This is a genomic window from Micromonospora chaiyaphumensis, from assembly GCF_900091435.1.
Classification (GTDB): domain Bacteria; phylum Actinomycetota; class Actinomycetes; order Mycobacteriales; family Micromonosporaceae; genus Micromonospora; species Micromonospora chaiyaphumensis.
In genome coordinates this window covers 662042-716894 of record NZ_FMCS01000001.1, presented here as the reverse complement: position 1 = coordinate 716894, position 54853 = coordinate 662042, and the positions used below count along the sequence as shown (strand labels likewise).

The window sequence follows — 54853 nt, the reverse complement described above, 5'->3', positions numbered from 1 at the left end:
TGAGCACCGCCATCAGCGCGCCGATCAGCAGGCAGCCGGCGACGTTGATGCCGAAGGTCGCCCACGGGAAGCCGGTGGGCGGGTGCGGGAACGCGGCCTGGAGACCGGCCCGGGCCAGCGCGCCGAGCACCCCGCCGGCGGCGATGACGCCGAGCACCGCCGCCGGGTGGGCGGGCAGTTCCCGCCGGTCGGCGGGGACGCGAAGGTCGACGTCGGGGTCGACGCGGAACTCGGACGGTCCGGTCACGGTGCCTCCCACCAGGACGGGCATCACTGGCAGGGACCGTTGGCGAGGGTGTCGCGGTTCTCCCGGCCGTTGCCGGGACGGCGGGCCCCACCGCCGGGCCGAGCATAACGCCGGCCGCCTGCGGTCAGGCCGCGACGTCGGCCAGCTCGCGGGTGGCCGCGGCGCCGACCCGACGGGCGCGCCGCTCGGCCACCAGCAGCACCGCGAGGCCGAGCAGGGTGAGCCCGGCGCCGGCCCAGATCGGGGCGGTGAAGCCGAGGCCGGCGTCGATGGTCAGCCCGCCGAGCCAGGCGCCGAGCGCGTTGCCGACGTTGAACGCGGCGATGTTCGCGCCGGAGGCGAGCGTCGGGGCCCGGCGGGCGTACTTCATGATCCGCATCTGGAGCGGCGGCACGGTGGCGAAGCCGAACGCGCCCATCAGCACCAGCGCGACCACGGTCAGCGCCGCGCTCCCGGCGGTCAGGGCGAAGCCGACCAGCACCAGGGTGAGCACGGCCAGGACGGTGACCAGGGTCCGGGACAGCGACACGTCGGCGGCCCGGCCACCGGCCAGGTTGCCGGCGAACAGCCCGACGCCGAAGAGCACCAGCAGCCACGGGACGGTGCCGGTGGCGAAGCCGCTCACCTCGGTGAGCGTGTACGCGATGTAGGTGAACGCGCCGAACATGCCGCCGAAGCCGAGCACGGTGACCACCAGCGAGAACCAGACCTGGGCGTGGGTGAACGCCCGCAGTTCGCCGCGCAGGCCGCCGGTGGGCGCGGCCTCGCTCGCCGGACCGCGGCCGGGCACCAGCACGGCGAGGCCGACCAGCGCGACCAGCCCGATGGCGGTGATCGCCCAGAACGTGGCGCGCCAGCCGAGGTGCTGGCCGAGGAGGGTGCCGAACGGCACGCCGAGGACGTTGGCGGCGGTCAGGCCGGTGAACATGAGCGCGACGGCGCCCGCCCGGCGGGCCGGCGGGACCAGGCCGGTCGCCACCACCGCGCCGATGCCGAAGAACGCGCCGTGGCAGAGCGCCGCGACGATCCGGCCGGCCAGCATGGTGCCGTAGTCGCCGGCCAGCGCCGAGAGCAGGTTGCCGGCGATGAAGAGCACCATGAGCCCGAGCAGCACCGGCTTGCGGCGCAGCCGGGTGACGGCGGCGGTGAGCGCCACCCCGCCGACGGCGACGCTGAGGGCGTACCCGGAGATCAGCCAGCCGGCCACCGACTCGCTGACCGCGAAGTCGGCGGCCACCTGGGGGAGCAGCCCCATGATCACGAACTCGGTCAGCCCGATGCCGAACGCCCCGATCGCGAGGGCGATGAGGCCGCCGGGGAGGGCGGAGGTGCGCGGTGCCATGCCGTACCCAATCGATGCGTGGAAAATAAGGGGGCGCGTGCAACTACCCGCGCCGACAACAAGATAGTTGCACGCGCCTTATACCGGCGCAAGGGTGGTAGCCTGGAGGGACGTCCAGGTCACAGCGGAGGGGGCGCCATGGGCATCGCCGACGACGCGGTCGAGATCCGCGCGCAGGGCTGGCGCACGCTCGCCGCGCTGCACGGCCTGATCGAGACCGCCCTGGAACGCGCCCTCCAGGCCGAGCACGACCTCTCCGTCGTCGAGTACACGGTGCTCGACGCGCTCTCCCGCCAGGACGGCTGGCACATGCGGATGCGCCAGCTCGCCCGCGCCGCGGCGCTCTCCGGCAGCGCCACCACCCGCCTGGTCACCCGGCTGGAGGAGCGCGGCCTGCTCACCCGCGTGCTCTGCGCCGACGACCGGCGCGGCATCTACACCGAGCTGACCCCGGCGGGCTCGAAGCTGCTCGGCCGGGCCCGCCCCACCCACGACCGGGTGCTTGCCGACGCCCTCGCCGAGGGCGAGCGCACCCCCGAGCTGGCCCCGCTGGTCGACGCGCTGCACCGGCTCCCCGCCGCCCGCTGAGCCACCGACCGCCCCGGCGCGGTTGCGTCGATTCGGCGGCCCGGCGTGCGGGGCCCGGGGCCCGGACCACCCCGACGGCCGTAACGAGGACCTGACCTGGCAGGACGGGCCGTACGGGCGTACGGTGATCGCACCCGCCCGGCGCGACGCGGCGTCGGGGCACCCGTCGCGCAGGAGGCCACCGTGCAGGACCGCACCCCTCGTCCGGACGAGCTGGAACCCGTCGAGCGGGCCGGCGTCGACGAGCTGCGGGCGCTGCAACTCGACCGGCTGCGCTGGTCGCTGCGGCACGCGTACGACAACGTGCCGCACTACCGGCAGGCCTTCGAGGCGGCCGGGGTGCACCCCGACGACCTGCGCGAGCTGGCCGACCTGGCCCGCTTCCCGTTCACCGGCAAGGCCGAGCTGCGGGACAACTACCCGTTCGGCATGTTCGCGGTGCCCCGCGAGCGCGTCGCCCGGCTGCACGCCTCCTCCGGGACCACCGGCCGGCCCACCGTGGTCGGCTACACCCGCGCCGACCTCGACACCTGGGCGAAGCTCATGGCCCGCTCGATCCGGGCCGCCGGCGGGCGCCGCGGCGACCGGGTCCACGTGGCCTACGGCTACGGGCTGTTCACCGGCGGCCTCGGCGCGCACTACGGCGCCGAGGAGCTGGGCTGCACGGTCATCCCGGTGTCCGGCGGGATGACCGAGCGGCAGGTCATGCTGATCCGCGACTTCGCACCGGACGTCATCATGGTCACCCCCAGCTACATGCTGGCCATCGTCGACGAGATGGAGCGCCAGGGCGTCGACCCGAGGTCCACCTCCCTGAAGGTCGGCATCTTCGGCGCCGAACCGTGGACCGAGGACATGCGCCGCGAGATGGAACAGCGCCTCGACATGCACGCCGTCGACATCTACGGCCTGTCCGAGGTGATGGGCCCGGGGGTGGCGGTCGAGTGTGTGGAGACCAAGGACGGCCTGCACCTCTGGGAGGACCACTTCTACCCGGAGATCATCGACCCGGTGACCGGCGCGGTGCTGCCCGACGGCGAGCGGGGCGAGCTGGTGCTCACCTCGCTCAGCAAGGAGGCCATGCCGGTGGTCCGCTACCGCACCCGCGACCTCACCCGGCTGCTGCCCGGCACCGCCCGGAGCATGCGCCGGATCGAGAAGATCACCGGACGGACCGACGACATGATGATCGTGCGCGGGGTCAACGTCTTCCCGACCCAGATCGAGGAGCTGATCCTGCGTACGCCCGCGCTGTCACCCCACTTCCAGTGCGTGCTGGACCGGCAGGGCCGGATGGACACCCTCACCGTCAAGGTGGAGCGGCGAGCCGGAGTGGCCGCCGACGAGGCCGAGCGGGCCGGTGCGGCCCTGGTCGAGCAGGTCAAGAACACCATCGGCGTGAGCGTGGCGGTCCAGGTCATCGAGCCGGACGGCGTCGAGCGCTCGATGGGCAAGATGCGCCGGATCGTCGACCAGCGGCGGGGGCGCTGAGATGGCGGGTGAGGACGGCCGCACCGCGGCCCACGACATGTTCGACGCCGACGTGGCGTCCAAGGGGCTCGGCATCGAGCTGGTCTCGGCCGGCGACGGCGCGGCGGTGGCCCGGATGCGGGTCACCGCGGCCATGCTGAACGGCCACGCCATCGGCCACGGCGGCTTCGTCTTCCTGCTCGCCGACACGGCGTTCGCGCTGGCCTGCAACAGCCACGGCCCGGCCACCGTGGCCGCCGGCGGCGAGATCAGCTTCCTCCGCCCGGTCCGCGAGGGCGACCTGCTGGAGGCCCGGGCCGGCGAGCGGGTCCGCTACGGCCGCAGCGGCATCTACGACGTCACCGTGTGGCGGGACGGCGAGGTGGTCGCCGAGTTCCGGGGCCGCAGCCGCACCATCGCCCGGGACTGACCGGCGCGCCGGCCGGGCCGCCGCCGGGGAAGCGGGCCAGGATGAGCCGATGGCACACATCCTGCTCCTGCACTCCGTCTACGGGCTGCGCCCCGCCGTGCTGGACGCCGCCGACCGGCTCCGCGCCGCCGGGCACCGGGTGGCCACGCCCGACCTGTACGAGGTGCCGGCCGCCGACACCGTCGACGCCGGCTTCGCGCTGTTCGACAAGATCGGCCAGGACGCCGTCCTCGACCGGGCCCGGCGGGCGGCGGCCGGACTGCCCGCCGAGACCGTGCTGGCCGGCTTCTCCATGGGCGCCGGCGTCGCCGGAGCGCTGCTCGCCGAGCGACCGCGGGCGGCCGCGCTGCTCCTGTTGCACGGCACCGGCGGTGATCCCGGTTCGGTGCGCCCCGGCCTGCCCGTGCGGCTGCACCTCGCCGACCCCGACGAGTACGAGACGCGGGACGAGGTTGAGGACTGGCAGCGGGCCATGACCGCGGCCGGCGCCGAGGTGACCGTGCACCGCTACCCGGGCGCGGGGCACCTCTTCACCGATCCGGGCACGCCCGACCACGACGCGCCGGCCGCCGCCCTCACCTGGGACCGCGTCCTGGCCTTCCTCGCCGACCGCTGACCGCCCGGCGCCAGCCCGCCGTGGCGGCACCGGGCGACCGGGTCGGGGTGGCATGCTCGCCAGCGGCATGGGTGGTTCGGGCGACGGGCGGATCGGGGAGGTCCCGCGCCCGCGCGGCCCGGTGATCCGGCGACGTCGGCTCGGGTGGCCCCGGCGACGTCCGGGTCGGAGTGGCCCCGTGCCCGCTCCGGCCCGGACGTCGCGTTCAGGCGGCGAGCACCGGCACGCCGGCGGCCACGGTCCGCCCGGCCCGGCCGGACGCCGCGGCCGGCGGCTCCCCGGCGACCCGACGCGGACGCGGCGGCCCGACGGTCGGCGGTCGCCCGCCCACCGGTCCCACCCGGCCCGCCGGCTCCGGCGGCGGGCCGCCCGGTAACGCGTCGTGGAGCCCCGGGAACACCCCGAGCCGCGCCCGCACCGGCCGCCCGGCCCGGTTGCCGCCGGACCGGACCGCCGGAAGACCCGGCGCGCCAGAGCCCCCGGCGGAGGCGCCCCCCGGCACCCCCGTCGGACGGCCCGCCGTGGCACTGCCCCCGGCGGAGGCGCCCCCCGGCACCCCCGCCGGACGGCCCGCCCCGGCAGCGCCCCCGTCCGCGCCGACGACGACCGCCGCGCGGCCACCCGGCGCGACGCCCCCCGCCGCCGCGCCGCCCCCCGCCGGTACACCCTCCGCACCGCCGGCCGACGGCACATCCGCCGCCGCGAGGCCCGTCCGAGCCGCACCCGGCAACGCCCCGGCCGCTCGGGCCGCACCCGGCAACGCCCCGGCCGCCCGCGCCGCGGCCGGCAGCGGACCGCCCGCCGCCGGAACACCCGGCGCCGGGCCGGCCGTCACCGGGACCGGCGCCGGTCGGGCCCCTCCACCCGACCGGCGCCCCGTCCCGGCCGGGCAGGTCGCCCGGCCGGTGGTGACCCCGCCGCCCGGTCCCGCGACGGCCGGGCGGACCGCCCCGGCCGTCCCGGTGTCCCGCAGCCGGCGGACGAACTCCGCCCGCACCGCGCGGGGCAGCCGGTGCGCGGCCACCCGGGCCACCGCCGGCTCGGCGACCGCGTACCCGCCGGTGGCGGTGCGGCGTAGCAGGCCGGCGTCGGCCAGCGCACCCAGCACCGGCTCGGTGCGCCCGGCCGCCCAGCCGAGCATCCGCGCCACCGTGTCGGCCGGGACGTCCCCCTCCCGGGCCGCGGCGGCCATGAGCACTGCCCGCTGCTCGCCGTCCAGCCGGTCCAGCCGGGCGTCGACCAGGCGGCGGACCGGCTCGGGCACCCCGGCCGGCTGGCCGTCGGCGCCGAGCGTGGCCACGTACGCCGCCGCGGCGGCCGGGTTGCCGCCGACCAGCGGGAGCAGCGCCGCGGCCGGCGCCGCGGACCGGCCGGCCCGGTCGAGCAGATGCCGCAGCAACCGTCCCGTGTCGACGGTGCCCAGCGCGGGCAGTGGCACCCGGCGCCGCCGGCCGGCCGCCCCGGGCAGCAGGTCGGCCCAGCGCGGGCCGTGGGTGGCCACCACGGCGAGTGGCAGCCCCCGCTCGCTGGCCGTGGCGAAGAGCCGGTGCAGGAACCGGTTGAGCGCGGGTGCGGCCCGGTCCAGGTCGTCCACCGCCACCACCACCGGCTGCCCGGCGGCCAGGTCCAGCAGGACCTCCCGGCACACCTCGGCGCCCCGCAGGGCCGCCCCGGTGTCGCGCGGGGCGGCCAGGAACTCGGCCAGCGCGTGCGAGGCCGCACCGCGCCGGGCCGCCGGCAGCAGCCCGTCCAGGGCGGCGCCGAGCCGCCGGCGTACGGTCTCCGGCGACCGGGTGTCGCCGAGCCCGGCCAAACCGCGGACCAGGTCCGCCAGCGGCGCGAGGTCCCCGTCCGGAAACGGCGGGCAGTGCGTGACGCACCAGCGCACCCGGGCGCCGTCCACCGTCGACACCGCTCGGACCAGTTCGTGCAGCAGCCGGCTGCGCCCGCTGCCGGCCGGGCCGACCAGCGAAATCCAACGTGGACGGCGCTCCCGCACCGCCCGGGCGATCTCGTCGCCGGCCGTGGCCAGCTCGCGGCGGCGGCCCACCAGCGGGCCGTGGTGCCGGGACGGCCGGTGCGGGGCCGGCCCGGTCACCCGCCAGACGTCCAGCGGCGCCGCCCGGCCGGCCACCGTCATGGCGGCCAGCGGGCGTTGCGCGACCAGGCCGGCGACCGCCCGCCGGGTGGCCGCGCAGACCACCACTCCGCCGGGCGGGGCGTACTCCTGCAGGCGGGCTGCCGTGGTGATCACCGCGCCGCTGGCCGCGCCGTGCCCGCCGTCGCGGATGGCGGCCAGGTCGACCAGCACCTCGCCGGTGGCCACGCCGACCCGCACCCGCAGCCGGGTGGCGGCCGGCAGCCGCCGATCCAGCGCGCCCTGGATCTCCAGCCCGGCGCGCACCGCCCGGTAGGCGTCGAACCCGTCGGAGCCGTGCGCCCCGAACAGCGCCATCACGGCGTCGCCGACGTACTTCTCCACCACCCCGTGCCACCGGCGCAGCACCGCGGCCACCGTGCCGAAGTACGCTCGCTGCAGCGCCCGGACGTCCTCGGGGTCGAGCCGCTCGACCAGGCCGGTCGACCCGACGATGTCGGCGAAGAGGACGGTGACGGTGCGCCGCTCCTCCGGCACCGGCCAGCGCACCACTGTGGCGGCTTCCCGACTCTCCACGGGCGTGGTGATCAGCATCGCACCCACCCTTTCCCCGGTCCGGTGCCTGACGACCACCGGAGACTTTCACCACCGGGTCCTCGGGGGATCGGTAGGACGACGTATGTCGACCACCCGCAACCATTAGTCGTAATGTCGACGCGAGGAGTACCACAAGGGCGTTGAGCCCGTAGAACGGTGCGGGACCCTGTGACTAGGCTGCGGGGCATGGCCAGCGATGTGGACACCGCGCCGCTCGTCGGCCGTGCCGACACGATGGCGGCGCTGCGGTCGGCGCTGCTCGACGACGTCGCCCCCGGGCAGACCGCCGCGGTGTTCCTCAGCGGCGAGAGCGGGGTGGGCAAGACCCGGCTGCTGGCCGAGGCCGTCGAGCGCCTGCGGGACGCGGGCGCGCTGGTCCTCACCGGCACCTGCCTCGACATCGGCGACGCCTCGCCGCTGCACCCGCTGCGCCAGGCGCTGCGCCGCCTCGACGCCGACCTGACCGAGGCCCGCACCTCCTCCGCGGTCCGTGGCCTGCTCCAGGTCTTCGACGAGGAGACCCCGGGCCCGGACGGCGCGGGCGCGCTGCTGGAGCGGGTGTCGCGTGGCCTGCACCTGGTCGCCGGCGGGCGGCCGCTGGTGCTCGTCCTCGACGACCTCCAGTGGGTCGACCGCAGCACCCGCCAGCTCCTGCTCTACCTGCTCGCCGGTCTCGGCGACCTCCAGCTCTCGGTGCTCGCCGCGATCCGGGCCGAGTCGTTGCAGGGCGCGCACCCGCTGCGCCGGGTGCTCACCGAGCTGCGCCGGCTGCGCTCGGTCCGGGTGGTCGACCTGGCGCCGCTGGACCGGGCCGGCACCGACGAGCTGGCCGCCGCGATCGTCGGCACGCCGCTGCCTCCCGAGGCCGCCGACCAGCTGTGGCAGCGCAGCGGCGGCAACCCGTTCGTGGTGGAGGAGCTGGCCCGCGACCTGCGCGACGGCCACGATGGCCTGTCCGACACGCTGCGCGAGGTCTTCCTGGCCCGGGTCGACGCGCTGCCGCAGCCCGCGCACGCCGTGGTGCACGCGGTCGCCGCCGGTGTCGAGCCGGTCGAGCACTGGCTGCTGGCCCAGGTGGTCCGGCTGCCCGAGGACCAGCTCATCGAGGCGGTCCGGGAGGCGGTGGCGCACCGGCTGCTGGTCGGCGCCGACGACGGCTACCGGCTGCGGCACCGCCTGGTGGCCGAGGTGCTCGCCCACGAGCTGCTCCCCGCCGAGCGGGCCGCGCTGCACCGCCGCTACGCCGAGGCGCTGACCTCGGCGACCGCCGAGCTGCATCAGGCCCGGCTGGCGCACCACTGGCGGCTGGCCGGCGAGCCGGCCCGGGCGCTGCCGGCCGCGATGGCCGCCGCCCGCGAGGCCGAGCGGCTGCACGGCTACGCCGAGGCGCACCGCCACTGGTCGGCCGCGCTGACCCTGGCCACCACCCCGCCGGCCGTGCTGCCCGACGGCGGCCGGCCCGAGCCGGTCGAGGCCGACCGGGCCGAGCTGCTGACGCACGCCGCCGAGTCGGCGCACCACTGCGGCGAGCACGCCCGCGCGCTGGCCCTGCTGGAGGAGCTGGCCGCCGACCCGGCCGGCCCGCCCACCTGTGCCCTGCACATCCGGCGGGCGCGCTACCTGGCCGCCGCGGGCCGGTCCGCACCCGCCGAGGCGGAGTACCGGCGGGTGCTCGCGGCCGAGGACTGCACGCCCCGGGAACGCGCCACGGCCGCCGCCCGCCTGGCCGAGCTGCTGCTGCACCTGGGCCGCTACGCCGAGGCCGGCGACCAGGCCCGGGAGGCGCTGCGGCTGGCCGCCGACGTCGAGGGCACCGCCTCGGAGGTGGTGCTGGCCAGCTCCGCGCTCGGCTTCAGCGAGGCCTACCTGGAGGATCCGGACGCCGGGCTGGCCGTCATGCGCGAGGCGCTGGACATCGCCGAGCGGTCGGGCCGGCCGGAGGACGTGGCCTGCGCGTACCTGCATCTGGCCGAGCTGCTCACCGGGCCGCTGAACATCCTCGAGGAGGGCGTGGTGGTGGCCCGCCGGGGCGCCGAGCGGGTCGCCGAGCTGGGGCTCGGCCGCACCTGGGAGACCCGGCTGCTGGCCATCGCCACGAACGGGCTGTTCCGGGTGGGGCAGTGGGCCGAGGCCGAGAAGGTGGTGGCCGCCGCGCTGCGGCACCGCCCGTCGGGCGCCGACGCGGTCGAGCTGCTGCTGGCCCGGTGCCGGCTCTCCGTCGGCTACGGCGACGTCGAGGCCTCCGACCGCGACCTGGAGGCGGTCGCCACCGTGCTGGCCGGCGGCGGGGCCCGGCACGTGCTGCCGATGCTCATCCTGCGCGCCGGGCTGGCCATGTGGCAGGGCCGGCACGACCTGGCCCGGCAGGCGGTCCAGCGGGGCCTGACCGAGAGCCGCTCCGACGACGTCATCGTGCTGGCCACCCTGGCCTGGCACGGGCTGCGCGCGGAGGCGGAGGCGTCCGCGAGCCGCACCGTCGAGGTGGACCAGAACGCGGTCCGCCGGCTGCGCGAGGTGGTCGACCGGGTGGCCGCCAAGAGTGGGAAGGCCGGCGCACCGGTGCGCTACGTCGCCGACGGGTTCCTGGCGCTCTGTGCCGCCGAGCTGAGCCGGCTGGACGACGGCCGGGGCGACCCCGAGCTGTGGGCCCGCGCGGCCGTCGAGTGGGACCGCCGCAACCACCCCTACCCGGCGGCGTACTCGCGGCTGCGGCAGGCCGAGGCGCTCCTGGGCCGGCGCAGCCGGCTGGCCACCGCCGGGAAGCTGCTGCGGCAGGCCCACGGGACGGCCCAGGCGCTCGGCGCGCTGCCGCTGAGCGAGGAGATCCGTACCCTGGCCGGGCGGGCCCGGGTGGCCCTGGACGAGGTCCCGGCCGCCGCCCGTCCGGCGCCCCGGCCCCGGGCCGCGGCGCCGGCCGCGCCCACGGTGGACGAGCTGGTCGTGCTCACGGCCCGGGAGCGGGAGGTGCTCGCGGCGGTCGCCGAGGGGCTGACCAACCGGGAGATCGGCCAGCGGCTGTTCATCAGCGAGCGGACCATCGGCGTGCACGTGTCGCACATCTTTGACAAGCTCCAGGTCCGCACCCGGGTGCAGGCCAGCGCCATCTTCCTGCGCAACAACGCCGACTAGCCGTACGTCGGCAATACGTCGTTCTACTGATCCGGCCGGCGTACGCCGCTGGAAGGCTGTCCAGCGTCACCGGGTGGCGTCGTGGGGGGCGCCGACCACTGTGGAGGAGAGATGACCGAACCGGTCTGGGGTCCCGTGCACCAGGACATCGTGGGGCTGCTCGCCGACCACCCCGCCGACGTGCCGGCGGTCGTCGACCACCTCACGAAGCTCCAGGACCTGCTGGTCCGGCTGCCCCCGCTGGAGGAGAGCTGCCCGCTGGCGGATTTCAACAAGCTCTACCTGGTCATCACCTCCACGGTCCTCGACGGGCTGTACGACGACCGCTTCACCGACCCGGCCTTCCTGGCCCGCCTCGACGTGGAGTTCGCCGCCCGCTACTTCGACGCGCTCCGGTTCTGGACCGACTCCCACCCGAGCACCCCGAAGGCCTGGTCGTGCCTGTTCCAGCGGATGCGCGGCCCGGACGCCCGCCCGCTGCCGTCGGCCGCCGCCGGGGTGAACGCCCACATCAACTACGACCTGCCGTTCGCGCTGGTGACCACCTTCGACAGCCTGGACTCCGAACCGGTGGACGGCAGCGACCAGCACCGCGACTACCTGGAGATCAACAAGATCTTCGCCGAGCGGATCCCGGAGCTGCGCCGCGGCTACCTGGACCACTGGCAGTTGATGATCGACATGGTGAACGGCGACATCGACGACTGGTACCAGGGCGAACTGGTCGAGTACACCCGGAACGTGGCCTGGCGCAACGCGCAGAAGATCTGGCGCTGCCGGCACGACCCGGACGCCCGCGAGTGTGAGCGGATGCGGCTGGACGACAACGCCGCACTGCTCGGCCGGCTGCTGCTGTCGCCCCTCGGGGCGTTCCTCCAGTAGCCGGGACGGGGGGTCCCCGCGTCCCGTCGGCGCGGGACGCGGGGACGCCGCCCGTCACGCGGCGTTGCCAGGTCCGCCGCGCCGGGACCGCCCCCGGTACGCCGCCGCGGCGGCGCGGTTGTTGCACAGCTCGCAGCAGTAGCGCTGCCGGCCGGCCCGGGTCCGGTCCAGATAGGGCGCGTCGCACCCCTCGGCCGCGCAGACGCCGAACCGTTCCGCCCCGCCGGTGGCGGCGGCCCGGGCGAGCGCACCGGTGACCAGGGCGGCGAACGGCCCGACCGGGCCGGGCCGGGGCAGCGGGGTGAGCCGCAGGGTGCCGTCGGGCCCGGGCTCGACCGCCGTGCCGGCGCTCACCTCGGCCAGCACCTCGTTGAGCGTGGCCACCCGGGCGGCCGGGTCGGGCGCGGCGAACACCCCGTGGAGCCGGTCGCGCAGCTCGCGCAGCCGGGGCAGGTCGGCCTCGCCGAGCGGCTCGGCGACCTCGGCGAGGCCGAGTTCCCGGGCGGCGGCCCGCAGCCGGGCCACCGAGAGCTGGTCGACCGGGTCCTGGAGCACCCAGTAGCTGTGCAGCAGCGCGACGGCCAGGCGCAGCGCCGGCTCCAGGGGTGGCACCGCGCTCATCCGCGCCTCTTCCCTCGTCCGGTTGCCGACACGCCCGCCGTCCCTCCGCACTTGACCGATCGCCGCCCGCCATCCTAGCGTCGTCAGTTATAAAACGCATTTAGAAACTTATGGAGGTGGCGCATGAGACGTCTTCCCGTCCTCGTGTCCGTGGCCGCGCTGCTGGTCGTCGGCGCGCTCGCCGGTGCCGGCGGCGCCCAGGCGGAGGCACCCGCCGAGCCGGCCCCGGCGGCCGCGGGCCACGCGGCGCCCACGGTGGTGCGCGACATCGAGATTCCGGTCGCCGGGCAGCCGGCCGTGCGGGCCTGGCTGGTCCGGCCGCAGCGCGCCGGCGGCGGGCTGGCCGGGGTGCTGGACCTGCACTGGTTCGAGCCCGGCCGGGCCAGCCAGGACCGCAGTGAGTTCCTGGCCGAGGCGACCGCCCTGGCCGGCCGGGGCGTGGTGTCCGTGCTGCCGCAGCTCACCTTCCCGTGGGCGGGCGACCCGGTCGGCGACGCCCGGGACCGCGCCGCCGTCACCGCCCAGCTCGACGCGGTGCACGCGGCGTACCGGCGGCTGCTCGCCGAGCCGGGTGTGGACCGGACCCGCACCGCGGTGGTCGGCCACGACTACGGCGCCATGTACGCCGTCGACCTGACCGCCCGCGAGCCGGGGCTGCGCACCGCCGTGCTGCTCGCCCCGGACGCCTCCTGGGCCAACTGGTTCGACCTCTACTGGCTCCAGCTGCCGGCGGGGGAGAAGGAGGCCTACCGGGCGGTCTTCACCGGCCTGGACCCGGTGGACCTGGTGGGGCGGCTCGGCGCCGGGGCGTACCTCCAGTTCGCCGGCGCGGACCGCTTCGTCGGCGCCGGGACCCGCGCCGCCTTCGCGGCCGCGGCGCCGCAGGCGAAGGTGTCGCTCTACCCCGACGAGGAACACGACCTGGGCGCCGCCCGCACCCGGGACGACCGGCTCGCCTGGCTGGCCGGCCGGCTGGGGCTGCGCGGATGACCCGAGGGCACCACGGGACCGGGCGGCGTCGGGAGGCGCCGTCCGGTCGCGGCCGGCGGGGGACCGGCTGGGCCGGTCCGGGCTGACGGCGCGACCGGGTGTCGGGCCGGCCCGACCGGGTACCCGGCGGCCATGCCGCCCATCGAACCGGTCCGCCGCTTCGCCTTCCGGTTCGACCCGGCGTTCCGGCTGCCGCTGGCCCTGCTCGGGGTGCGGCCGGAGACCGCCCGGGTCGAGCTGGGCCGGGACGAGCTGACCGTGCGGTTCGGCCCCTGGCGGCTGCGCACCGCGCGGGACAACGTCAGCGGGGTCGAGCTGGGCGGCCCGTACCGCTGGTGGCGGGCGGTCGGCCCGCACCTGTCCCTGGCCGACGGCGGGGTCACCTTCGGCACCGGCGTGGCCGCCGGGGTCTGCATCCGCCTCGCCATGCCCGTGCCGGCGCTCGTCCCCGGCCCGTGGCCGCGCCACCCGGCCGTCACGGTGACGGTGACCGACCCGGAGGCGCTGCGCGACGCCCTGGTGGCCCCGCCCTGACTTGCCCGGTTCCGCCGGGCCGCACCCCGCCCACCGCCTACCGTCGGTTCAGGGCCTGAAGGGGTGCACATGGCGGAGGCACGGGACGGGGCGCAGCCCCGGCGGGCGCGGGGGCGCCGCCACCACGGGCAGTCGACCCCGGCGGACCGGGCGCTGCGCGCCGCCCGCGACCCCGAACTCGGCGACCGTGTCCGGCGGGGACCCGCGACGCTTCCGGAGCGCGTGGAGAGCCCCGTCCGGCCGGGCCAGCCGACCAGCCGGCTCACCCGCTGGCTGTTCCAGCACCGGGTGCAGCCGGTCGGCCCGGAGACCCGGGAGCACCAGGCGCCGGCGCACCCCTGGTGGCAGGTCATGTGCCTGACCGGCGTGGACTACTTCTCCACCCTGTCCTACCTGCCCGGCATCGCGGCGGTGGCGGCCGGCGCGCTGAGCCCGCTCGCGACCCTGCTGATCGTCGCGCTGACCCTGTTCGGGATGCTGCCCATGTACCGGCGGGTGGCCCGGGAGAGCCCGCACGGGCAGGGCTCGGTGGCCATGCTGGAACGGCTGCTGCCGTTCTGGCGCGGCAAGGTCTTCGTGCTGGTGCTGCTCGGCTTCGTGGCCACCTCGTGGATCATCACGATCACGCTCTCCGCCGCGGACGCCACCGTGCACCTGCTGGAGAACCCGATCCTGCCCGAGTCGTTCCCGCACGGCGCCACGGCCGCCGTGCTGGTGACCGTGGTGCTGCTGCTCATCCTCGGCGGGGTGTTCCTCCTGGGGTTCAGCGAGGCGGTGCAGGTCGCCATCCCCCTCGTCGCGGTCTTCCTCGCGCTGAACGCGGTGATCGTGGTGGTCGGCCTGGCCGAGATCGCCGCCGACCCGGGGACGCTCAGCGGCTGGACCGACCGGCTGGCCCGGACGGGCGGCGCGGGCGACGTGCTGGCCACCAGCGTGCTCGCGTTCCCGCTGCTGGTGCTGGGCCTCTCCGGCTTCGAGACCGGGGTGAGCATGATGCCGCTGGTCAAGGGCGGCGGCGAGGACGCCGAGCACCGGCTGGCGGCGCGGATCCGCAACACGCGCAAGCTGCTCACCACCGCCGCGCTGATCATGTCGGTCTACCTCATCGCCACCACCTTCGTCACCACCGTGCTGATCCCGGAGCGCGACTTCGCCCCCGGTGGAGCGGCCAGCGGCCGCGCGCTGGCCTTCCTGGCCCACGAGCACCTCGGCGAGGCGTTCGGCACGATCTACGACATCAGCAGCATCCTCATCCTCTGGTTCGCCGGGGCCTCCGCGATGGCCGGCCTCATCAACATCGTGCCCCGCTACCTGCCCTCCTACGGCATGGCGCCCGAGTGGGGCCGGGCGGTCCGGCCGGTGGTGCTGGTCTACACCGCCATCAGCATCGCCATCACGGTCGCCTTCCGGGCCGACGTCAACGCCCAGGCCGGCGCGTACGCCACCGGCATCCTGGCCATGATGGTCTCCGGCGCGATCGCGGTGACCATCTCGGCGTACCGGTCCCGGCACCCGTTCGCCGGCATCGGCTTCACGGTGCTCACCCTGGTGCTGCTCTACGCGCTCGTCGAGAACGTCATCGAGAAGCCGGACGGCATCACCATCTCCGGCCTGTTCATCGCCGGCATCGTCGCCGTCTCGCTGATCTCCCGGGTGTCCCGCACCACGGAACTGCGCGCCGAGCGGATCGAGTTCGACGACGCGGCGCGGCGGTTCGTCGCCGACTCGATCGCCCACGACGGCCGGCTGCACCTCATCGCGAACAAGCGGCAGAGCGGCTCGCTGAAGGAGTACCGGCTCAAGGAACGCGCGCAGCGCGGCATGAACCCGGTGCCCGGCGCCGCCGACGTGCTCTTCCTGGAGATCGACATCAGCGACCCCTCGCGGTTCAGCGAGGTGCTGCGGGTGCACGGGGTCGAGGTCGGCGGGTACCGGATCCTGCGGGCCAACAGCCCCGCCGCGCCCAACGCCATCGCGGCCATCCTGCTGGCGCTGCGTGACGCCACCGGGGTCCGCCCGCACTGCCACTTCGAGTGGTCCGAGGGCAACCCCATCGCGCACCTGCTGCGCTACCTGATCCTCGGCCGCGGCGACACCCCGCCGGTGGTCCGGGAGATCATCCGCAAGTCCGAGCCGGACCCCGCCCGCCGGCCCGGCATCCACGTCGGTGGCTGAGCACCGCCGCGGGCCGCCGGCGTCCGTCCCGGTCCGACGACCTCAGGGGTACGCCCACCGCCACCCGCACCGGGCTGCGCCCGGCTACCGGCGCCCCGATCAGCCGAGTGCGCGTACCCGGTCGACGAATCCGCCCTGGCAGAAATCGAGGAAGCCGTCCGGGTCCGGGCCGGCGTTCTGCAGCACGATGTGGTCGAAGCCGGCCTCGACGTAGGCCTTCGCCTTCGCCAGGTGCGGCTCCGGGTCCGGCCCGACCGAGAACTGCTGCCGGATGTGCTGCTCCTCCACCCAGACCGTCGCCGCGTCGAAGTTCACCGGGTTGGGCAGCTCGCTCATCACCTTCCACCCGGTGACCGCCCACCGGCTGGTCTCCTTCGCCGCCCGGACCGCCTGCTCCTCGTCGGACGCCCAGGCCATCGGCACCTCCGCGTAGCGCGGCCCCTGCCCGCCGGCCTCCCGGTAGTGCGCCACGATCGACGACTTCGGCTCGGTGGCGAACAGACCGTCGCCCAGTTCGGCGGCCGTCGCGGCGGAGGACCGTCCGCTGGCCGCCACGGCGATCACCGGCGGTGTGTCCGGCAGGTCCCAGACCCGGGCGTCCTCCAGCTGGAGGTGCCGGCCCTCGTACGACTGGTAGCCGCCCTGCCAGAGCAGCCGGATGATCTCCAGGGCCTCGCGCAGCCGCTCGTGCCGGCCGCGGACGCTCGGGAAGCCCTGCCCGACCACGTGCTCGTTGAGCCGCTCGCCGGCGCCCACACCGAGGGTGAACCGGCCGTCGGAGATCAGCGCCAGGGTGGCCGCGGCCTGGGCGATGATCGCCGGGTGGTAGCGGACCGAGGGGCAGGTGACCCCGGTGGCCAGGCCGAGCGTGCTGGTCTTCGCGGCGATGGCGCCGAGCGCGCTCCAGGTGAAGCAGGAGTGGCCCTGCACCTCCAGCCAGGGGTGGTAGTGGTCGCTCATCTCGACGAAGTCGAAGCCGGCCTGCTCCGCGCGGACCGCCTGCCGGATGAGTTCCTGCGGGCCGAAGGCCTCCGAGGCCAGCTTGTAGCCGATCTGCATCGCCCTGGTCTCCCGTCCCCTGCGCGGCTGGACCGCTGCCCTTCCCACCGGTCGGCCGGGCAAACGCCCTCGGCGCGAGGAGCCCAGCCTCCTAGGACGCGCTAGAGGCGGTGACACCGTCTACGCCGGGCACGGAGAGGCCCGCGCCGCGGGGGAGCGGGGCGCGGGCCGGGGGTGGTGAGGGGTCGGGCCTACTTGGACGGCTGGGGGAGCTCGCAGTCCACCTTGGGGTTCGCGCCGATGTAGTTCAGCGGGCCGGCCACGATGGTGACCAGGATGGTGCCGGCCTCGGCGCAGTTGGTGTCGTCGTTGCCGTAGTAGCCACGCTGTCCGGCGGCGATCGCGCCGATGATGAGCCAGATGACGACGATGACGCCGAGTATCGAGGTGCCGCGCATGGGTTGCCTCCACTGGGGTTGTGGTGGATTCGAGGTGAAGGCCATGTACCCAGAGCGGGTGAACGGTCAAACGGAGCCGCCGGTGCGGCGCGGCCGATTCCGACCATCCGGAACCGGGCTCAGTGCGGCGGCGAAGGGTCCTCCGGCGGCCGTCCGCGGCTGCGCAGGTGGTCGGCGACGGCCACCCCGGCCAGCACCAGCATCGCTCCGAGCGCCGCGTAGACCGGGGCGAGGAACAGCAGACCGGGGGAGATGGTGAGCAGCGCCAGGACGCCGCCCGGACGGGAGCGGGACACCCGGCTGAACACCTCGTACTCGAAGGCGGCGCGACCGGCGAGGAACAGTGCCGGCCCGCCGAGGATGACCGCCAGCCAGGCCGGCGGCGTCCGCCCGGTCGGTTCGAGCAGCACCAGGTCGAAGCCGGACGCGCTGGTCACCACCCCGGCCACCATGAGCAGGTGGGTGTAGGGGGCGGAGTTCAGGAACTTGCTCGGCTGTTTCGACCTGGCGATGGCGTGCGGCAGCAGTTCCCCGGACTTGTGCACGTAGATCCGCCAGAGCAGCAGCGTGGTGGCGAACGCGATGGCGAAGGCCCCGATGTTCTCCGTCTCGGAGTGGTGCAGGCTGAAGACGGTGCCGGTGACCAGGATGGCGTCGCCCAGCGCGATGATGAAGAACTGCTGGTACCGCTCGGAGAGGTGCTCGGCGGTCACGTTGCGCTGGGCGTCCGGCACCACGCCGAGACCGGGCACCGGGTACGCGAGCCGGAACCCGAGGTAGTCGATGCCCAGGGCCACCGCCCAGAGGATCTCGCGGGCGTGGCCGCTCACCGTGGCGCCGACGAGCCAGGGGATCGCGGAGGTGGCGAACCAGACGAAGATGCGGGCCGCCCGGCGCTGGGTCTGCCGGTGGCGCCGGACCGTCGGCATGAGGAACAGTCCGCGTCCGAGATGGATCGCCACGTACGTCCCGGCGAAGACCAGCCCGCGGGCGCCGAAGGCCTCCGGGATGGCGGTGGTCATCAGCAGGGCGCCGAACATGACCGCGATGATCAGCAGCTTGATCTCGGAGCGTTGCGGGTCGTACAGGTCGGTGACCAGGGTGGTGATCGCCCAGGTCCACCACATGGCCATCAGCATGATCAGCGACTGGAGGGCCCGTTGCCAGTCGACCTCGGTGATCAGGCCGCGCGAGATGAGCGAGAGCGCGACCACGTACACCAGGTCGAAGAAGAGCTCCAGCAGGGTGACCCGGCGCGGTGCCTCGGGATCGCGCACCGGGGGCCGCCGCTCGGCGGGCTGCTCCGGCGTGGCGGTGGGCACGAGCTGCTCCTGCGGTGGCGGGATCGGCGCGGCGGGCCGTCCGGCCCTGCACCGACCGTAGCGACGCCCGCCGGGACCCGTGCCGGGTTTCCGGCATTCGCGCTCGTCCGAGGCGCGGTCGGCGGCCGTGCCCGACCGGATCGGCCGGAACCGGCCGGCTCGACGGTCGCCGGACACGGCGCGGGCCGGTGGTGACCGTCGGTCACCACCGGCCCGGTGCGTCGGGTCAGGCGTCCTCGCCGGTGCCGACCGGTAGCACCCGCTCGGCCTCGGCGCGGGCGCCGGCCAGCACCTTGGCCTGCTGCGACCAGGTCGCGAGACCCGGGGCGGCGCGCAGGCCGGCGGCCTTGACGGTCTCCCGCAGCGCTGCCTCGTCCAGCTCGCTGAGCTGCTGGTAGGTGCGGATTCCGGCGGCCTGGAGGGCGGCGGCCAGCTTCGGTCCGATGCCCTGGATCCGCCGGAAGTCGTCGGCGGCGTCCACCTGGGCCGGAGCGGCGTCCTCGACGGCGGCGCGCGGCGCGGGCACCGCCACCGGCGCGACCGGCTCCGCCTCGGCCACCGGCTCCTCGACCGCCGGCTCGGCAACCGGCTCGGCCGGCACGGCCACCGGTACCGGCTCGGTCGCGGCGGCCGGCTCCTCGGCCGCGGCCACCGGCTCCGGCGCGGTGCGGGCCGGCTCGGCCTCCTCGTCGGCGGTCACCGGATCGGTGACCGGCTGCGCCTCCTCGGCCGCCACCGTGCGGGCCGGCTCCTCGTCGGACGCGACCGGCTCGGCGACCGTCACCGGCTCGGTGGACGGCAGCGGCGTGGCATCGGCGGCCAGCGTGGCGGCGGCCGGGGCGGGCTCCTGCTCCACCGGGGCCGGCTGCTCGGTCACCGCGGCGGGCGGCGGCACCTCGTCGACCACGGCCTCCGGCCGCTCCCGGTCGACCGTGGCGGTCACCTCGGGCGCCGGGGCGGCGGCACCCTCCACCGTGGGCGTGCCGGCGCCGGCGGCGCTGCGACGGCCGCTCACCACCCACCCGATGCCCAGGCCCACCAGCAGGGCCAGGATCACGACCAGCCACTCCCCGAAGCTCGACGGCATGGCCAACCTCCTCCTATGTACGTGCACGACAATCGCGAGAAAACTCGGGGCAGCTTCGCACACGTACGCGCGGGGCGACAGGGAGGTCGGCGGCCGGACGCCGTCCTGGGACGGACGGTGCCGGCCGGTGGCCGCGGGATGACCGAGCGTGTGCCGCGGCGGGCGGCGAAGGGACGCCCCGGACCCTGGTGCCGTTCGAGGGTCCGGGGCGCCCCGCTCTTCGCGGGGAACGCTCAGCAGGGCCGGCGGGGCGCCGGCAGGTCGACCGCGTCCCAGCTGTAGAAGCAGCCGGCCACGGCGTCGCGGGGGGAGCGCCAGGTCGGCAGGTACGGCGACGTGTGCGCCGACAGCCGTTCGTTGACCTGCTGGTAGAGCGGGTTGCTGCGGACCTCGGCGGCCAGGTCCGGGTCGACGTCCACGGTCTCCATGAGGTGCACGCACAGGTCGTGCAGGTAGTACAGCGACCGGTGCCGGATCCCGGTGAGCCGTGGCAGTTCGGTGGCGTCGGACTCGGCGAAGATCTGGGCCACCCGGCCCTGCGCCCCCGGCACGATCCGGCTGACGACCAACAGTCGACTCATCGGGACCCCTCTCGCCGCTGGTGATGCGCCGACCCCGGCCCAGGGTGTCGGCCACCGTGGGGCACACCCTCGCGGGTCGGCTGTCACCTGGCCGTCACGATCCCGACGGTGCCATTGATGGCGGTGGTGACGCCGCGGTCAACGGGAGTGCGGCGTGGTGGGCGCGGCCGGGCCGCGCGCCCCGGAGCCGGTGGACCGGCCGGGGGCGTTGGTGCGGTCGGCGCGCCGCTGCGGCGCCTCCCTCCGCGTGGCCCGCCGGATCGGGGCGAGGGTCTCGTCGAGCAGCGCGGACATCGCAGGGGAGGGCTCCAGGCGCAGCTCGCGCAGCAGCAGGTCCCGGTAGACGTAGAAGGCGTGCACCGCTTCGAACGCGTTGCCCTCGGCGAGGTGGATGCGGACCACCAGGCGGTGCGGGGTCTCCCGTAGCGGCTCCGCGGCCATCGCCTCCAGCGCCGCCTCCAGGGCCTCGCCGTGCCGTCCGGCGGTGAGATGGTTGCCGGCGAGTTCCTCCAGCATGTGCAGCCGCAGCTGCCGCAGCCGTTCCCGTTCGAGCAGCACCCAGTCGTCGTACCAGCCGGGGAGGAGGTCGTGCCGGCCGGCGCCGGCGGCGCCGCGGGGGACCTCGCCGTCGCGTACCCGCGCGGCGGTCGCCACCAGTTCGTCGACGTCGAGGTGGACGGCGGGGTCGAGGCGGACGGTGTCGCCGTCGGTGCGCAGCGGGCAGCAGGGGTCCTGCCGGAGCCGCCACAGGGCGGTCCGCAGCGAGGAGAGCGCGCGGTCCTCCGGGGTCTCCGGCCAGAGCAGCCCGGCGAGGTGGCTGCGGGTGGCGGCCGGGCGCAGCCCGATGAGGGCGATGACCCGTTGCAGGCCCCGGGGAACCACCACGGGGACGTCGTCGTGCAGCAGCTGGAACCCGCCGAGCAGGCGCAGCGACACCCCTGGGGCGGGATCCTCCGCCGTCGGCATCTTCGATCCACCGGACACGGGCGCACCCCCAGCACCGGAACCCTCGTCCCGACCGTCCTCATTGCCCGGCTCGGCTGCCCGCGACGCCGGTGTCGGAACGGCTCCGCCGTGGCGGAGAAAGCCCGCTGTGGCCGGGCTGACCGGTACGGAGGATATCAACACTTGTTACTCTGAGTCAACGGAGCGTCGCTTTGCTGACCGTCCGTAATGGTCGGACGAACGGCCTGTGAACTGCGAAAAAGTGTCGCCATCTATGACGGGGAGTTGATCTTCCCATAGCTACCGCACAGTTTGCGTCAACGCAGCGTCACCGACTTCCCCTGCCGATGGTGTCCGGTTGACGCCGCGTTGACGGTGCCGGCGGCACCGTGTCGCCAGTCGTGCGGCGAATCCGGTCGCCACACACCGGGACGCCCAGGGGAGGCCGCGGATGGACCGTTCGCTCATCGTCGCCAAGGTGGTGCCGACCGCCGAGGATCGGGTCGCCGAGATCTTCGCCGCGTCCGACGCGACCGAGCTGCCGGGCCTGGTCGGCGTCCGGCACCGCTCCCTCTACCGGCTGCACGACCTCTACGTCCATCTCCTGGAGACGGAGGCGCCGGCCGAGGGGGCGGTGGAGGAGGCGCGCGGCCATCCCGAGTTCGTCCGGGTCAGCGAGCGGCTGCGCCCGTACATCTCGCCGTACCTGCCGACCTGGCGCTCGCCGCGTGACGCCATGGCCCACTGCTTCTACCGGTACGACGCTCCCGGGCGGCGGCCGTGACCACCACCGCCCCCCAGGACGAGCAGCTCTGGTCCCGCTGCGACGGCTGCGCCTCGCTGCTCTACCGCAAGCGGCTGCGCCGCAACCTCGACGTCTGCCCCGAGTGCGGTTCGCACGCCCGGCTCGACGCACCGGACCGGGTGGCGCAACTGGTCGACCCGGACTCGTTCACCCCGCTGCCGGACCGCGCCGTGCGCGTCGACCCGATCGGGTTCGTGGACGCGCTGCCCTACCCGCACCGGCTCGGCGCGGCACGCGCCGGCTCCGGCCTGGACGAGGCGGTGCTCTGCGGGACCGCCCGCATCGGCGGCCACCCCGTCGCCCTGGCGGTGATGGACTTCCGCTTCCTCGGCGGCAGCCTCGGCTGCGCGGTCGGCGAGCTGATCACCCGCACCGCCGAGCGCGCGCTGGCCGACGCCACGCCGCTGGTGCTGGTCACCGCCTCCGGCGGGGCGCGGATGCAGGAGGGCGCGCTGTCGCTCATGCAGATGGCCACGGTCAGCCAGGCCGTCGCCGGGCTGCGCGAGGCGGGGCTGCTCACCGTCAGCGTGGTCACCGACCCGACGTACGGCGGGGTGGCCGCCTCCTTCGCCACCAACACCGATGTGGTGCTCGCCGAGAGCGGCGCCCGGCTGGGCTTCGCCGGCCCGCGGGTGATCCGCCAGGTCACCGGCGCCACGCTGCCGGAGGGCTTCCAGACCGCCGAGTTCCTGCTCCGGCACGGTCAGATCGACCTCGTGGTGCCCCGGCACGCGCTGCGCGGCCGGTTGACGGCGCTGCTCGCCGCCGCCGAGGCCGGCCGCCGGGTGCCCGTACCCCGGCAGGAGCCGGCGCCGCGACCGGCCCCCGCGGCCGGCGCAGCCCCGGCCGTGACCGGTCCGGCGCGGGACGCCTGGGAGACGGTGCGCACGGCCCGGCACCCCGGCCGGCCCACCACGCTGGACTACCTGGAGACCGCCTTCGACGGTTTCGTGGAACTGCACGGCGACCGGCTCGGCGCGGACTGCCCGGCCGTCGTCGGCGGGCTGGCCCGGCTGGACGGCCGGCCGGTCATGGTGATCGGCCACCAGAAGGGACACACCACGGCGGAGCTCGTGGCGCGCAACTTCGGCATGGCCAGCCCGGCCGGGCACCGCAAGGCGCTGCGGCTCATGCGCCTCGCGGCCCGGCTCAGACTGCCGGTGGTGACCCTCGTGGACACGCCGGGGGCCGACCCGGGCGTGGACGCCGAGCAGCAGGGCCAGGCCGCCGCGATCGCCGAGAACATCCTCGCGCTGAGCGTGCTGCCCACGCCGGTCGTCGCGGTGGTCACGGGTGAGGGCGGCAGCGGCGGCGCGCTCGCCCTCGCGGTGGCCGACCGGGTGCTCATGCTGGAGCACGCCGTCTACTCGGTGATCAGCCCGGAGGGCTGCGCCGCGATCCTCTGGCCGGACAGCTCGGCCGCCCCGCAGGCCGCCCGGGCTCTGCGGCTCACCGCCGCCGACCTGTGCCGGCTCGGGGTGGTCGACGAGGTGGTGCCCGAGCCGGCGCCCGCCGCCCACGGCGACCCCGCCGGCGCGGCCGAGCTGCTGGGCCGGGCCGTCGCCGCGAACCTCGCCCCGCTGCTCGCCGTGCCGCCGGCCACCCTCGTCCGCCGCCGCAGGCAGCGGTTCCGCCGCTTCGGCGCGGCCCGCTCGGCCGCGGTGAGCCCGGCGGTGGAGGCCGCTGACCGCTCCCGAACGGAGGTCATGCCGTGAGCGCGGAGGACGGGCCCGAGGAGGTGCTGGACGGGCTGAGCCGGCACGCCCGGAAGCTGGTCGCCGAGCTGGCCGGCCCGGTGCGCCGGGTCCGGCTGCGCAGCGGCGAGACCGTGCTGGAGGTGGAGTGGCACCACCCGGCCCATCCGGCGCACCCGGCACCCGCGCCGCGTGCCGAGGCGGACCCGGTCACCGGGCCGCAGGTCGCGGCGGCGGCGCCGGTGACGGACCGGCCGGCGGTGCGGGCGCCCGTGGTGGGCACCTTCTACCGGTCGCCCGAGCCCGGCGCCGCGCCGTTCGTGGCGGTCGGCGACGTGGTCCGGCCCGGCCAGGTGGTCGGCATCGTCGAGGCCATGAAGCTCATGAACGAGGTGACCGCCGGCCAGGCCGGACGGGTGGCCGAGGTGCTCGTGGAGGACGGTAAGCCCGTCGAGTACGACCAGCCGCTCCTCGCCCTGGAACCGCTCACCGGACAGGACGCGTGATGTTCGAGAAGGTGCTGATCGCCAACCGGGGCGAGATCGCGCTGCGCGTGCTGCGGGCGTGCCGGGAGCTGGGCGTGCGGACGGTGGTGGTGCACTCCAGCGCCGACGCCGACTCGTTGCCGGTGCGGCTGGCCGACGAGACCGTCCGCATCGGACCGGCGTCCAGCCGGCAGAGCTACCTGAACGCGGCCGCCATCGTCGAGGCGGCACGGCAGACCGGCGCGCAGGCCGTGCACCCCGGCTACGGCTTCCTCTCCGAGGACGCCGACTTCGCCGAGATCTGCGCGCAGAACGGGCTCACCTTCGTCGGCCCGCCGCCGCAGGTGATGGCCGCCCTCGCCGACAAGTCCACGGCGCGGGCCCTGATGAGCCGGGCCGGCCTGCCGCTGCCGCCGGGCAGCGTGCGGACCCTGCCGACCGCCGCCGACGCGCTCGACGTGGCCGCCGAGGTCGGCTACCCGGTGATCGTCAAGGCGGCCGCCGGCGGGGGCGGGCGGGGGATGACGGTGGTCCGCTCGGCCGCCGAGCTGCCCCGGGCGTACGCCCGCACCCGCGCCGCCGCCCAGGTCGCCTTCGGCGACGACCGGGTCTACGTCGAGCGGTACCTGGCCGACGCCCGGCACGTCGAGGTGCAGGTGCTCTGCGACGGCCACGGCAACGGCATCCACCTGGGCACCCGGGACTGCTCGGTGCAGCGCCGCCACCAGAAACTCATCGAGGAGGCTCCCGCCCCGGCGCTGCGGCCGGCCACCCTGGACACCCTCGCGGAGATCGCGCTGCGCGGCGCCCTCTCGGTCGGCTTCACCGGCGCGGGCACCGTCGAGTTCCTGGTGGACGAGGCGGAGCGCTGCCACTTCCTGGAGATCAACTGCCGGATCCAGGTGGAGCACCCCGTGACCGAGCTGGTGACCGGCGTCGACCTGGTCCACGAGCAGCTGCACGTGGCCGCCGGCACGCCGCTGCGCTGGCGGCAGGAGGACGTCCGGCTGCGCGGGGTGGCGGTCGAGTGCCGGGTCAACGTGGAGGACCCGGACCGCGGTTTCGCCCCCGCCCCCGGGCGGCTGGACCGCTTCCGGCCGCCCGGCGGCCCGTTCACCCGGGTCGACACCCACGGCCACGTCGGCTACCTGGTCAGCCCGCACTACGACTCGCTGCTGGCGAAGGTGGCGGTCTGGGCGCCGGACCGTGACGGTGCGTTGGCGCGGCTCGACCGGGCACTCGGCGAGTTCGAGGTGGCCGGGCCGGGGGTGCGCACCACGATCCCGTTCGCCCGGCGGGTCCTGCACGACGCGGCCTTCCGCGCCGGGCGGCACACCACCGCCCTGGTCGATCGCCTGCTCAACCCGCCCGCCGCCGACGCCGTACCGGTCGCCGTCCCGCCGCCCAACGGCGCCGGGGCGGCCCCGGACCGCGCCGGACCGGCCGTGCCCGACATCCGCGCCGACGCCGACCCGGCCGGCCGTACCCCCGTCACCGCCGTGCCCGCCGCCGGCCCGAACGCCTGGAGGAACCCATGACCGTCGCCCCCGACCGCCCGCTCACCAACGAGATCACCGACATCCTGGTGACCCACTGCGGCCTGGACGCCGACGCGGCCGCCCGCACCCCGGCCGCCAGCCTGGAGGAGCTGGGCATGGACTCGCTGGCGCTGCTCGAACTCTCCGCGGTCGTGGCCGACCGGTGGCGGGTGAAGATCCCCGAGCAGGCCGGACAGCTGAGCATCGCCGGCGTCGCCGACCTGGTGGCCCGGAAGGCGGACCCGCCCGGGCACACCGAGAACGCCGTCGACATCGCCGCCCCGCTGCCGCTGGTGTGGGAGATCACCAACGACGTGGCCCGGTGGACCGAGCTGTTCACCGAGTACGCGGTGGCCGAGATCCTGCACTCCGACGGCGACACGGTCCGGTTCCGGCTCACCATGCACCCGGACGAGAACGGCACGTCGTGGAGCTGGGTCAGCGAACGCACCGCCGACCCGGCGACCCGCGAGGTGCGCGCCCGGCGGGTGGAGACCGGCCCGTTCGAGTACATGCGCATCTACTGGCGCTACGACGAGATCCCCGGCGGCACCCGGATGACGTGGGTGCAGGACTTCGCCATGAAGCCCACGGCGCCGGTCGACAACGCCGGCATGACCGAGCGGATCAACAACAACAGCAAGGTCCAGCTCGCCGTCATCAAGGACAAGATCGAGCGGGCGTACGCGGGAGGCGCACGATGACCGACACCACCACCGCCCGGGTCTCCGTCCACGACGTCACCGCCGACCGGCGGCGCGGCGGCGAGCTGCGGGTGCTGCTCGGCCCGAAGACCGTCGGCAGCACCTCCGGCTTCCTGGGGGTGGCCACCCTCGCGCCGGGGGAGCGGATCGCCGAGCACTACCACCCCTACAGCGAGGAGTTCCTCTACGTCGCCCGCGGCGCCATCACGGTCGACCTGGACGACCGGCCGGTGCCGCTCGCGGCCGGTGAGGCGCTGTTCGTGCCCAAGGACGTGCGGCACCGGCTGCGCAACACCGGCGACGAGCCGGCCGAGGTGGTCTTCCACCTCGGGCCGCTCGCGCCCCGCCCGGAGCTCGGCCACGTCGACACCGAGGGCGCCCCACCACCCCGGAAACCGTCGTGACCGGCCGGCGCACCGTGGTCACCGGCGTCGGCGTCGTCGCACCCGGCGGCGCCACCCGGGACCGGTTCTGGAAGACCATCACCGAGGGGCGCACCGCCACGCGGCGGATCAGCTTCTTCGACCCGTCGCCGTTCCGCTCGCAGATCGCCGCCGAGTGCGACTTCGACCCGGACGCCGCCGGCATCACCCTCGCCGAGCGGCAGCGCGCCGACCGGTACGTGCAGTTCGCCCTCGCCTGCTCCGCCGAGGCGCTCGCCGACAGCGGCCTGACCCTCTCCGACGCCGAGCGGGAACGGACCGGCGTGGTGCTCGGCACCGCGGTCGGCGGCACCATGGCGCTGGAGAAGGAGTACGTCCGGGTCAGCGACTCCGGCCGGCACTGGCTGGTCGACCACACCCTCGGCGGGCCGTACCTGTATCAGGCGCTGATCCCGAGCAGCCTGGCCGCCGACGTGGCGGCCCGGCACGGGCTGCACGGCCCCGCGCAGGTGGTCTCCACCGGCTGCACCTCCGGCATCGACGCCATCGGGTACGCCCACCAGCTCGTCGCCGACGGCGAGGCGGACATCGTGCTGGCCGGCGCCGCCGACTCGCCGATCTCCCCGGTCACCGTCGCCTCCTTCGACGCCATCGGCGCGACCAGCCCGGACAACGACGACCCGGAGCACGCCTCCCGGCCGTTCGACGCCGACCGGCACGGCTTCGTGCTGGCCGAGGGCGCGGCCGTGCTGGTGCTGGAGGAGGCCGAGCACGCCCGCCGCCGGGGCGCGCACGTCTACTGCGAGGTGGCCGGCTACGCCAGCCGCAGCAACGGCTTCCACATGACCGGTCTGCGCCCGGACGGGGCGGAGATGGCCGTGGCCATCAGCGACGCGCTGCGCCAGGCCCGGCTCGCCCCGTCGGCCGTGTCGTACGTGAGCGCGCACGGCTCGGGCACCCGGCAGAACGACCGGCACGAGACCGCCGCGTTCAAGCGGGCGCTGGGCGCGACGGCGTACCGGGTGCCGGTCAGCTCGATCAAATCGATGGTCGGGCACTCGCTCGGGGCCATCGGCTCCATCGAGATGGCCGCGTGCGCGCTGGCCATCGAGTACGGCGTGGTCCCGCCCACCGCCAACTGGGCCACCCGGGACCCGGAGTGCGACCTGGACTACGTGCCCAACGAGGCCCGGGAGCTGCCGGTGGACGTGGCGCTGTCGGTGGGCAGCGGCTTCGGTGGCTTCCAGTCCGCGATGATCTTCCGCCGTCTGGCGGTGCACCCGTGACCGCCCGGGCCGTGGTGACCGGGATCGGGGTGGTCGCACCGACCGGCGTCGGCGCCGGTGCGCATTGGAACGCCGTGCTCGCCGGCACCCGGCGCACCGGGCCGATCACCCTGTTCGACCCGGCCGGCTATCCGACACGGGTGGCCGGGGAGGTGCCGGACTTCGACCCGGCCGGGTTCGCCGACACCCGGCAGCGGGTGCAGACCGACCGGTGGACGCACCTCGGCTTCGCCGCCACCCGGCTGGCGCTGGACGACGCCGGCCTGCCCGAGGAGGCTCCCGACCCCTACCAGTGGGCGGTCACCCTGGCCAGCTCCTCCGGCGGGAACCTGTTCGGGCAGCGGGAGCTGCAACGGCTCTGGGGCGGGCCGACCCGGACCGTCGGGGCGTACCAGTCGATCGCCTGGTTCTACGCGGCCAGCGTGGGACAGCTGTCCATCCGGCACCAGCTCAAGGGTCCCTGCGGGGTGACCGTCTCCGAGTCGGCCGGCGGGCTGGACAGCCTCGCCCACGCGGTGCGGACCATCCGCCGCGGCACCCCGCTCGTGGTGGCCGGGGCGACCGAGTGCCCGCTCAGCCCGTACGCGCTGGCCTGCCAGCTCCGCTCGGGGCTGCTCAGCGACGTGGCGGACCCGGAGCGGGCGTACCGGCCGTTCGACGCGGGCGCCACCGGCTACGTGCCGGCCGAGGGCGGCGCCGTCTTCGTGGTGGAGGAGTTGGGCCACGCCTTGGCCCGGGGTGCCCGGATCTACGGGGAGATCACCGGCTGGGCCGCCACCCACGACGCGGCACCGACCGACGCCGAGGCCGGCCCGGACCCGACCCACTACGCCCGGGCGCTGCGCCTGGCCCTGGACCGGGCCGCGGTCCGCCCGCACGACGTGGACGTCATCTGGCCGGACGCGCTCGGCGTGCCGGCGTACGACCGGGCCGAGGCGGACGCCCTGCGCACGGTCTTCGGTGCGACGACCCCGCCGGTGACCACCCAGAAGCCGCTCACCGGCCGGGCCCACCAGGGCGGTTCGGCGCTGGACGCGGCCACCGCGCTGCTCGCCTTCCACCACGGCCTGCTGCCCGCCTCGGCCGGGCCGGAGGAGCCGGCACCCGGCTGCGAGCTGACCTTCCTGCGCCGGCCGCGCCCGCCGCGGAGCCGTATCGCCCTGGTCGGGGCGCGCGGCTTCGACGGCTTCAACAGTGCCCTGGTCCTGCGCGGTGCCGCCCCGCCGCCGGCCAACGGGAGCTGATCCCGCGGGGACTCCGCCGCGCCGCGCAGCAGGGGGCGGCCGGCGGGGTACCGAGCCGGCGTGGCACCGATCCTGCCTGTCCGATCGATCCTGAGCAATCCGCCCAGCCGCCCTTATCGATCTAGCCATTTGCATGTAGCAATGGATCCAGCGGCTGTCGTACTGTTCCGTCAGCACCCCGGAGAACGCACCTGATGGGCGGATTTCGCCCACTTCGAGGCTGGGCGGTGGGCGGTCGTGACAGCACATCCTATGGCGGAAGATCCTGTGTCGACAGACGCGAGTTGGGTGGACGACATTCTGTTCACCGGGCGTCCGACCGACATTTGTCTCCGCCTGCCCGAGCCGGTCGACAAGGCCACCCTGCGCCGCCTCGTCGGCGCGGCGCAGACCCGGCTGGCCGAGGCCGGCCTGCGCCCCGGCGGCGCCGCCGCGCTGCGGCTGCCCCCGTCGCTGGCGTACGTGGTGAACCTGCTGGCCACCTGGCGCACCGGCGCCCAGGCGATCCTGCTCGACCACCGGCTCACCGACCACGAGGTCGACAGGGCGCTGCGCCGGCTCGACCCGCAGGTGGTGGTCGCCCCGGTGCGGACCGGCGGCGGCGCCCTGCGGATCTTCGTGGACGTCACGGAGGGCGTCAGCGCCTACTCGGACCGCCCCGCCGGCAGCCCGCACGCGGTGATCCAGCTCAGCTCCGGCTCCACCGGGCCGTCCAAGGTGATCGGCCGCACCGCGGCGGACCTGGTCGGCGAGGTGCACCGCTACACGAGGATCGACGGAGTGGCGCTGCCCGGCGAGCGGATCGTCCTGCTGCCCTCGATGGTGCACGTGCTCGGCCTGGTCGGCGGCCTGCTCTACGGGCTGCACGCCGGCGTCGAGCTGTGCCCGCCGGAGCGGCTGAGCGGCGACGCGATCCTCGCCGCCGTGGCCGCCCAGGACAGCCCGGCCACCGTGCTCGGCGTGCCGTTCCACATCGGCCTGCTGGCCTCCACCGTGCCGCCCGGCCCGCTTCCGCAGCTCAGGCGGATGACCACCGGCGGCGAGCTGGTCCCGGCGGCCGTCGCCCGCGCCTTCACCGACCGCTACGGCGTCCCGCTGGGCAACATGTACGGGATGACCGAGGTCGGCGTCATCGGCACCGACCTGTACGGCGCGCACCGCCCCGCCATCGCCCCCGCCCCCGGCATCCGCGTCCGCGAGTCCGGCGGCGAGCTGTGGGTCAGCTGCCCGGCCAACCCGTACGTCGGGCTCGCCGACCCGACCCGCTGGGCCGACGGCTGGCTGCACACCCGCGACGCCGGCGCGGTCGACCCGGGCACCGGGCTGGTCACCGTCAAGGGCCGGCTCGACTCGCAGGTGTCGGTCGGCGGCATGAAGGTCGACCTCACCGAGGTGGAGGCCACCGTGGCCGAGCTGCCCGGGGTGACCGCAGCCGTGGTGGTCTGGGACGACGGCATCACCGCCTACGTGCAGACCGACGGCTCGCTCACCGAGGACACCCTGGACAAGCAGCTCGCCGAGCGCCTGGCCGGCTACAAGCGGCCCCGGACCCTGCACCTGCTCGCTCAGTTGCCCCGCACCACCACCGGCAAGCTGGTCCGCTCCACCACGGTGCTGCGGGACGCCGCGTCGTGACCGGCCCGCTGTTCGAGGGCGACCTCGACCGGCCCGGCCGCCCCGGCGACCGCGACGGCGAGCACCATTCCCGCCCCGCCGCCCGGATGGCCGACCCGCACGCCGGGACAGCCGGGCACCGGGCGCAGCAGCTCCCCGCCGCCGGGCAGCGGCATCCGGCGGCGCAGCCCGCCGTCGCGCAGCCCGGTGCCGAGCGCCTTGCCGACCGCCTCCTTGGCCGTCCACAGGCGCAGGAAGTCCAGCTCGCGGCCGGCCTCCGCCCGGGCGGCCAGCCACGCCGCCTCGTCCGGGTCGTACCAGCGCCGGGCCAGGGGCGTGGCGGGCAGCGGCCGGCGCCGCTCGACGTCCACCCCGACCGGTCCGCCCACCCGGGCGGCCACCACGACCACCCCGCCGGCGTGGCTGACGCTGACCGGCAGCGTCCGCCCGTCGGCCGCGTACACCTCCGGGCGCCCGCCGGGCGCCCGTCCCACCCCGATCTCCGCCTCGGGCCGGCCGAGCAACGCGCCACCCGCGCGCCTGAGCAGCCGCCGCGCCAGCTCCCGCTGGTCGCCGGCGGCACGGCCGGTCCACACGTACACGGTGTCCCGACCGGGCACCGCTAGCTGGTTCACGGAAAGAGGTTAACGCCATGCGAGACGAGGTCCGCGCCTTCGTCATCGAGCAGCTCGCCGACATGAACTACGACGTCGAGGACGTCGACGACGGCACCACCCTCGGCCCCTCCGGCGTCGACCTCGAGTCGCTGGCCCTGGCCGACCTCGCGGTCCGGGTCGAGGACCGGTACGGCCTGAAGTTCGCCGACGACGAGTCGGAGAAGCTGGCCCTCATGACGGTCGGCGAGTTCACCACGATGGTCGCCGACCGGGTGACCGCGAACAGCGACGACGCCTGATGACCGGTCAGCCCGACCTGGGGCGAGCTGACCTGGTGAGCATGCTCGCCGAACTGACCGCGAAACCCGTCGACCAGGTGCCCGACCGGATCGGCTCGATGGAGCTGGCCTGGCTCGTGCACCTCGTCGAGCAACGTTACGACCGCCGGCTGGAGCTGACCGACGACCAGCTCGCCGGCATCCGCACCGTCGACGACGCCCTCGCGGTGTTCCGGACCTCGCTGACCGTTCCCGCAGATGGCTGAGCGGGAGCACCTGAGGATCACCGGCGTCCACGCGCTCAGCGCCCTGGGTAGGGGCGCCGACGCGCTGCTCGCCGGGGTGCTCGCCGGCACCCCGGCGTTCACGCCGGTGCGCCGCTTCGACACCACCGGCCGCCGGGTCACCGTGGCGGCCACGCTGCCGGAGGTCGGCACCCTCGCCGACGAGCTGACCGACGCGGTCGACCGCGCGTGCCGGGCCGCCGGCCTGGACGGCGCGCACCGGGCCGGTGCGGCGCTGTTCCTGGCCACCCACGGCGGCCCGCACTCGCTGCCGGCGGGCGGCGGGGACGCCGGGCCGGAGGTGCCGGCGCTGGCCGGTCACCTGGCCCGCCGCTGCGGCCTGGGGGGACGCACCCGCGTCTACACCACCGCCTGCGTGTCGGCGAGCACCGCGGTCGCCGACGCCGCGACCCTGATCGGCCGGGGCGACCTGGAGCGGGTCGTGGTCGCGGCCGGCTACCTGGTCGAGCCGGACCAGTACGCCCTCTTCGACGCCGGCCGGGCGTTCGCCGCCGACGGGGCGGTCCGCCCGTTCAGCGCCGGCCGGCAGGGGCTGCTGCTCGGTGACGGCGTGGTGGCGGTGGTGCTGGAGTCGGCGCACGCCGCCACCGCACGCGGCGCCCCGACGGTGGCCACGGTGGCCGGCTGGGGGCGGGCCGGCGACGCGTACCACCCGTGCCAGCCGCACCCGCAGGGGCACGGCCTGGCCCGGGCGGTCGAGGCGGCGCTGCGCCGGGCCGGGCTGCCGGCGGGTGCGGTGGGCTACGTCAACGCCAACGCCACCGGCACCGGATACAGCGACGCCTCGGAGGCGGCGGCGCTGGGCCGGGTGTTCGGCGCGGCGGCCGGGCGGATCCCGGTCAGCTCCACGAAGGCGGTGCACGGGCACGCGCTGGAGGCGTCCGGCCTGCTGGAACTGGTGGTCACCGCGCTCGCGCTGGGGCACGGCAAGCTGCCGGTCAACGCCGGCTGGCTCGGCCCCGACGAGAGCTGCCCGCTGGACGTCGTCACCGACGCGCCGCGCCCGGCGACCACCGCCCACGCGCTGACCCTCAACGCCGCGTTCGGCGGCGCCAACACGGCCCTCCTGGTCGGTGCGCCGTGACCGCCGCGGTGCTGGCCGAGGCGCGCTGGCCGGAGGCGGGGGACGGGCCGCCGCCGGCGGTGCCGGGCTTCGTGCACTCGGGGTTCGCGCCGCTGGTGGTCGCGGTCGCCGACCGCTGCCTGCGGGCGCGCTACGGGGACGGGCCGCTGCCCGCCGGCAACCGGACGGCGGTGGTGCTGGTCAGCGCGAGCGGCGACCGGGCCAGCGCCGGGCACGTCCGGGCCACGGTGGCGGCCGGCGGCCGGGTCGGTCCGCTGTTCTTCTTCCAGTCGGTGCCGAACAGCGTGGCCGGGCACGTCGCGGCGCGCTGGGGACTGGACGGGCCGGTGGTGTGCCTGAGCCCGACGGGGGACCCGCGGGCCGAGGGCATGGCGGAGGCGGACCTGCTGCTGTACGACGGCGACGCCGCGCAGGCGTTGCTGGTCCTGATCGAACAGGCACCGGACGGTACGCCGGGCGAGGCGACCGCGGTGCTGCTGGGGGAGGGAACACGTCAATGAGGACGAAGGGACTGCGCGGCGCCCTCGCGGCCGACACCGAGCTGGGCGCGGGGAACGTGCTCGCCCGGGTGCTGGCCCACGGTGCCGACCCGGACGGTCCGGGACTCACCTTCGACACCGCGGTCGACGGCCACCCGGCCGACACTCCGCTGACCCTGGGCCGGCTCGACGAGCTGGTCGCCGCCCGGGCCGCCTGGCTGCACGAGCGCGGGGTCGGGCCACGGGACGCGGTCGCCGTCTGGGCCGGCGCCGCCGCCGACATGGTGCTGTCGTTCCTGGCGCTGGCCCGGCTCGGCGCGATCCCCGCGCTGATGAACGGCCGGCTGCGGCCGGAGATCGCCGCCGAGTACATCCGCCGGCTGCGTGCCACCGGGGTGCTCGCCGACGCCGCGCACGCCGCGGCCCTGCAGGGGCACGCCCTGGGGGCGCCCCTGCTCGGCGAGTCCGCCGAGGCGGGTGGCGGCGACCCGGCCGCGGCCCCGCCGCACTACCGGCACCACGACGACGACCCGATCGTCATCACCCACACCTCGGGCACCACCGGGGTGCCGAAGGCGGTGCTGCACTCGCACGCCAGCCTCTTCGCCGCCACCCGGCACCTGCTCGCCATGCCGCAGGCGCAGGGCACGAGCCGGATCCTCAACGCGCTGCCCGCCCCGCACACCGCGACCGTGCTCATGGTCAACCAGGCGCTGGGCAACCGCGCGGAGATGTACCTCCTCTCCGAGCAGGGCGGTGAGCGGGTGCTCGACGCCATCCAGCGCTGGCGGCCGGACGGCGTGTTCGGGTTCTCCGTCACCTGGGCCGAGCTGGCCCGCTTCGACCTGTCCGCGTACGACCTGGACTCGGTGCGGCTGTGGTTCAACACCGGCGACTGCTCGCACGAGCCGCACGTGCGCCGGCTCGTGAAGGTGGGCTCGCGGGACGTGATGACCCGCGACGGGGTGACCCGGGTGCCCGGCTCGGTGTTCATCGACGGGCTCGGCTCCAGCGAGATGGGGCACTCGATGTTCCACATCACCCACACCGTCGACACCGACCGGTACGGCCGCTGCGTCGGCCGCCCGTACCGGTTCACCAAGGTGGCCGTGCTCGACGAGGCGGGCAACGAGCTGCCGCCCGGGCAGGTCGGCTGGCTGGGCATCGACTCGCCGTCGCTGTTCCGCGGCTACTGGAACGACTCGGTCACCACCTACCGGTCCCGGCTGCGCGGCTGGTACCTCACCGGCGACCTGGTCCACGCCGACGCCGACGGCCGCTACTACCACCTGGACCGGGCGGTGGACTCGGTCGAGGCGGGCGACGGGACGCGGTTCTTCACGGCGCTGTCCGAGGAGCGGATCCTCGCCGCCTGCGCCGACGTCACCGACTGCACCGTGGTGATCGTCTCCGAGGGCGGCGCGGTGGTGACCGACGTGCTGCTGGAACTGGCCGCCGGGGTGGACCCGGCCGAGGACCGCAGCGCGCGGATCCGCGCCGCGATCGGGCCGGACCTGGCCGCCACCCTGCGCCGGGTCGTGCCGGTGCGCGCCGACGACATCCCGGTCACCGTGACCGGCAAGGTCCGCAAGGTGGCGCTGCGCGAGCGCTACCTCGCCGAGACCCCGTCATGAGCGCCGTCGTCACCGGCATGGGGTTGTTCACCCCGGCCGGCCGGGGCGTCGAGGAGACCTTCACGGCGCTCACCACCGGGCGGTCCGGGCTGCGCCGGCCGCCCGAGGGGCACCCGGCCCGGGACAGCCTCGAGGTGGCCGGGATCCTGCCGGAGATCGACCCGCGCAGCGTCGCCTCCGGCCCGGAGACCAAGGTGCTCGACCGGGTCGTGCTGCTCGCCCTGCTCACCGCCGCCGAGGCGCTCGCCGACGCCGGCATCGAGGTGGGGCGGGACGTCGACCCGGAGCGGATCGGCGTGATCGTCGGCGGGGTCGGCGGGATGTCCACGCTGGAGAGCCAGGTCCTGGCCCGCGCCGCGCGGGGCCGGGCGGCGGTCAGCCCGTACCTGCTCACCGGGATCCTGCCGAACATGCCGTCGGCCCGGATCGCCATCGCCCACGGCATCCGGGGCTACAGCTCCGCGGTGGGCACCGCCTGCGCCTCGGGCGCCCAGGCGGTGGCCGACGGGGTACGCCTCATCCGGGCCGGCGAGGCCGACGTGGTGGTCTGCGGGGCGAGCGAGGCGCCGCTCTTCCCGACCTTCGCCGACACGTTCGGCAACGCCCGGGCGCTGGCCCGGGGCTGGGACGAGCCCACCGAGGCCAGCCGCCCGTTCGACAAGCGGCGCAACGGGTTCGTGCTCGCCGAGGGGGCGGCGCTGCTGGTGCTGGAACGCGCCGAGCACGCCGCCGCCCGGGGGGTCGCCGGCTACGCCGAGGTCGCCGGCTACGGGGTGAACACCGACGCCCACCACCCGACCGCGCCCCGGCCGGACGGCGCCGGGGCGGCGGCCTGCATGCGCCGGGCGCTGGCCGGCGGGGGCGTGACGCCGGCCGACGTCGGCTACGTCAACGCGCACGGCACCGGCACCAAGCTCGGCGACATCGCCGAGACCACCGCGCTCGCCGCGGTGTTCGGTGCCGGCGGGGTGCCGGTCAGCTCCACCAAGGCGCTCACCGGGCACCTGCTCGGCGCCTCCGGCGTGCTGGAGGCGGCGGCCACCGCCCTCGCCCTCGGGCGGGGGCTGCTCCCGCCCACCTACCACCTCGACGACCCGGACCCGGACTGCGAGGCGGACCACGTCCGCGCCGCACCCCGGGTCACTCGGGCGGACCACGCGCTGACCAACTCGTTCGGGTTCGGCGGCCAGAACGTCAGCCTGCTGCTGCGCCGGGTGTCGGCCGACCGCTCCGGGTCGCGGCGCGGCGACAGACGCGCCGGGCCGGAGTGGTCGGCACCGGCCCGGCGGGCCGCCGAGACGAACTGATCGGAACACCCCGGGCGGACGCCCGGGTCGCAGTCACGGGGGGGAACAGGGGGAAAGGCTACCGATGGACATCAACGGAATAGACCACATCGAGCTCTACGTGGGGGACGCCCGCCAGGCCGCCTTCTACTTCGAGACCGCCGTCGGCTTCCGGCTGCGGGGGCAGGGCGGTCCGGAGACCGGCCTGGCGGGGCAGCGCTCGCTGCTTCTCGAACAGGGCGCCGTCCGGATGGTGCTCACCAGCGGGCTGACCGCCGAGCACCCGGCCTCGACGTACGTGCACCGGCACGGCGACGGCATCGCCGTGGTGGCCCTGGAGGTCGACGACGCCGCCGGGGCGTACGCGGAGCTGGTGGCCCGGGGTGCGACCGGGGTGACCGCGCCGCGCACCTTCACCGGGGCGGAGGCCGAGGTGGTGACCGCCGAGGTGGGCGGCTTCGGCGACGTGGTGCACCGGCTGGTCGAGCGGCGCGGCGACCGGGCGGCGTTCCTGCCCGGCGCCGTCGAGGCGCTGCCCGGCGGCGGGGACGGCGCGCTGCTCGCCGAGATCGACCACCTGGCGGTCTGCGTGCCGCCGGGCCAGCTCGACGAGACGATCGGGCACTACGAGAAGGTCTTCGGCTTCGCGCAGATCTTCGAGGAGCACATCGAGGTGGCCGGGCAGGCCATGAACTCGAAGGTGGTGCAGAGCCCGTCGGGGCGGGTGACCCTCGTGCTCCTGGAGCCGGACACCAGCCGGCGGCCCGGGCAGATCGAGGACTTCCTGCGCTGGCACGCCGGCGCCGGGGTGCAGCACCTCGGGCTGCGCACCGACGACATCGTCACGGCGGTCGGCGCCCTCGCCGGCCGGGGGGTGCGCTTCGCCGGCACCCCGGACGCCTACTACGACGACCTGGAACGGCGGGTCGGCAAGGTGGACGCGCCGCTGGACCGGCTGCGCGACCTGAGCATCCTGGTCGACTCGGACCACGACGGCCAGCTGCTGCAGATCTTCACCGAGTCGATGCACGTGCGCCGCACCCTCTTCCTCGAACTCATCGAGCGGCGCGGGGCGCGCACCTTCGGCAGCGGCAACATCAAGGCGCTCTACGAGGCCAAGGAACGCGAACTCGCCGCGGCGGGGGCGACCCCCGCCGTCGCGGCCGGGACGGCAGGAGGGGTTCGGGCATGACCACGACACATCCGGGGCTGACCGCCGAGGAGGAGGCGCTGCTGCCGTCCGAGGAGGACGTGCGGCACTACGCCGAGCACGGCTGGTACCTGAGCAGGAAGCTGCTCACCGACGACGAGGTGGACACCCTCGTGGCGGCGACCGACCGCTACTACGCCGGCGAGCGGGACCGGCGGCTGCCCGTCCGCCCGCCGAAGCTGGCCTACTGGGAGCCCGCCAAGGGCGACGTGCAGCGGCACAACGACTACGTGCACCACGAGCACGACGCCCTCGGCCGGATCCTCCGCAAGCCGCTGATCGGGGCGGTCGCCGCCCGGCTCGCGCGGGCCGACGAGATCCGGATCTTCCAGTCCACCCTCATCCACAAGCCGCCGATCTCCGGCGAGCCGTCCAACATCGTGCCCTGGCACTTCGACAAGCACTACTGGGCGTCCTCCTCCTCGGAGAACATGCTCACCGCGTTCATCCCGTTCCACGACTGCGGCGAGGAGATGGGCACCATCACCATCGTCGACGGCTCGCACCGGTGGCGGGAGATCGGCGCCGACGACACCGTGGTCCGGCACTTCGCCGACCGGGACCGCGACCAGCTGGAGGCGATGCTCGCCGAGAACGCCGCGCACAACCAGGCGGAGATCCGCAAGGTGCCCATGGTGATCCCGAAGGGGCACATGAGCTTCCACCACTGCCGCGTCTACCACGGCAGCGGCCCGAACGTCAGCGGCCGCCCCCGCCAGGCGATCTCGCTGCACCTGCAGGACGGCGCCAACGCCTGGCGGGAGTATCCGCTGTCCGACGGCACGCTCGCCGCCTACAACCACGACGTGCTGGTCCGCCGCACCCCCGAGGGTCGGCCGGACTACGCGGACCCCGAGTTCTGCCCGGTCATCTGGCGCGACCGCGCCCCGCAGGGAGGCTGACATGTCACGGTACGACTGGGGAAGGACGCACCCGGGCATCGAGCGGCTGGAGCGGGCGGTGACCGACCGCCGCGACGTGGTGGTCAAGCACCCCCTCTACGCCAACCTGGACACCCACGAAGCGCTGGTCACGTTCATGGAGCACCACGTCTTCGCGGTGTGGGACTTCATGTCGCTGCTGAAGTCGTTGCAGCGCCAGCTCACCTGCGTGACCGTCCCGTGGATCCCCACCGGCCCGACCGGCAGCCGCCGCCTCATCAACGACATCGTCATGGTCGAGGAGAGCGACGAGCTGGGTGACGGCTACATCAGCCACTTCGAGCTGTACGTGCGGGGCATGCGGGAGGCCGGCGCGGACACCGGAGCCGTGGACCGGCTGGTCGACCTGCTGCGCGCCGGCCGCCCGGTCACCGCGGCGCTGGCCGAGGCGGGCGTGCCCGCGCCCTCGGCCGCGTTCGCCGTCACCACCTGGCGGATCATCGAGAGCACCCCGGTGCACTGCCAGGCGGCCGCCTTCGCGTTCGGCCGGGAGGACCTCATCCCGGAGATGTTCACCCAGGTCGTGGCGGTCAACGAGCGCAGCAACCGGCTCAACACGTTCGTCGACTACCTGGAGCGGCACATCGAGGTTGACGGCGAGCAGCACACCCCGATGGCCATGCAGATGCTCGCCGACCTCTGTGGCGACGACGACACCAGATGGCAGGAGTGTGCCGACACGGTCAACGCCGCGCTCGCCGCCCGGGCGCGGCTCTGGGACGACATCCTGGCCGCGATCAAGGAGGGCCGCCCGGCGTGACCGGTCCCGACCCGGTGCGGCTCTACCGGACGGTCCGGCTCATCCGCCGCTTCGAGGAGCGGGCCATCGAGCTGGTCGACGCCGGTGAGATCGTCGGCGGCATCCACCCGTACCTCGGCCAGGAGGGCGTCGCCGCCGGCGTCTGCGCGGCGCTCGCCGCCGGGGACCTGGTGACCGGCACCCACCGCGGGCACGGGCACGTGCTGGCCAAGGGCGCCGACCCGGCCCGGATGCTCGCCGAGCTGTGCGGCCGGGTCACCGGGCTCAACCGCGGCCGGGGCGGGTCGATGCACGCCGCCGACTTCGGCGTCGGGGTGCTCGGCGCCAACGCCATCGTCGGGGCCGCCGGCGCGATCCTCACCGGAGCGGTGTGGGCGCGCCGGCGGCGCGGCGACGACGTGGTCGGGGCGACCTTCTTCGGCGACGGCGCGGTCAACGAGGGGATGCTCCTCGAGGCGTTCAACCTGGCCGCGCTCTGGCGGGTGCCGGTGCTGTTCGTCTGCGAGAACAACGGCTACGCCACCACCATGCCGGTCGAGGGCGCGGTGGCCGGCACCATCGCCGGCCGCGCCGCCGCCTTCGGCATGCCGGCGACCGCCGTCGACGGCCAGGACCCCGAGCAGGTACGCGCCGTCACCGCCGCCGCCGTCGCGCGGATGCGTGCCGGCGGGGGTCCCGAACTGGTCGAGGCCCGCACCTACCGGTTCGACGCCCACCACACCTTCGAACACCGGGTACGCCTCGACTACCGCCCGCCCGAAGAGGTGGCGGCCGCGCGCCTCCGGGATCCGGTGCTCATCCAGGGCGACCGGCTGCCCGCCGAGGTCCGCGCGGCGGTCGACGCGGAGGTCGAGGCCACCCTCACCGCCGCGGTCGATTTCGCGCTGGCCGGCCCCGCGCCCGACCCCGCCACGGCCCTCGACCACCTGTACGCCAGCGGGCTCACCGCCCGGACCGGAGGTGGCTGATGCCCCGGCTCTCCTACCGCAGGGCGCTCACCCGGGCGCTGGCCGACGAGATGACCCGCGACGAGTCGGTCTTCCTGCTCGGCGAGGACATCCGGGTCGCGGCCGCCAACGTCACCACCGGCCTGCTCAAGAAGTTCGGCCCGGATCGGGTCCTCGACACGCCCCTGTCGGAGCAGGCGTTCACCAGCTTCGCCACCGGCGCCGCGCTGGCCGGGGCGCGGCCGGTGATCGAGTTCCAGATCCCCTCGCTGCTGTTCCTGGTCTTCGAGCAGATCGTCAACCACGCCCACAAGTTCCCGCTGATGACCGGCGGCCAGTGCGCGGTGCCGGTCACCTACCTGGTGCCCGGCTCCGGCTCCCGCACCGGCTGGGCCGGGCAGCACTCCGACCACCCGTACGGCCTGTTCGCCCACGTCGGGGTGACCACCGTGGTGCCGGCCACCCCGGCCGACGCGTACGGGCTGCTGGTCTCGGCGATCCGCTGCGACGACCCCGTGGTCGTGTTCGCCCCCGCCGGCGCGCTCGACGCGCGGGCCGACGTCACCGACCTCGCCCCGGTGCCGCTGGGCCGGGGCGTCGTGCGCCGCCCGGGCGCCGACGTCACGGTGGTCGCCGTCGGGCACCTGGTGCACGACGCCCTGGCCGTCGCCGAGGAACTGGCCGGCCAGGTCTCGGTGGAGGTGTTCGACCCGCGCACGCTGTACCCGTTCGACTGGGACGGGCTGCTCGACTCGGTGTCCCGCACCGGGCGCCTCGTGGTGGTGGACGACTCCAACCGGTCCTGCGGGATCGCCGGCGAGATCATCGCCACCGTCGTCGAGCGGGTCCCGCTCGCCGCGCCGCCTCGCCGGGTCACCCGCCCGGACGGCGCCGTGCTGCCCTTCGCGCCCGCCCTGGACCGGGCCGTGCAACCCGGCCGCGACCAGCTCACCGCCGCCATCCAACTGACCTGTAAGGACGGATGAACGATGGACCCGAACTACCCGTGGCCGCCCGCCGGGCAGGCGTGGACCGACCTGCCCGAGCCGACCCGTACGGCGATGGTGGCGGCCGGCGCCGGCGCCTGGGAGAAGATCTTCCACGGCCGGGCCACGTACAACAAGCAGTGGCGGCTGGCCCGCCCGCCGGTGCTCACGGCCGACGCGTTCCGCGAGCTGAACGAGGTCTGCGACCGGATCGCCCAGCTCATCCTGGAGGCCTGCGGGCGGCGGGCCCGCACCGCCGGGGAGCTGCGCCGGCTGCTCGACGTGCCGGTGGGGGAGACCCGGCTGCTCGACGAGGACGAGCCGCTGCACGAGGGGCTGCTCGCCGCGTACCGGCCGGACGTGCTGTTCTCCGGCGGCGTGCCGTGCATCGTGGAGTACAACATCGACAGCAGCCTCGGCGGCGGCTTCGACGCCGACACGGTCATCTACCGGTACGCCGAGCTCTACCGCGAGCACGGCCTGCTCGACGGGCTGCCGGTGCGCCCCGCGCCGTCCCTGCTCGACCAGCGGTTCGTGGCCATCCGCGACACCCTCGGCCTGCCCGACGGCGCCCGGGTGGCGCTGCTCATGGACTTCGACGCCGAATACCCCGGCCTGGACGACCCGGACACCTTCATCCGGATTCTCTCGCCGCTGGCCGACCAGGCGAAGCGCTTCGGCATCGACCTGGTCATCGCGCCCGTCCGCGGCGCCACCCTGGACCAGCAGCGCCGGCTCGTGGTCGGCGGCGCCCCGGTGGACGCCCTGTTCCGGCTGTTCGTCCCCAACCGGGTCACCCCCAGCTCCGGCCTGGACGCGGTGGCCGGCGCCCTCGCGGCCGGCACCCTGCCGATGTTCGTCAGCAGCGCGGCCTGGCTGCTCAGCAACAAGCTGAACTACGCCTGGCTCTGGGCCGACCTCGACCTGCTGCCCGAGGCCGACCGGGCGCTGATCCGCCGGTACGTCCCGCACACCGTGGCGCTCACCGCCGACCAGCTCGACCGCGCCCTGGCCGAGCAGGCGGACCTGGTCGCCAAGCCGGCCGGCGGCTCGGCCGGGCACGGGGTGCTGATCGGCCGGGCCATGAGCCCGGTCGCGTGGGAGGACGGCGTCCGCGCCGCCATCGACGCGGGCGGCAACATCCTCCAGCGCTACCACGAGGCGGACCGGGTGGCCATGGACTTCGTGCAGATCGAGACCGGCGAGACGGTGACCGCCGAGGTTCCCTACAGCCTCGCCCCGTACCTCTTCGGCAGGACCGGTTCCGGCGCCCTGGCCCGGGTGGGCTACCCCGGCTGCGAGGAGGTCCTCAACCTGGCGCGAGGTGTCCTCATGACCGGCATCCTCCTGACCGACTGACCCCTGCCCGCGGTGATCAGGAAGCCTGCCGGGTGGTCGGGGCGGTGAAGAAGCTGGCGAGGGGGTTGATCAGCGCCGGGGGTGCCACCGCGATGCCGTTGTGGGGGCTGCCGGGGACGCGCAGGGTCCGGGCCCGGGGGATGACCGCGGCCAGGCGGTCGTTGATCTCGGTGAAGTAGGGCGCGGCCCTGGCGCCGCTGATGAGCAGCGTCTCGGCGGTGATCGCGGCGTACTCGTCGGCGGGTCCCTCGTGCGCCTGGACCTGCCGCGACTCGACCAGCGTCATCCCCACCAGGCCGCCCATGGTCCGCCCGACCTCGGTGCGCAGGAACGCCCGGCAGATCGCGGTCCGCACGCCGAGCGGCAGCTTCGACGCCGGGGACTGCGGGTTGACGGCGGCGCCCACGATGGCGAGTGCCCGCGCGGTGTTCCCGGCCCGGACCGCCTCCTCGGCCGGGCCGAGGAACGCCGTCGGCAGGCCGTGCCCGGCCAGGCGGAGCGGGGTGTCGTAGAGCGCGATGCGGTCCAGCGGCAGCCGGAGCGCGGCCCGCAGCACGACGAACGCGCCGTAGCTGTGCCCGATGGCCCGGCGGGCGCCGGTGTGCGCGAGCACCGCGCCGAGGTCGTCGATCTCCTGCTCCACCGTGTACGGCTCGCGGCGCGGCGCGGCGTCCGCCCGGCCCCGCCGGTTGTAGAGGTGCACGGTGAACCGGTCGGCGAGCCTGGCGGCGAGCCGTCGGTATTCGTGGGCGGTGACCCCGCCCCCGTGCACCACCACGAGATCCGGGCCGCTGCCCCTCGAGTGCAGGACGATTCCCGCGCCGTCCGGTGCCGTGATCCGCTGCATGACCGCTCCCTTCGACCCCGCTAAACCGCGAACGCTGTTTGCAGTTTACAGTGGTGTGGTGAGCGGCGCACCGAGGAATCCGGCCGACGGCGACTCCGCCGGACGGTCGATCTGGACCCGGCCGCAGCGTGGCGCCCGCGGTCCCGCGCCGACGCACAGCCGGGACGAGATCGTCGCGGCGGCCGTCGCGCTGGCCGACGCCGACGGGCTGGGCGCCGTGTCGATGCGCGCGGTCGCCGGTGCGCTCGGGATGGCCGGCGGCTCGCTCTACCGGCATCTGTCCTCGCGGGACGACCTGCTCGATCTCATGGTCGACCGGTGCGTGGGCGAGCTGCGGCCGTATCCGGCGGACGACGGGAGCTGGCAGGACCGGTTCCTGGTGCTGGCCCGCCGCCAGTTGGCGCTCTATCGGCGCCACCCGTGGCTGCCCGACGCGATCACCCGGCCCACGGTCCCCGGGCCGAACACCGTCGCGCACTTCGACGCCTGCCTGGGCCTGCTGCGGCCGGTCCCGGCCGGGGTGGCCGCCAAGTTCGAGGCGATCGCCATGGTCACCGGCGTGGTGTCACTGTTCGCCCGCAGCGCGGCGGCCGCCGGCACGGTCACGTTCGACCACGTCGACCTGGCGGCGTACCCGCACCTGGCCGCCGCGTTCGCCGAACCCCCGTCCGCCCCGCCCGCCGAGGACCTCTTCGAACGCACCCTGCGCAGCCTCCTGACCGGCCTCCTGACAACCGACCCGCCCCCCTCGCCGCGTTGATCAAGAAGTTTGCGTCATCCGGAGCCCGGTTCCGGACGCAAACCTCTTGATCAACGCGAGCCGGGCGCGCCGGGGGTGGGGCGCAGGTGGGTGTTGAGCACCCGGAGGGTCTCCGCCGTCGCCACGGCGTCGCTACGGGCGCTGCCGTGGCGGCCGTCGCTGCTGTACAGGGACGGATCCGCGACGAGCGGGTGGTCGGTGAGGTGGACGTGCAGCGTGCCGAGCCGCCGCGCCAGCCGCCCGGTGTGGGAGGAAAGCTGACGCATCCGCTCGCCGAGGCCGGCTCGCAGCGGGTCGGGCACCGCCGGGCTGTGCGACACGTCGAACATGCCGACCGTGATGACGTCCGCCCCGGCGCCCTGGAGCGCGGTGACCATCGCGGCCAGCTCGGCGTCCACGGCCTCCGGGTCGTACGCGGGGCGGAACGCGTCGTTGCCGCCGCACACCACCAGCGCCAGGTCCGGCGCGAACTCCAGCGCCGGCGCCAACTGGGTCGCCCGCACCTCGTGCGCCCGCAGCCCGCGCCGGCCCAGGTTCCGGTACGCCAGCTCGGGCCGCACGGCGCGCAGCTCGGCGCCGATCCGGTCGGCCCACTGGAGGTCGGGGTAGCCGTCGACCGGCTCGCACATGCCCTCGGCCACGCTGTCGCCCAGCACCACGAACCGCCGCCACGGGTGCCCCCGCAGCAGCTCGCCGGCCTCACCGGGGCGCAGGCACCACGGATCCGTCGCTTCGGTCACCGTCGATCCCATGCCCGCACGCTAGCCCAGCCGTACCGGATCCGTCGATCATGCGGCCGGCGGCCGCGGTGCCGGGACAATGGCGGGGTGCAGGTGGCGGTGTGCGGGCCGGCGGAGGCGACGCCGGAGGAGATGGCGCAGGCCCGGCGGGTGGGTGAGCTGCTGGCCGAGCGCGGGGTCACCGTGCTCTGCGGCGGAGGCGGCGGGGTGATGGCCGCGGTCGCCGCCGGCGTCCGCGACCGGTCCGGCCTGGTCATCGGGGTACGCCCCGACGACGGCACTGTCCCCGCCCCCGCCGAGCTGTCCGCCTCGGTGGTGACCAACATGGGCCAGGCCCGAAACGCCGTCCTGGTGTGGAGCGCGGACGCGGTGATCGCCGTGGGCGGCTCCTGGGGGACGCTCAGCGAGGTGGCGCTGGCGATGCGGCGCGGCGGGATCCCGGTGGTGGTGCTCGGCGGCTGGCGCGTCGTGGACGCCCGCGGCGAGCCGGTCTACGGCCCGGTCCACGCGGCCACACCCGACGAGGCCGTGCGCCTGGCCCTCGGGCACCGGCCGGGGCCGGCCCGTCCCGGCTCGGTCGGGCGCTGACCCGCCACCGGGCAGCATGCGGACCCGCACGAGCAGCAGCAGGTTCACGAGCACCAGCGGGAAGCCCGCGAACTCGTGGTCGAGCAGCCAGAAGACCTGCACCACCAGCAGGTGCAGGACCAGTGCGGCGGCCGCGAGTCGCAGCGAGGCCCGCCGTCGCCCGGCCCGCCAGCGGGCCAGCCCGAGGGCGGTGAGCAGCACCGCTGCGGCGGCCGCCGCGGCGTGCACCTGGTGCGCGAGGGTCGGCTCCCGGGTCAGCAGCACGAGCGGCCGGCCCAGCCCGAACACCACGAACACGGCGGTCGCCGTGAGGACGGCCGGCGCGGACGGCAGGGCCGCGCCGGTCGCGAGCCGGGCCAGCGGCAGCCCGGCGAACCTCCGCACCGGCGCCGCCTCCGGGTCGTCCGGCGAGGTGGTGATCCGGTCGTGCAGGCGGTTGACCCGGCGCTCCTCGTCGGTGAGCGGGCGGCGGTGCACGCCGAGGCGGACCACCAGCCAGACGAGGACGACCGTGCCGTGGATGATCGCGGCGACCGGCTCGTAGAAGTAGTTGTTGTCCGCCGTGACGAACTTGCCGACCTCGTCGATGAACAGCCCGAACCCGACCCCGCCGACCACGGCGGCGAGCCGCGCGATCCGGGGACCGAGGAAGAGCAGCGACAGCAGTTGACCGGCCAGCATGCCCAGCCCGCCCCAGAGCACGTGCGCCACATGCAGGCCGCCCGAGCCGACCCGGGGATAGTCCGCCGCCGCCAGGACGGCGCGGGTCAGCCCGATGCAGAGCATGGCGCTGAGGAGGAACAGCTCGACGCGTTCCGAGCCGGCCGCGGAGCGGATGAGGACCGGTCGCCGGACCGGCGCATGCCGAAAACCCATCCCGCCATGCTCGGCGACGGTCCGAGCGGGGACATCGGGTGAACTCCCGGGCGGGCCCCCGAGGCGTGACCCCGACGGGTGCCCGGCCTCCGGTCAGTCGAGCAGCGCCAGCAGGTCACCCGGCCGGGCCGCGCTGACGTCGGCGGCCTCCGTCGGGTCGTACTGGTGGCCCCAGGCCGCGGCCACCGCCACCGCGCCGCTGTCCCGGGCGGCCCGCAGGTCCAGGGGCGAGTCACCCACGTACGCGGCGCGGCCCGGCGTCACGCCCAGCCGCCGGCAGGCCAGCTCGACGCCGTCCGGCGCGGGCTTGGGGCGGGTGACCTGGTCGCCGCCGAGGACCACCCGGAAACGGCCGAGCAGGCCGACCCGGTCGAGCAGGATCTCGGCCGCCCGGTGGCTCGCCCCGGTGAACAGGCCCACCGGCACCCGGGCGGCGACCTCGGCGAGCACCTCCGCCACGCCGGGGTAGACGGTGACCCGCTCGGCGAGCGCGGCCAGCTCGGCGTGGTAGGCATCGAGATCGGCCCCGGTGGCCGGCCGCCCCAGCAGGTGGGTCAGCAGGTCGGCCGGCGAGCCGAGCGAGTAGCCCGCGATGACCTCGGCGTCGGTGCGCTCCGGCCCGCCGCCGGCCCGCACGGCCGCGCGGTAGGCCGCGGGCACCACCTCGTGCGACTCGATCAGCGTGCCGTCCATGTCGAAGACGATCCCGGCCACCGGCCCGGTCACTCGGCCGCCGCCCGGTGGGCGGCGGCGAGCCGCTTCGGGGCCCGCGCGTGCCACGCCTCGGTGACCAGCTCGGTCAGCTCCTCGACCCCGATCCGGTCGAGCCGGACCAGCACCGCGGGGTAGCCCTCGAAGTGCGGGGTGGTGAAGTAGACCTCGGGGTCGTCGGCGAGCAGTGCCTCCTTGGCGCCCAGGTCGGGCACCCGGGCGCCGAGGATCGGGCCGTCCGGCGCGGCGTCGCCGAGCGCGTCGAGGTCGGCGCGGCGCAGCGGCCGCTCCCAGACGAAGAGCTTGTCGCGCACCCGCCACGCGGGCAGGTCGTCGTGCGAACCGCGCTCGGTGGTCTCCGGCAGGGCGAGCGCGATCCGGCGGACGTCGTCCCAGGTCGCCATGAGCCGACCCTACGCCGACCCACCGACACCGACGCCCGTACGCCGGGAGGCCGCCGCGCCGCGGCCGGCCGGCGGGACGCGGGCGGCGACATGGCCCTCGGCGGCGCCGAGCTGGCCGCCGCGTTCGCCCGGCACGGCCTGGTCGACGAGTGGCGGCTCTACGTCGTCCCGGTCGTGCTCGGCGCGGGCCGCCCGCTCTTCCCGGCCGGTACCCGCCTCGACCTCGACCTGCTCACGAAGCGCCGGTTCGGCAACGGCGTCGTGCAGCTCAGCTACCGCTGACCGCGCCTCCGGCCGGGGTGGGAACCACCGGTTCCGCGGCCGGCCGGTCGGCCGGCGGGCGGGCCACCAGCAGGGGCGCGACCGTCAGCACGAGGCAGGCCACCGCCATCACGAGCAGCGCCGGGGTCAGGCCGAGCACCGCCACCGACCAGCCGCCGAGCAGCGCCCCGACGGGCAGGCCGAGGAAGGCCACCGAGCCGGAGATGCCGAGCACCCGGGTCTGCAACGGCCCCGGCACCCGCTCGTAGAGGGCCGCGCCGAGCAGCGGGTTCACCGCCGCGATGGCGATGCCGGACACGAACGTCACGACGAGCACCACGACGAGGTCGTCGCTGAGCGCCAGGGCCAGCAGCCGGGGCGCGCCGCTGAGCGCCAGCCCCAGCGCGAACGTCGCCAGCCGGGGCAGCCGGGTCCCGGCCACGGTGAAGAGCAGGTTGCCCAGCAGCGCGCCGGCCGAGAACACCCCCAGCAGCAGGCCGAACCCGGCGGGGTCGCCGAGCACCCGGTCCACCCAGAGCGGGATCCAGACGGCGACGCTCGCGTTGGCGAACATGTTCGACGCGGAGACCACGATCAGCATGGTGAGCAGGGTCCGGTCGGTGCGCAGGTAGGCGAAGCCGCCGCGCAGCGCCCGCAGGTAGCTCTCCCGGGGCGCCGGCTGGGCCGGTGCGGGCGGGCGGACCAGCAGCCCGATCAGCAGCGCGCACGCCGCGAAGGTGGCGGCGTCGATCCAGATCGCCCGGGTCACCCCCACCCAGTCGATGAGCAGGCCGCCGAGCACCGCGCCGAAGAGCGTCATGCCCCGGGCCAGCCCGTCGTAGGCGGAGGTGAGCCGGATGAGCGGCACCCCGGCCCGCTCGGCGGCCGGCTTGAACAGCACGTGCTTGACCCGGTCGCCGATGCCGCGCAGCCCGCCGGCCACCGCGACCAGCACCAGCAGCGTGCCGAACCCGAGCCAGGGCGCCAGCGCCACGACCGCCATGGCGGCCGCGCTGGCCGCGTCCACGGCGACCGAGGTACGGCGTACCCCGAACCGGTCCGCCCACGGGGTGGCCAGCGCGCTGGAGAGCATGTACGGCAGGGTCTCCGCCGCCGCGACCAGGCCCATCCGGGTCGGGCTGCCGGTGGTCTCCAGCACCAGCCAGGGGATCGCCACCACTGAGATCCGGGTGCCCAGGTTGGACAGCAGGTCGGCGCCGACCAGCGTGTAGAGCTCCCGGCGCGGGGTCACGCCGGACTGCCGATGACCGTGCCCAGCGACTCGGCGTCGGCCGGATGGGCGGCGGCGTACCGGGCGCGCAGGGCACGCTTGTCGACCTTGGCGGAGCGGTTCAGTGGCAGCGCGTCGAGGAACTCCACGGCGCCGGGCGCCCAGGTCTCGCTCAGCTCCCGGGTGACCAGCGCGATCAGCTCGTCCCCGGTCACCGTGGCGCCCGGCGCCGGCACCACGTACGCGTGGGGCAGTTCCCCGGCGACCGGGTCGGGCACGCCGATCACCGCGGCGGCGCGGACCTCGGGGTGGGCGGCGAGCACGTCCTCGATCGGGCGGGAGTAGATCGGCCAGCTGCGCTGCCGGGTGAGGATCCGGTCCTGGAGCCGGTCGACCAGGTAGAGGTAGCCGTCGCCGTCGAGGTGGCCGATGTCGCGGGTGCGGACCCAGCCGTCGACAAGCGTCTCGGCGGTCAGCTCGGGCCGGCCGTGGTAGCCCGCGAAGCTCAGGTTGGTGCGTACCCACACCTCGCCGTCCGTGCCGGCCGGCAGCACCCGGCCGTCGGCGTCGCGGATCTCCACGGCCACGTCCCCGTACGGGCGGCCGCACGAGCGCAGCCGCTCCGGGTGCTCGGGGTCCTCGGTGAGCCCGGGCAGGGCGCAGATGACCACGGCCTCGCTGAGCCCGTACACGATGCGCAGGCACGGGCCGAAGCGGGCGATCGCCTGGCGCAGCCGGGCGGGCGCGGCGGGCCCGGCGCCCACGTTGAACATGAACATGGCGGAGAAGTCGGCGCCGTCCAGGGCCGGGTGGTCGAGCACCTCGTAGAGCATCGGCGGGGTCACGAAGGTGGAGGTCAGCTGCTCCGCGTCCACGGTGCGGATGAACGCCGCCGGGTCCCACTGCTCCCGTAGGAACAGCACCCCGCCGGTGAACAGGTTGAACAGCGTGGTGATCTGGCCACTGGCCAGCCACATGGGCGAGTGCGACAGGTGCCGCAGCAGCGGGAAGCCGGCCGCCCGGAAGTCGGCGGCCAGGGCGAGGATCTGCCGGTAGAAGCTCTCCCGGTGATGCACCAGCTTCGGGGTGCCGGTGGTGCCGCTGGTCTGCAGGAACGACTCCGGCGCGGGTGGCGCCGCGGGCAGGCCGGCCGGCTCGCCGCCGGGGGCCGTGAGGTCCGGCCCCGCGCCGCCCGGCCCGAGGCAGAGCACCGGTACGCCGCTCAGCTCCGCCGCGATCCGCGCGCCGAGCGGGTCGCGCGGGTCGTGCACGAAGGCGTCCGGGCGGGCCAGGGCGACGAACTCGTCGACCTCCCGCCGGGAGGTGACCGGGGCGACCCACATGCTCCGGCAGCCGAGCAGGTGCAGCGCGAGCTGGAGCAGCGGCCCGTCCACGGTGTTGCCGAGCATCACGAGCACCGCGTCCCCGGGGCGTACGCCGTGCCGCAGCAGCGCGCCCGCCAGGCCGCGCACCTCGGCGGCGACCTGGGGGTAGGTGAGCCGGCGGCCCCCGCCGACGAGCGCCTCCCGGTCGCCGAACCCGGCCAGCAGGTCCAGCGCCTCGTGCACGTAGTTCGGCCGGTCGGTCATCGGGCAGCCCCCATCGTGTAGGCAGGTCGGAGCCGGGACGCGACGGCAGGTGCCAGGGCCGGCGACCGCACCGCCGCCAGTGCCGAGCCTAGGCATCCGGGGTCCGGAGAGGACAGAGCCCGAACGGCGTTCGGTGGCACCCCGAAGACATTCGATCATGTCGATCAGGTTGATTGACGCTCGTCACCGTCGACGGTTAGTTTCCGGTCCATCGCCCGGCGGCGGCGCCGATCGCGCCGCGCCCCGGGGCTGCCAACGATGGAGGATCAATGCCGACCCCGAAGAGATGGCACGTCATAGCTTCCGCCGCAACGCTGCTGATCGCCGGCACCCCCGCGGTCACCGCGAGCGCCGGCCCTGCGGACACCGACAGCGCCTCGCACGGGCGCGCCGAGTGGGCCGGGACCTGGGCCGCCGCGGTGACCCGAGGGAACACCGTCGGCCTGACCAACACCGGCCTGAACAACCAGAGCATCCGGATGCCGGTGCAGACCACGGTCGGCGGCGACCGGCTCCGGGTCCGGCTCACCAACCTCTACGGCGAGCAGGCCGTCAAGGTCGGCCACGCCACCGTCGCCCGGCCCAACACCGCCACCCCCGACGACCTGTCCGACATCGACCCGGCCAGCGTCCGCGAGCTGACCTTCCAGGGCGCCTCCTCGGCCACCATCAACAAGGGCGCCGAACTGCTCAGCGACCCGTTGCCCTACCGGGTGGCCGAGCAGGAGGACCTGGTCGTCACCCTGTACTTCCCGGTGCTCACCGGCCCGGTCACCTTCCACGGGCAGTCCCGGGTCACCAACTTCATCGGCGCCACCGACCTCACCACGGCGGCCGGCGGTGCCGGCTTCACCACCCGGCCGAACTGCTGCTGGATGTTCCTCTCCGGCATCGACGTGGAGCGCCGGCTCAGCCCCGGGTCGGTGGTGGTGCTCGGCGACTCCATCGGCGACGGCAACGGCAGTACGGTCAACGCCGACCGGCGCTGGCCGGACCTGCTGGCCGAGCGGCTCATCGACGCCCGCCCCGAGGTGCGCACCCCGGGCGTGCTCAACCTGAGCCTGTCCGGCAACCGGCTCAACCACGAGGGCACCGAGCCCGGCGCGGGCGGCTTCCCCGGCTACTACGAGCTGGGCCCGAACGCGCTGGCCCGGCTCAACGAGGACGTCTTCCCGCAGACCGGGGTGCGGACCGTCGTCACGCACCTGGGCATCAACGACATCTGGATGAACGGCGACAGCGCGGAGGCCGTCATCGCGTCGCTGCGCCAGCTCAACCGGCAGGTCCAGGAACGCGGCCTGACCAGCCTGGTCGGCACCATCACCCCCTACGAGGGCAACGGCGGGCCGGGCGTGTGGACCGAGGAGAAGGACGCCACCCGGCAGGCGGTCAACACCTGGCTGCGCGGCCCCGGCCAGGCGGAGTTCGACGGGGTGATCGACTTCGACGCCGTGCTGCGCGACCCGGCGCACCCGAGCCGGCTGCTGCCGGCGTACGACGCCGGGGACCACATCCACCCGAACGACGCCGGCGCGCAGGCGATGGCCGACGCCGTGCCCTTGCGACTGCTCGGTCTGTGACACCGGTCGGGGGTGGCGTCGGCACGACGCCGCCCCCGCCGTCTTTTCCTGGGGAGGAACTGTGGACGTCGACGAGATCCTGACCGGCCTGTACAGCGAGCAGGGGCGGCAGGACCCGTACCCGTGGTACGCGGCCCTGCACGAGCACGGGCCGGTCAACGCGGTCCCGAAGCGGGCCGAGCACAGCACCATCACCGCCGTGGCCGGCGGCTACGACCTGGTCGACCAGGTGCTGCGGGACCCGGGCTGGTACAAGGGCGCCCCGCCCGGCTGGCAGGACCAGGAGATCCTCCGTACCTTCCTCACCTCGATGATGTTCATCAACCCGCCGGACCACACCCGGATGCGCGCGGTCTTCGCCAAGACGTTCACCCCGCGCCGGCTGGGCGCGCTGGAACCGGTGATCGTGCGGATCGTCGAGGAGCGCCTGGACCGGATGGCCGAGGCCGGCGCGGACGGCGCCGAGGTGGACTTCGTGGCCGACTTCGCGTACCCGGTCCCGGCGCTGGTGATGGCCGAGTTCATCGGCCTGCCCGAGGCGGACCTGGCCTGGTACCGGCAGCGGGTCGACTGGATCGACGAGTACATGGACGTGGCCGGTAAGACGCCGGAGCGGCTGGCCCGGGCCAACCAGGCCGCCGACGAGCTGCGCGGTTACTACCGCGAGCTGCTGGCCCACCGGCGGAAGCAGCCGGGTGCGGACTTGATCAGCGGGCTGGTCGAGGTGCTGGACGCGGGCGGCGTCGACCTCACCGAGGAGGAGTTGATCAGCAACCTCATCGTGCTGTTCAACGCCAGCTTCGTCACGACCGTCTACATGTTCAGCAACGGCCTGCCGCTGCTGCTGGCCCACCCCGACGTGGTGGCCGCGTTGCCCGGCGACGATGCGCTGGCCCACGGCTGCGTGGACGAGGTCCTGCGGATGGAGAGCCCCGTGCACTTCCTGGCCCGCGCCGCGCCGCACGACGCCGAGGTGGGTGGCGTGCCGGTCGCGCGGGACGAGAACGTGCTGCTGCTGATCGCCGCGGCCAACCGCGACCCGGCCCGCTTCCCCGACCCGGACCGCTTCGACCCGCACCGCGCGGGCCCGCCGTCGCTCGCCTTCGGGGTCGGGCTGCACTTCTGCCTCGGCTCGGCCGTGTCCAGGCTGGAGGGCCGGCTCGCCCTGCCCCGGCTCTTCGCCCGCTTCCCCGAGCTGAGCGTCACGCAGCCGTACTCCTACAGCGGCAGCCTCTTCCTGCGCGGCATCGACAAGCTCTTCGTCACGACGGGGGAGGCCCGATGACGCTCGACCCGCAGGTGGTCGCGTGGCGGGCCGCGCGGGCGGCCGCCGGCACCACGCCCCTCTACACGCAGACCCTGGCGCAGGCCCGCGCCGCCGACCTCGCCGCGATCCGCGCCGGCGCCGGCGCGGTCGAGCCCGTGCACGAGGTACGCGACACGCAGCTGCCCGGCCCGGGCGGGCCGCTGCCGGTGCGGATCCACCGGCCGGCCGGCGACGGCCCGCTGCCCACGCTCGTCTACTTCTTCGGCGGAGGCTGGACGCTGGGCAGCGTGGACACGGCCGACGGCATCTGCCGCCGGCTGGTCAACCTCGCCGGCTGCCAGACGATCACGGTCGGCTACCGGCTGGCCCCCGAGCACCGCTTCCCGGCCGCCGTGGACGACTGCTACGCGGCGGTGCGCCGGCTGGCCGGGCACGCCGGGGAGTTCCGCGTCGACCCCGACCGGCTGGCGGTGGGCGGGGACAGCGCGGGCGGCAACCTGACGGCCGCGGTCACCCTGCTGGCCCGCGCCGACGGCGGCCCCCGGCTCGCCGCCCAGGTGCTGGTCTACCCGAACACCGACCAGCGGCCCCGTCGCGTGCCGGCCGGCGAGGAGGACCCGCTGCTGTTCAACCGGCACTCGGTCGAGTGGTACCGGCGGCACTACCTGGCCGACCCCGGCGACGCGGCCCACCCGCTCGCCTCGCCGCTGCTCGCCGAGGACCTCGCGGGCCTGCCCCCGGCGCTGGTCATCACGGCCGAGCACGACCCGCTGCGCGACGAGGGCGAGCGGTACGCCGAGCGGCTGGCCGAGGCCGGCGTGCCCACCGAGGCGACCCGGTACGACGGCATGGTCCACGGCTTCTTCGCCATGCCCGGCGTGTTCGACGCCGGCCGGCGCGCGCAGGAGCAGGTGGCCGCCTTCCTGCGGGCCCGGTTCGGCCTTACCCCGGCCGGCGCGAGCACCGGCACGGCGGCGGTCGGACCGGACCATGGCTGACCTCAGGACGACCAACCCGGATCCGGCGAGCCCTTACCCGCTGGACCCGGCGGATGTCACGCCGGCCGGCCCTCCACGGGCCGGGGCCGGGGTGGGGCTGGCGGTGCCGGGGCGGGCAACCGGCGAGCGCGGGTTCGTGCCGCCGGCCAGCCTGGCCGACTTCGCCGGGCTGGCGCGGGCCGCGCTCCCCGCCGAGGTGTGGGACTTCGTCGCGGGCGGCAGCGGCACCGAGACCACCCTCGCCGCGAACC

Annotated in this window: 55 protein-coding genes (2 of these 55 cut by a window edge); 38 read left to right on the top strand and 17 right to left on the bottom strand. The window is 75.4% G+C overall.

The window, feature by feature from the left end:
- Both GA0070214_RS03425 and GA0070214_RS03420 read right to left on the bottom strand, forming a co-directional pair.
- A protein-coding gene (locus GA0070214_RS03425) for a FluC/FEX family fluoride channel (RefSeq protein ID WP_208602655.1) crosses the window boundary here: on the bottom strand, window positions 1-259 show its 5' portion. It extends 236 nt beyond the left edge of the window; only the first 259 of its 495 coding nucleotides appear in the window; its start codon is at window positions 257-259; the stop codon falls past the left edge of the window.
- Between the two features lie 112 nt (window positions 260-371).
- Window positions 372-1589 (bottom strand): MFS transporter, encoded by a 1218-nt coding sequence (locus GA0070214_RS03420; RefSeq protein WP_091258870.1) that lies wholly within the window; start codon window positions 1587-1589, stop codon window positions 372-374.
- Between the two features lie 138 nt (window positions 1590-1727).
- Between GA0070214_RS03420 and GA0070214_RS03415 the strand changes: the two genes are divergently transcribed.
- The 4 genes from GA0070214_RS03415 (at window position 1728) to GA0070214_RS03400 (ending at window position 4693) form a co-directional block, all read left to right on the top strand.
- The gene (locus GA0070214_RS03415; protein WP_091258868.1) at window positions 1728-2177 is read left to right on the top strand and encodes a MarR family winged helix-turn-helix transcriptional regulator; all 450 of its coding nucleotides are present in this window, start codon (window positions 1728-1730) and stop codon (window positions 2175-2177) included.
- A 183-nt stretch (window positions 2178-2360) separates the two neighbouring features.
- Complete coding sequence (gene paaK / locus GA0070214_RS03410; RefSeq protein WP_091258866.1) at window positions 2361-3668, top strand: phenylacetate--CoA ligase PaaK; 1308 nt, start codon at window positions 2361-2363, stop codon at window positions 3666-3668.
- 1 nt (window position 3669) lies between these two features.
- The gene (gene paaI, locus GA0070214_RS03405) at window positions 3670-4077 is read left to right on the top strand and encodes a hydroxyphenylacetyl-CoA thioesterase PaaI (RefSeq protein WP_091258865.1); all 408 of its coding nucleotides are present in this window, start codon (window positions 3670-3672) and stop codon (window positions 4075-4077) included.
- Between the two features lie 49 nt (window positions 4078-4126).
- Window positions 4127-4693 (top strand): dienelactone hydrolase family protein, encoded by a 567-nt coding sequence (locus GA0070214_RS03400; protein WP_091258862.1) that lies wholly within the window; start codon window positions 4127-4129, stop codon window positions 4691-4693.
- A gap of 205 nt (window positions 4694-4898) precedes the next feature.
- Here GA0070214_RS03400 and GA0070214_RS32720 read toward each other — a convergent pair whose 3' ends face one another.
- Window positions 4899-7385: an adenylate/guanylate cyclase domain-containing protein gene (locus GA0070214_RS32720; RefSeq protein ID WP_139141740.1), complete on the bottom strand. Its 2487-nt coding sequence runs from the start codon at window positions 7383-7385 to the stop codon at window positions 4899-4901.
- Between the two features lie 189 nt (window positions 7386-7574).
- On the opposite strand from GA0070214_RS32720, the gene GA0070214_RS03390 reads away from it, so the two are divergent.
- Window positions 7575-10517, top strand: coding sequence for an ATP-binding protein (locus tag GA0070214_RS03390; protein ID WP_091258859.1), 2943 nt, complete (start codon window positions 7575-7577; stop codon window positions 10515-10517).
- Between the two features lie 111 nt (window positions 10518-10628).
- Window positions 10629-11399 carry a DUF5995 family protein gene (locus tag GA0070214_RS03385; protein ID WP_091258857.1) on the top strand — a complete coding sequence of 257 codons (771 nt, stop codon included), beginning with the start codon at window positions 10629-10631 and terminating at the stop codon, window positions 11397-11399.
- A gap of 54 nt (window positions 11400-11453) precedes the next feature.
- Here the strand turns inward: GA0070214_RS03385 and GA0070214_RS03380 are convergent, their stop codons facing one another.
- Window positions 11454-12020, bottom strand: a complete 567-nt coding sequence (locus GA0070214_RS03380; RefSeq protein WP_091258854.1) for a CGNR zinc finger domain-containing protein — start codon at window positions 12018-12020, stop codon at window positions 11454-11456.
- Between the two features lie 123 nt (window positions 12021-12143).
- On the opposite strand from GA0070214_RS03380, the gene GA0070214_RS03375 reads away from it, so the two are divergent.
- The 3 genes from GA0070214_RS03375 (at window position 12144) to GA0070214_RS03365 (ending at window position 15719) form a co-directional block, all read left to right on the top strand.
- Window positions 12144-13010 (top strand): alpha/beta hydrolase family protein, encoded by an 867-nt coding sequence (locus tag GA0070214_RS03375; protein WP_139141739.1) that lies wholly within the window; start codon window positions 12144-12146, stop codon window positions 13008-13010.
- Window positions 13011-13142: 132 nt separating this feature from the next.
- On the top strand, window positions 13143-13544 hold the full coding sequence (locus GA0070214_RS03370) for a hypothetical protein (RefSeq protein ID WP_091258849.1): 402 nt from the start codon (window positions 13143-13145) through the stop codon (window positions 13542-13544).
- A 69-nt stretch (window positions 13545-13613) separates the two neighbouring features.
- Window positions 13614-15719, top strand: a complete 2106-nt coding sequence (locus tag GA0070214_RS03365) for an APC family permease (protein WP_167364181.1) — start codon at window positions 13614-13616, stop codon at window positions 15717-15719.
- Window positions 15720-15818: 99 nt separating this feature from the next.
- Here GA0070214_RS03365 and GA0070214_RS03360 read toward each other — a convergent pair whose 3' ends face one another.
- From GA0070214_RS03360 to GA0070214_RS03335, 6 genes are all read right to left on the bottom strand, one after another.
- Complete coding sequence (locus tag GA0070214_RS03360; protein ID WP_091258847.1) at window positions 15819-16778, bottom strand: TIGR03557 family F420-dependent LLM class oxidoreductase; 960 nt, start codon at window positions 16776-16778, stop codon at window positions 15819-15821.
- A gap of 191 nt (window positions 16779-16969) precedes the next feature.
- Window positions 16970-17176, bottom strand: coding sequence for a hypothetical protein (locus GA0070214_RS03355; protein WP_091258845.1), 207 nt, complete (start codon window positions 17174-17176; stop codon window positions 16970-16972).
- 119 nt (window positions 17177-17295) lie between these two features.
- On the bottom strand, window positions 17296-18498 hold the full coding sequence (locus GA0070214_RS03350; protein WP_091258843.1) for a low temperature requirement protein A: 1203 nt from the start codon (window positions 18496-18498) through the stop codon (window positions 17296-17298).
- 226 nt (window positions 18499-18724) lie between these two features.
- Entirely contained in the window at window positions 18725-19585 is an 861-nt protein-coding gene (locus tag GA0070214_RS03345; RefSeq protein ID WP_091258842.1) for a hypothetical protein, read from the bottom strand.
- A gap of 233 nt (window positions 19586-19818) precedes the next feature.
- Window positions 19819-20166, bottom strand: coding sequence for a TcmI family type II polyketide cyclase (locus GA0070214_RS03340; RefSeq protein WP_091258840.1), 348 nt, complete (start codon window positions 20164-20166; stop codon window positions 19819-19821).
- A gap of 138 nt (window positions 20167-20304) precedes the next feature.
- Window positions 20305-21132: an AfsR/SARP family transcriptional regulator gene (locus GA0070214_RS03335; RefSeq protein ID WP_377463465.1), complete on the bottom strand. Its 828-nt coding sequence runs from the start codon at window positions 21130-21132 to the stop codon at window positions 20305-20307.
- A gap of 430 nt (window positions 21133-21562) precedes the next feature.
- On the opposite strand from GA0070214_RS03335, the gene GA0070214_RS03330 reads away from it, so the two are divergent.
- From GA0070214_RS03330 to GA0070214_RS03290, 9 genes are all read left to right on the top strand, one after another.
- Window positions 21563-21895 carry a TcmI family type II polyketide cyclase gene (locus tag GA0070214_RS03330; protein ID WP_091258837.1) on the top strand — a complete coding sequence of 111 codons (333 nt, stop codon included), beginning with the start codon at window positions 21563-21565 and terminating at the stop codon, window positions 21893-21895.
- Window positions 21892-23631 (top strand): acetyl-CoA carboxylase carboxyltransferase subunit alpha, encoded by a 1740-nt coding sequence (locus tag GA0070214_RS03325; RefSeq protein WP_091258835.1) that lies wholly within the window; start codon window positions 21892-21894, stop codon window positions 23629-23631. The genes GA0070214_RS03330 and GA0070214_RS03325 overlap by 4 nt, the downstream gene beginning before the upstream one ends.
- Window positions 23628-24116 (top strand): acetyl-CoA carboxylase biotin carboxyl carrier protein, encoded by a 489-nt coding sequence (gene accB, locus GA0070214_RS03320; protein WP_091258834.1) that lies wholly within the window; start codon window positions 23628-23630, stop codon window positions 24114-24116. Before GA0070214_RS03325 ends, accB begins: the two co-directional genes overlap by 4 nt.
- Window positions 24116-25633, top strand: a complete 1518-nt coding sequence (locus GA0070214_RS03315) for an acetyl-CoA carboxylase biotin carboxylase subunit (protein ID WP_091258832.1) — start codon at window positions 24116-24118, stop codon at window positions 25631-25633. Before accB ends, GA0070214_RS03315 begins: the two co-directional genes overlap by 1 nt.
- Window positions 25630-26337: an SRPBCC family protein gene (locus GA0070214_RS03310; RefSeq protein WP_091258830.1), complete on the top strand. Its 708-nt coding sequence runs from the start codon at window positions 25630-25632 to the stop codon at window positions 26335-26337. The genes GA0070214_RS03315 and GA0070214_RS03310 overlap by 4 nt, the downstream gene beginning before the upstream one ends.
- The gene (locus GA0070214_RS03305) at window positions 26334-26741 is read left to right on the top strand and encodes a cupin domain-containing protein (RefSeq protein ID WP_091258828.1); all 408 of its coding nucleotides are present in this window, start codon (window positions 26334-26336) and stop codon (window positions 26739-26741) included. The genes GA0070214_RS03310 and GA0070214_RS03305 overlap by 4 nt, the downstream gene beginning before the upstream one ends.
- Window positions 26738-28006: a beta-ketoacyl-[acyl-carrier-protein] synthase family protein gene (locus tag GA0070214_RS03300; protein ID WP_091258826.1), complete on the top strand. Its 1269-nt coding sequence runs from the start codon at window positions 26738-26740 to the stop codon at window positions 28004-28006. The genes GA0070214_RS03305 and GA0070214_RS03300 overlap by 4 nt, the downstream gene beginning before the upstream one ends.
- On the top strand, window positions 28003-29250 hold the full coding sequence (locus tag GA0070214_RS03295) for a beta-ketoacyl synthase N-terminal-like domain-containing protein (protein WP_091258824.1): 1248 nt from the start codon (window positions 28003-28005) through the stop codon (window positions 29248-29250). Before GA0070214_RS03300 ends, GA0070214_RS03295 begins: the two co-directional genes overlap by 4 nt.
- Window positions 29251-29502: 252 nt before the next feature.
- Window positions 29503-30885, top strand: a complete 1383-nt coding sequence (locus GA0070214_RS03290) for a class I adenylate-forming enzyme family protein (RefSeq protein ID WP_091258821.1) — start codon at window positions 29503-29505, stop codon at window positions 30883-30885.
- On the opposite strand, the gene GA0070214_RS03285 is transcribed toward GA0070214_RS03290, so the two are convergent.
- Window positions 30816-31499 carry a 4'-phosphopantetheinyl transferase family protein gene (locus GA0070214_RS03285; RefSeq protein WP_091258819.1) on the bottom strand — a complete coding sequence of 228 codons (684 nt, stop codon included), beginning with the start codon at window positions 31497-31499 and terminating at the stop codon, window positions 30816-30818. The genes GA0070214_RS03290 and GA0070214_RS03285 overlap by 70 nt on opposite strands.
- A 17-nt stretch (window positions 31500-31516) precedes the next feature.
- Between GA0070214_RS03285 and GA0070214_RS03280 the strand changes: the two genes are divergently transcribed.
- The 12 genes from GA0070214_RS03280 to GA0070214_RS03225 all read left to right on the top strand — a co-directional run bounded on the left by GA0070214_RS03280 (window position 31517) and on the right by GA0070214_RS03225 (window position 42750).
- Window positions 31517-31780, top strand: a complete 264-nt coding sequence (locus GA0070214_RS03280) for an acyl carrier protein (protein ID WP_091258817.1) — start codon at window positions 31517-31519, stop codon at window positions 31778-31780.
- Window positions 31780-32025, top strand: a complete 246-nt coding sequence (locus GA0070214_RS03275; protein WP_091258815.1) for a hypothetical protein — start codon at window positions 31780-31782, stop codon at window positions 32023-32025. The genes GA0070214_RS03280 and GA0070214_RS03275 overlap by 1 nt, the downstream gene beginning before the upstream one ends.
- Window positions 32018-33148: a beta-ketoacyl-[acyl-carrier-protein] synthase family protein gene (locus GA0070214_RS03270; RefSeq protein WP_091258813.1), complete on the top strand. Its 1131-nt coding sequence runs from the start codon at window positions 32018-32020 to the stop codon at window positions 33146-33148. Before GA0070214_RS03275 ends, GA0070214_RS03270 begins: the two co-directional genes overlap by 8 nt.
- Window positions 33145-33648: a beta-ketoacyl synthase chain length factor gene (locus GA0070214_RS03265; protein WP_091258811.1), complete on the top strand. Its 504-nt coding sequence runs from the start codon at window positions 33145-33147 to the stop codon at window positions 33646-33648. Before GA0070214_RS03270 ends, GA0070214_RS03265 begins: the two co-directional genes overlap by 4 nt.
- Window positions 33645-35261, top strand: a complete 1617-nt coding sequence (locus GA0070214_RS03260; RefSeq protein ID WP_091258809.1) for a class I adenylate-forming enzyme family protein — start codon at window positions 33645-33647, stop codon at window positions 35259-35261. The genes GA0070214_RS03265 and GA0070214_RS03260 overlap by 4 nt, the downstream gene beginning before the upstream one ends.
- Window positions 35258-36568, top strand: coding sequence for a beta-ketoacyl-[acyl-carrier-protein] synthase family protein (locus tag GA0070214_RS03255; RefSeq protein WP_244167522.1), 1311 nt, complete (start codon window positions 35258-35260; stop codon window positions 36566-36568). The genes GA0070214_RS03260 and GA0070214_RS03255 overlap by 4 nt, the downstream gene beginning before the upstream one ends.
- A gap of 64 nt (window positions 36569-36632) precedes the next feature.
- The gene (gene hppD, locus GA0070214_RS03250; RefSeq protein WP_091258807.1) at window positions 36633-37739 is read left to right on the top strand and encodes a 4-hydroxyphenylpyruvate dioxygenase; all 1107 of its coding nucleotides are present in this window, start codon (window positions 36633-36635) and stop codon (window positions 37737-37739) included.
- Window positions 37736-38659, top strand: coding sequence for a phytanoyl-CoA dioxygenase family protein (locus tag GA0070214_RS03245; RefSeq protein WP_091258805.1), 924 nt, complete (start codon window positions 37736-37738; stop codon window positions 38657-38659). Before hppD ends, GA0070214_RS03245 begins: the two co-directional genes overlap by 4 nt.
- Window position 38660: 1 nt before the next feature.
- Window positions 38661-39458: a DUF3050 domain-containing protein gene (locus GA0070214_RS03240; protein ID WP_091258803.1), complete on the top strand. Its 798-nt coding sequence runs from the start codon at window positions 38661-38663 to the stop codon at window positions 39456-39458.
- Window positions 39455-40426 (top strand): thiamine pyrophosphate-dependent dehydrogenase E1 component subunit alpha, encoded by a 972-nt coding sequence (locus GA0070214_RS03235; RefSeq protein WP_091258802.1) that lies wholly within the window; start codon window positions 39455-39457, stop codon window positions 40424-40426. The genes GA0070214_RS03240 and GA0070214_RS03235 overlap by 4 nt, the downstream gene beginning before the upstream one ends.
- Window positions 40426-41391 (top strand): alpha-ketoacid dehydrogenase subunit beta, encoded by a 966-nt coding sequence (locus GA0070214_RS03230; protein WP_091258800.1) that lies wholly within the window; start codon window positions 40426-40428, stop codon window positions 41389-41391. The genes GA0070214_RS03235 and GA0070214_RS03230 overlap by 1 nt, the downstream gene beginning before the upstream one ends.
- A gap of 3 nt (window positions 41392-41394) precedes the next feature.
- Window positions 41395-42750, top strand: coding sequence for a hypothetical protein (locus GA0070214_RS03225; protein WP_091258798.1), 1356 nt, complete (start codon window positions 41395-41397; stop codon window positions 42748-42750).
- A 16-nt stretch (window positions 42751-42766) separates the two neighbouring features.
- Here GA0070214_RS03225 and GA0070214_RS03220 read toward each other — a convergent pair whose 3' ends face one another.
- On the bottom strand, window positions 42767-43597 hold the full coding sequence (locus tag GA0070214_RS03220; RefSeq protein ID WP_091258796.1) for an alpha/beta fold hydrolase: 831 nt from the start codon (window positions 43595-43597) through the stop codon (window positions 42767-42769).
- 58 nt (window positions 43598-43655) lie between these two features.
- Between GA0070214_RS03220 and GA0070214_RS03215 the strand changes: the two genes are divergently transcribed.
- Complete coding sequence (locus GA0070214_RS03215; RefSeq protein ID WP_244167521.1) at window positions 43656-44357, top strand: TetR/AcrR family transcriptional regulator; 702 nt, start codon at window positions 43656-43658, stop codon at window positions 44355-44357.
- Between the two features lie 50 nt (window positions 44358-44407).
- Here the strand turns inward: GA0070214_RS03215 and GA0070214_RS03210 are convergent, their stop codons facing one another.
- On the bottom strand, window positions 44408-45109 hold the full coding sequence (locus tag GA0070214_RS03210; protein WP_091258787.1) for an SGNH/GDSL hydrolase family protein: 702 nt from the start codon (window positions 45107-45109) through the stop codon (window positions 44408-44410).
- A gap of 120 nt (window positions 45110-45229) precedes the next feature.
- Here GA0070214_RS03210 and GA0070214_RS31315 point away from each other — a divergent pair, with 120 nt between their 5' ends.
- Both GA0070214_RS31315 and GA0070214_RS31310 read left to right on the top strand, forming a co-directional pair.
- A complete protein-coding gene (locus tag GA0070214_RS31315) occupies window positions 45230-45685 on the top strand; it encodes an SLOG cluster 4 domain-containing protein (RefSeq protein WP_139141762.1) in 456 nt (151 codons plus the stop codon).
- A 75-nt stretch (window positions 45686-45760) separates the two neighbouring features.
- Window positions 45761-46603, top strand: a complete 843-nt coding sequence (locus GA0070214_RS31310; protein ID WP_139141738.1) for a hypothetical protein — start codon at window positions 45761-45763, stop codon at window positions 46601-46603.
- 51 nt (window positions 46604-46654) lie between these two features.
- Here the strand turns inward: GA0070214_RS31310 and GA0070214_RS03205 are convergent, their stop codons facing one another.
- Window positions 46655-47287 (bottom strand): HAD family hydrolase, encoded by a 633-nt coding sequence (locus GA0070214_RS03205; protein WP_091258785.1) that lies wholly within the window; start codon window positions 47285-47287, stop codon window positions 46655-46657.
- On the bottom strand, window positions 47284-47676 hold the full coding sequence (locus GA0070214_RS03200) for an MmcQ/YjbR family DNA-binding protein (protein ID WP_091258783.1): 393 nt from the start codon (window positions 47674-47676) through the stop codon (window positions 47284-47286). The genes GA0070214_RS03205 and GA0070214_RS03200 overlap by 4 nt, the downstream gene beginning before the upstream one ends.
- Before the next feature lie 90 nt (window positions 47677-47766).
- Here GA0070214_RS03200 and GA0070214_RS03195 point away from each other — a divergent pair, with 90 nt between their 5' ends.
- A complete protein-coding gene (locus GA0070214_RS03195; protein ID WP_091258781.1) occupies window positions 47767-47958 on the top strand; it encodes a dihydrofolate reductase family protein in 192 nt (63 codons plus the stop codon).
- On the opposite strand, the gene GA0070214_RS03190 is transcribed toward GA0070214_RS03195, so the two are convergent.
- Together GA0070214_RS03190 and GA0070214_RS03185 are read right to left on the bottom strand one after the other, a co-directional pair.
- Window positions 47945-49189, bottom strand: coding sequence for an MFS transporter (locus GA0070214_RS03190; RefSeq protein ID WP_091258779.1), 1245 nt, complete (start codon window positions 49187-49189; stop codon window positions 47945-47947). The genes GA0070214_RS03195 and GA0070214_RS03190 overlap by 14 nt on opposite strands.
- A complete protein-coding gene (locus tag GA0070214_RS03185) occupies window positions 49186-50757 on the bottom strand; it encodes a class I adenylate-forming enzyme family protein (RefSeq protein WP_091258777.1) in 1572 nt (523 codons plus the stop codon). Before GA0070214_RS03185 ends, GA0070214_RS03190 begins: the two co-directional genes overlap by 4 nt.
- Window positions 50758-51053: 296 nt before the next feature.
- On the opposite strand from GA0070214_RS03185, the gene GA0070214_RS03180 reads away from it, so the two are divergent.
- The 4 genes from GA0070214_RS03180 to GA0070214_RS03165 all read left to right on the top strand — a co-directional run.
- A complete protein-coding gene (locus GA0070214_RS03180) occupies window positions 51054-52337 on the top strand; it encodes an SGNH/GDSL hydrolase family protein (RefSeq protein ID WP_208602654.1) in 1284 nt (427 codons plus the stop codon).
- A gap of 61 nt (window positions 52338-52398) precedes the next feature.
- Window positions 52399-53622, top strand: coding sequence for a cytochrome P450 (locus GA0070214_RS03175; protein ID WP_091258772.1), 1224 nt, complete (start codon window positions 52399-52401; stop codon window positions 53620-53622).
- Window positions 53619-54602 carry an alpha/beta hydrolase gene (locus tag GA0070214_RS03170; protein WP_091258770.1) on the top strand — a complete coding sequence of 328 codons (984 nt, stop codon included), beginning with the start codon at window positions 53619-53621 and terminating at the stop codon, window positions 54600-54602. Before GA0070214_RS03175 ends, GA0070214_RS03170 begins: the two co-directional genes overlap by 4 nt.
- Window positions 54595-54853, top strand: partial view of an alpha-hydroxy acid oxidase gene (locus GA0070214_RS03165; protein ID WP_091258768.1) — the start only. Its footprint extends 965 nt past the window's final position; the window shows 259 of its 1224 coding nt (coding positions 1-259); the start codon lies at window positions 54595-54597; its stop codon lies off the right edge, out of view. Before GA0070214_RS03170 ends, GA0070214_RS03165 begins: the two co-directional genes overlap by 8 nt.

Excerpts from the sequence above, each read along its gene's own strand:
- GA0070214_RS03345 (WP_091258842.1), bottom strand. The coding sequence starts at position 19,585 with ATGCCGTCGAGCTTCGGGGAGTGGCTGGTCGTGATCCTGGCCCTGCTG.
- GA0070214_RS03185 (WP_091258777.1), bottom strand. The coding sequence starts at position 50,757 with ATGACCGACCGGCCGAACTACGTGCACGAGGCGCTGGACCTGCTGGCC.
- GA0070214_RS03340 (WP_091258840.1), bottom strand. The coding sequence starts at position 20,166 with ATGAGTCGACTGTTGGTCGTCAGCCGGATCGTGCCGGGGGCGCAGGGC.
- GA0070214_RS32720 (WP_139141740.1), bottom strand. The coding sequence starts at position 7,385 with ATGCTGATCACCACGCCCGTGGAGAGTCGGGAAGCCGCCACAGTGGTG.
- GA0070214_RS03315 (WP_091258832.1), top strand. The coding sequence starts at position 24,116 with ATGTTCGAGAAGGTGCTGATCGCCAACCGGGGCGAGATCGCGCTGCGC.
- GA0070214_RS03290 (WP_091258821.1), top strand. The coding sequence starts at position 29,503 with ATGGCGGAAGATCCTGTGTCGACAGACGCGAGTTGGGTGGACGACATT.
- GA0070214_RS03420 (WP_091258870.1), bottom strand. The coding sequence starts at position 1,589 with ATGGCACCGCGCACCTCCGCCCTCCCCGGCGGCCTCATCGCCCTCGCG.
- GA0070214_RS03240 (WP_091258803.1), top strand. The coding sequence starts at position 38,661 with ATGTCACGGTACGACTGGGGAAGGACGCACCCGGGCATCGAGCGGCTG.
- paaI (WP_091258865.1), top strand. The coding sequence starts at position 3,670 with ATGGCGGGTGAGGACGGCCGCACCGCGGCCCACGACATGTTCGACGCC.
- GA0070214_RS03230 (WP_091258800.1), top strand. The coding sequence starts at position 40,426 with ATGCCCCGGCTCTCCTACCGCAGGGCGCTCACCCGGGCGCTGGCCGAC.
- GA0070214_RS03200 (WP_091258783.1), bottom strand. The coding sequence starts at position 47,676 with ATGGCGACCTGGGACGACGTCCGCCGGATCGCGCTCGCCCTGCCGGAG.
- GA0070214_RS03355 (WP_091258845.1), bottom strand. The coding sequence starts at position 17,176 with ATGCGCGGCACCTCGATACTCGGCGTCATCGTCGTCATCTGGCTCATC.
- GA0070214_RS03400 (WP_091258862.1), top strand. The coding sequence starts at position 4,127 with ATGGCACACATCCTGCTCCTGCACTCCGTCTACGGGCTGCGCCCCGCC.
- GA0070214_RS03225 (WP_091258798.1), top strand. The coding sequence starts at position 41,395 with ATGGACCCGAACTACCCGTGGCCGCCCGCCGGGCAGGCGTGGACCGAC.
- GA0070214_RS03415 (WP_091258868.1), top strand. The coding sequence starts at position 1,728 with ATGGGCATCGCCGACGACGCGGTCGAGATCCGCGCGCAGGGCTGGCGC.
- hppD (WP_091258807.1), top strand. The coding sequence starts at position 36,633 with ATGGACATCAACGGAATAGACCACATCGAGCTCTACGTGGGGGACGCC.
- GA0070214_RS03360 (WP_091258847.1), bottom strand. The coding sequence starts at position 16,778 with ATGCAGATCGGCTACAAGCTGGCCTCGGAGGCCTTCGGCCCGCAGGAA.
- GA0070214_RS03310 (WP_091258830.1), top strand. The coding sequence starts at position 25,630 with ATGACCGTCGCCCCCGACCGCCCGCTCACCAACGAGATCACCGACATC.
- GA0070214_RS03275 (WP_091258815.1), top strand. The coding sequence starts at position 31,780 with ATGACCGGTCAGCCCGACCTGGGGCGAGCTGACCTGGTGAGCATGCTC.
- GA0070214_RS03380 (WP_091258854.1), bottom strand. The coding sequence starts at position 12,020 with ATGAGCGCGGTGCCACCCCTGGAGCCGGCGCTGCGCCTGGCCGTCGCG.
- GA0070214_RS03365 (WP_167364181.1), top strand. The coding sequence starts at position 13,614 with ATGGCGGAGGCACGGGACGGGGCGCAGCCCCGGCGGGCGCGGGGGCGC.
- GA0070214_RS31315 (WP_139141762.1), top strand. The coding sequence starts at position 45,230 with ATGGCGCAGGCCCGGCGGGTGGGTGAGCTGCTGGCCGAGCGCGGGGTC.
- GA0070214_RS03245 (WP_091258805.1), top strand. The coding sequence starts at position 37,736 with ATGACCACGACACATCCGGGGCTGACCGCCGAGGAGGAGGCGCTGCTG.
- GA0070214_RS03370 (WP_091258849.1), top strand. The coding sequence starts at position 13,143 with ATGCCGCCCATCGAACCGGTCCGCCGCTTCGCCTTCCGGTTCGACCCG.
- GA0070214_RS03170 (WP_091258770.1), top strand. The coding sequence starts at position 53,619 with ATGACGCTCGACCCGCAGGTGGTCGCGTGGCGGGCCGCGCGGGCGGCC.
- GA0070214_RS03220 (WP_091258796.1), bottom strand. The coding sequence starts at position 43,597 with ATGCAGCGGATCACGGCACCGGACGGCGCGGGAATCGTCCTGCACTCG.
- GA0070214_RS03375 (WP_139141739.1), top strand. The coding sequence starts at position 12,144 with ATGAGACGTCTTCCCGTCCTCGTGTCCGTGGCCGCGCTGCTGGTCGTC.
- GA0070214_RS03255 (WP_244167522.1), top strand. The coding sequence starts at position 35,258 with ATGAGCGCCGTCGTCACCGGCATGGGGTTGTTCACCCCGGCCGGCCGG.
- GA0070214_RS03305 (WP_091258828.1), top strand. The coding sequence starts at position 26,334 with ATGACCGACACCACCACCGCCCGGGTCTCCGTCCACGACGTCACCGCC.
- GA0070214_RS03270 (WP_091258813.1), top strand. The coding sequence starts at position 32,018 with ATGGCTGAGCGGGAGCACCTGAGGATCACCGGCGTCCACGCGCTCAGC.
- GA0070214_RS03390 (WP_091258859.1), top strand. The coding sequence starts at position 7,575 with ATGGCCAGCGATGTGGACACCGCGCCGCTCGTCGGCCGTGCCGACACG.
- GA0070214_RS03385 (WP_091258857.1), top strand. The coding sequence starts at position 10,629 with ATGACCGAACCGGTCTGGGGTCCCGTGCACCAGGACATCGTGGGGCTG.
- GA0070214_RS03195 (WP_091258781.1), top strand. The coding sequence starts at position 47,767 with ATGGCCCTCGGCGGCGCCGAGCTGGCCGCCGCGTTCGCCCGGCACGGC.
- GA0070214_RS03330 (WP_091258837.1), top strand. The coding sequence starts at position 21,563 with ATGGACCGTTCGCTCATCGTCGCCAAGGTGGTGCCGACCGCCGAGGAT.
- GA0070214_RS03260 (WP_091258809.1), top strand. The coding sequence starts at position 33,645 with ATGAGGACGAAGGGACTGCGCGGCGCCCTCGCGGCCGACACCGAGCTG.
- GA0070214_RS03280 (WP_091258817.1), top strand. The coding sequence starts at position 31,517 with ATGCGAGACGAGGTCCGCGCCTTCGTCATCGAGCAGCTCGCCGACATG.
- GA0070214_RS03210 (WP_091258787.1), bottom strand. The coding sequence starts at position 45,109 with ATGGGATCGACGGTGACCGAAGCGACGGATCCGTGGTGCCTGCGCCCC.
- GA0070214_RS03335 (WP_377463465.1), bottom strand. The coding sequence starts at position 21,132 with ATGCCGACGGCGGAGGATCCCGCCCCAGGGGTGTCGCTGCGCCTGCTC.